We start from the raw sequence: 57,671 nt of genomic DNA on the forward strand, positions 1-57,671 counted from the left end.
GTCGGGCGGCGGCACCGGGGCGCGACGCCGACGGGCCGCGCGGACCTCCTCGGGGGGAGGCCCGCGCGGCCCGTCGCGTTGGTGCGCGGTGGGTCCTACGGCCCGAGTCCGCCCCGTTCGCCCGCCCCGGCGTCACAGGGGCGGGCGAAGGGGCCGACCGCGGACAGGCGGACGGGCAGCGGTCAGGCGCGGTGGCGCAGCTCCAGCGTGCAGCACTTGACGCTGCCGCCGCCCTTGAGCAGCTCGGACAGGTCGACACCGATCGGCTCGAAGCCGCGCTCCCGCAGCTTGTCGGCGAGGCCGGTGGCCGCCTCCGGCAGGAACACGTGCCGGCCGTCGCTGACCGCGTTGAGGCCGAACACGGCGGCGTCGCCGGCATCGGCCAGCACCGCGTCCGGGAACAGCCGGCCCAGCACCTCGCGGCTGCCCGCGGAGAAGGCCTCCGGGTTGTACATGATCTCGTCGCCGTCCAGCACGGCCAGCGCGGTGTCCAGGTGGTAGTAGCGCGGGTCGATCAGCTCCAGGCCGATCACCGGGCGCCCGAAGAACTCCTGGGCCTCGGCGTGGCCGGCCGGCGTGCTGCGGAAGCCCCGCCCGGCGAGCACGTACTCGGCGGTGACCAGGAAGTCGCCCTCGCCCTCGTTGACGTGCTCCGGGTCGTGCAGCTCGGGGTAGCCGTTGGCGCGGAACCACTCCAGGTAGGCGGGGCCCTCGGCGGCCCGTTCGGCGTTGCGGAAGCGGGCGCCGAGCACCTTGCCGTCCACCACGGTGGCGCCGTTGGCGGCGTAGACCATGTCGGGCAGGCCCGGGATCGGGTCGATCAGGTCGACCCGGTGGCCGAGCTCCTGGTAGAGCGCGTACAGCCGCTCCCACTGCGCCACGGCGAGCCCGGTGTCGACCGGCTTCGCCGGGTCCATCCACGGGTTGATCGCGTAGGTGACCTCGAAGTGGCTGGGGCGGCACATCAGGTAGTGCCGGGGCCGGGCCGTGCGCTCGGCGGGGCGCGGGGTGACAGCGTTCATCGGTGACTCCTCGTGAGGGCTTCGGACAACGGGCGGTGGCGCTGCGGTCCGGACGGGCGGCAATCGGGTGCCTGCGGGGCTCCGGGGCCGGCTCGCCGGCGGCGCGGCCGGGCGTGGGGGAAACCCAGGCGCGCCGCACTCGTTCCTGCGGGCCGGCCCCGCGCCCGTCCCTGACATGCTGTCAGTTCGCTTGCGGGGGACGGAAGATCCTTAAGCCAGGGTGGAACAGCCCTGATGGACCGGCCGATCGCGCTCAGTCGACGCGGGCGTCCATCGCCTCGGCCAGGCTGCGCGGACGCAGGTCGGTCCAGTTCTTCTCGACGTAGTCCAGGCAGGCCTGCCGGGATTCCTCGCCGAACACGCTGCGCCAACCGGCGGGCACGTCGACGAAGGCGGGCCAGAGCGCGTGCTGGTTCTCCTCGTTCGCCAGGACCAGGAACGCGCCCTGCTCGTCGTCGAAGGGGTTGGTGCTGCTCATCGGACCCTCACTTCGTGGTTGTGGTCGTGCACTTGGGCAAGGTCGTTCAACTCGTCGGCCGGCTCGTCGTTGAACCCGCCGTCGACCTCGTCGTTCAGCTCGTCGTTCAACTCGCCGTTCAGCTCGTTGTTCAGCTCGTCACAGAACTCGGTGACCCGCCGTCGGAAGGCGGCCACCACCCGCCGGGCGGTCGGCTCGTCGCAGCCGTCCAGCGCGTGTACCAGGGCGCACTCCAGCCCGCCGGGTGCGCCGTCCGCCGTCCGCCGCTCCACCAGTTGGAGCAGCAGGTCCACGGCGGTGCGGGCCACCGGGACGGGCCGCTCGGCGACCGCCACGGCGTCGGCCCACCGCCCGCCGTCGGCCGGCTCGGCCCGCACCAGATGGGAGACCGCCACCCCGAACAGCGGCTGGCGGCCCGCCTGCCGGGCCGGGTTGACCAGTTCCACCACCCGGTCGAACGGCAGGTCCTGATGGGCGTGGGCGGCCAGCAGCCGCTCCCGGACCCGCCCGACCAGGGTGCGGGCCGTCGGGGCGCCGGAGGTGTCGACCCGCAGCACCACGGTGTTGACCAGGCAGCCGACCACGCCGTCCAGCACCTCGTCGTCCCGGCCGGCCAGCGGCACCCCGATCGGCAGGTCGTGCCCCGCGCCGAGGTCGCCCAGCGCGGCGGCGAACGCCGCCTGCACCACCATGCCGGTGCCGGCCGAGCAGGCCCGGGCGGCGGCCGCCAGCCGGCGGTGGTCCCCCGGGTCCAGGGCGAAGCGGACGGTGCCGGCCGCACCCGGCCCGACGCCCGGGGCGCCGGTGGCGTCCGGCAGGCCCCGCCACGGCGGCAAGGCTGCCAACGCGCCCTTCCAGTAGGCGGCCTGCCGGGCGGCCGGGCTCTCCGGGCGCCCCTCGTCGCCGAGCCGCCGCCGCAACCACAGGGCGTGGTCGGCGTACTGGACGGCGGGCGCCGGCCAGCGCGGCGCCCCGCCGGCCGCCCGGGCCCGGTAGGCGAGCCGCAGGTCGGCCAGCAGCGGTTCGAGCGCGTGCCCGTCCACCGTCGCGTGGTGCAGCACCAGCAGCAGGGTGTGCCGGTCGGGGCCGCTGCGCAGCAGGGCGGTGCGCAGCGGCGGTTCGGTCAACAGGTCGAAGCCGCGGTCGAGTTCGGCGGCGATCCAGGCGTCCAGCCGCTCCGGTGGGACGTCGAGGAGGCGGGGCGCGGCGGACGGGACGGCGGCGAGGACGGCCTCGGCGAGGTCGGCGTCGGCGGGCGGGTCGTCGGCGGGCGGGTCGTCGGCGGGCGCGAGGATGCGCTGCTCCGGGCCGTCCGGGCCGTACGGCAGGACGGTCCGCAGGGCCTCGTGCCGGGCCACCAGGTCGCCGAGGGCGGCCCGCAGCGCGGCGGGGTCGAGCCCGCCGGTGAGGTCGAGGGCCAGGGTGGTGAGGTAGTCCGGGCGGTGCTCGCCCAGGTAGTTGGCCGTCCACAGGCGCAGTTGGGCGGGGGCGAGCGGCAGCCGGTCGGGCCGGGCCGTCCGGTCGCCGAACGCCGGGGCGCTGCCGTCGGCACCGTCGGTACGGGCGGCGCGGTCGAGCCGATGGTCCAGCCCGGCCACCGTGGGCGCGTCGAACAGCTCACCGAGCGGCACGTCGACCCCCAGGGTGGACCGGATCCGCCCGGCCAGCCGCATCGCGGCGATCGAGTTGCCGCCGAGCGCGAAGAAGTCGTCCTCCGGCGCGACCGCCGGCACCCGCAGCACCTCCGCGAACAGCGCCGCCAGCACCTCCCGGCGGGGCGAGCGGGTCGGCCCCGGGGCCGACCGCTGCGGCGGGCCCAGGGCGGTCGTGTCGACCTTGCCGTTGGCGTCCAGCGGCAGCGCGTCGACCGGGACGAGCACGGCGGGCACCAGGTGGCGCGGCAGCCGCCCGGCGAGCCGGCGGCGCAGTTCGCCGGCGGCCACCGGCCGGTCGGCGACCACGTACCCGACCAGCGAGCGGCCCGCCGGGCCCGCCCCGTGCGGCACCACCCGGGCGGCGGTGACCTCCGGTTCGGCGCACAGCGCGGCCTCGATCTCGCCCGGCTCGATCCGGAACCCGTTGATCTTCACCTGCCGGTCCGCGCGCCCCAGGAAGTGCAGCCGGCCCTCGGTGTCCCACCGGCCCAGGTCCCCGGTGCGGTACAGCCGGCCGCCCGGCGGGCCGTACGGGTCGGCGACGAACCGCTCGGCCGTCCGGGCCGGGGCGCCGTGGTAGCCCGCGGCCAGGCCCTCGCCGCCCAGGTGGATCTCGCCGGGGACGCCCGGCGGCACCGGGCGCAGCGCGGCGTCCAGCAGCAGCACCCTCGTCCCCGCGAGCGGGCGGCCGATCGGGACGGCCCCGCCCTCGCGGACCGGGCCCGCCGGGACTTCGTGGCCCAGGGCGAAGGTCGTGCTCTCCACCGGCCCGTACAGGTCCAGCAGCCGCTGGCCGGGCGCGGCCCGCCGGGCCCGGGCGAGCGCCGCCGGGGGCACGACGTCGCCGCCGGTGCAGATCAGGCGCAACCGGGCCAGGGCCGCCGGGATCTGCTCGGTCAGCAGGTCGAACAGGCCCGCCGTCAGCCAGGCCGCGGTGGCGCCGCCGCGCTCAACGGCCCGGGCGTAGTCCGCCGGGGTCAGCTCCCCCGGCGGGGCCACCACCACCTGGCGGCCGGTCAGCAGCGGCATCAGCAGCTCGTACACCATGGCGTCCCAGGCGTGCGGCGAGTGGAACAGCACCCGGTCGTGGTCGGGGCCGTGCCACAGCGGGTCGTCGGCCAGGGCGAGGATGTTGCGGTGGGTGACCGCCACGCCCTTGGGGCGGCCGGTCGAGCCCGAGGTGTACAGCAGCTGGGCGACCTGCCCGGGCCGCACCTCCACGCCGGGGTCGTCCGTACTCCCGCCCGCCCGCCGGGCCGCCGCCAACAGCTCGGCGTCCAGCAGCAGTTCGGTGCCCGCCTCGGCGGCGAGCGCGCGCAGCCGCTCGGCCGGGAACCCCGGGTGCAGCGGGACGCAGACGGCGCCGAGCTTGGCCAGCGCCAGCATCGCCACCGGCACCTCCGGGCTGCGCGGCAGCCGCACGGCGACCCGGGTGCCGGGCCGCACCCCGAGGGCCGCCAGGTGGTGGGCCAGCCGGTTGGCGTCGGCGTTCAGCGCGCCGTACGTGGTCGTGGCGTTCGTCGCGGTGGCGTACGTGGTGGTGGCGGTACCGGCGCCGTCGACGTGTCGCAGGGCGATCCGGTCCGGGTGGTCGGCCGCCAGCCGCTCGAACCGCGCGCCGATCGACACCGGTTCGGCGTCGACCGCCGGGCCGGTGCCCCAGGCCCGCAGCCCCGCCCGCTGGACGGGCGGCAGCAGGTCGACCCGGCCGGTGGTCAGCGCGTCCGCGCCCGGACCGGCCAGGGCGGCGCAGGCGGCCGTCAGCAAGGTGCGCAGCCGGTCCGCGTCGAGGTACCGGTCCAGTTCGGCGGGGCGCAGCTGGAGCCGCACGTCCAGGCCGCCCTGGCGCGGCAGCACCACCAGCGAGAGCGGGTAGTGGGTGCCGTCGAACGGTTCGACGGCTCCGATCCGCAGGCCCGGCGCGGGCTCGACGAACCCGGCCTCGTCCAGCGGGTAGTTCTCGAACACCAGCGAACTGTCGAAGAGCCGCCCGGCGCCGGCGGCCTCCTCCACCGCGGTGAGCCCCAGGTGCTCGTGGTCCAGCAACGCGGTGCGCTCCCGCTGGAGCCGGGCGGCGAGCTCGCGCAGCGGCTCGCCCGGGTGCAGCCGGGCCCGGACCGGGACGGTGTTGATCAGCAGGCCCACGAGCCGCTCCGCCTCCGGCAGTTCGGCCGGGCGCTGGGCGACGGTGGTGCCGAACAGGACGTCGTCGCGGCCGGTGAGGTGGGAGAGCACCAGCGCCCACGCCGTCGCCACCAGGGAGCCGAGGGTCACCTCCCACTGTGCGGCGCGCGCCCGCAGCCCGGCGGTGAGCCCGGCGGGCAGGGTGAAGACGCTCGTCGACGGGCCGTCGTCGGCGCCCTCGCCGCCGGCCGGCGCGGGCCGGCCGACCCGGGTGGGCTCGGCCCCGGCGAGGGCGGCGCGCCAGGCGCCGCGCGCGGCCGCGTCGTCGCGCCCGGCCAGCCAGTCGAGGTAGCGGCGGTAGGACGGCGCCGGGGGCAGGTCGACGCCCTGGTGCAGCGCGAGCAGCTCGCGCAGCACGATCGGCACCGACCAGCCGTCCAGCAGCAGGTGGTGGTGGGTGAAGACGAGCCGCCACCGGTCGGCGGCCAGCCGCAGCAGGGTGAAGCGGATCAGCGGCGGCGTGTCGACCGCGAACGGCCTGCGGTCCTCCTCCACGAGCCGCCGGGCGGCGGCGGACTGCTCCCGCTCCGCCCGCCCGGTGAGGTCCACGGTGCGCCAGGGCAGCGTCACCTCGACCGGCACGACCTGCTGCGGCGGGCCGGACTCGCCGCTGGTGAAGGCCCCGGCGAGCTGCGGATGGCGCGCCAGCAGCCGCCGGGCGGCGTCCTGGAGCCGCTCCGGGTCGATCGCGCCGGTGAGGTCGAGGACGAGCTGCACGAGGTACGGGTCGCGGCGGCCGTCGTGGGCGGCGTAGCGGGAGTGGAACAGCAGGCCGGCCTGGAGCGGTGTGGCGGGCAGCAGGACGGCGGCGGGCGCGGCGGGCGCGGCGGAGGCCTCGGCGGGCTCCTCGGCGGAGGCTTCGGTGGGCTCCTCGGGCTGGGCGTCGGCTGCGGGCCCCTCGGCCCGGGGCGGGCCGGCGGACGACAGGGTGGTGAGGGCCTGCTCCCAGCGGGCGGCGAGTTCGGCCACCGCGTCGGCGGCCAGCACGCCGGCCGGCCAGGCCCATTCGACCCGCAGCCGCGGGCCGTCCGGGCCGGTCTCCACGAAGGCGTCGACCGAGAGGGTGTGGGCGAGCGGCAGGGTGGGGTCGGCCTCGCCGCGCAGGGTGCCGGGGACGGGCTGCCAGGGGCCGCGGCGGGTGGTGTCGAAGCGGCCCAGGTAGTTGAAGGCGATCGGGGCCGGGCGGTCGGGCAGCGTGCCGGACCGCTGGAGCAGCCCGTACGTCAGGCCCCGGTGGGGGGTGGCGCGCAGGCGCTGCCGGGCGGCCGCGACGGCGCGGGCCAGGTCGTCTACGCGGGCCGGGTCGTCAGTGCGGGCCAGGTCGTCGGCGGGGGCCGCTCCTCCGGTGTCGGGCGCGGCCGGGCCGGTGTCCAGCAGGACGGGGTGGATGACCGTGAACCAGCCCAGCGTCCGGGAGAGGTCCAGGCCGTCGAGGGCGGCGAGTTCCGGGTCGCGGCCGTGGCCCTCGACGTCCACCAGGAGCGGGCCGTCGGCGTTGCGGGCGCGCCAGCCGTGCAGGGCGGCGGCGAGGGCGCCGAGGAGGATCTCCGGTACGGCGGCGCCGAGTCGGTCGGGCAGGTCGGTCAGCAGGGCGGCGGTCGGGCCGCCGCCCAGGGTGGTGCGCAGGGTCGCGGCTCCGGCCACGGTGTCCCGGGTGCGGTCCAGCGGGCGGGTGCCGATGGTCCCGGTGCCGGCGGTCAGCAGGCCGTGCCAGTGGTCACGGTCGGCGGCGACCGCCGGGTCGGCCTCGGCGGCCCGCAGCGCACGGGCCCAGTCGGCGGCCGTGACGGGGACGGTGGCGAGGTCGGCCGGGTGGCCGTCGGCGGCGGCCCGGTGGGCCCGGGCGAGGTCGTCGAGCAGGATCCGCCAGGAGACGCCGTCGACGGCGAGGTGGTGGATCACCATCAGCAGCAGGCCGCCCTGGTCGCCGTCGAACCAGACCGCCCGCAGCAGGTCGCCCCGGTAGGGGTCGAGGCGGCGGCGGGCGTCGTGCCGCTGTTCCGCGACGAGTTGCAGCAGGGCGGGCGCCGGGTCGCGGCCGGGGGCGGTGGCGAGTCCCTCGCGGGCGAGGTCGATCCGGTGCAGCAGCGGGGCCGCCGGGACGGTCCCGGCGGGACGGATCTCGAAGGCGAGCGGCTCGCCCGGGGCCCCGGTCAGGCGGGTCCGCAGCGCGTCGTGGTGGTCGACGAGCTGCTGGAGGGCGGTGCGCAGGGTGTGTTCGGTGGCGCCGGGCGGCACCTCGCACAGCAGGGACTGGGCGTAGCCGTGGATCGGTCCGCCGCGGGCCGCCAGCCAGTCCGCGATCGGGGTGGGCGGCAGCACCCCGCCCGGGGGCGCGGGCGCCGCCGGGCGGGCGGCCGGGGCGCGGCCGGCGTCCGGGACGACGGCCGCGGCGGCGGCGAGGGCGCGCGGGGTCTGGTGGGTGAACACGTCCTTCGGCGTGATCAGCACTCCCGCCGACCGGGCCCGGGTGGCCAGTTGGATCGCCAGGATGCTGTCCCCGCCGAGCCGGAAGAACCCCTCCGACGGCCCGGGCCGCGCCCGGCCGAGGACGCTGCCGAACAAGGTCCGCAGCTGCTCCTCGGCGGGCGAGCCGCCCTCCGGGCCGGTGACGGGCTGCGGGCGGGCGGCGGCGGGGGCCGGGAGCGGGCGGGCGGCCGGGCTGGAGGTGCCGGGCAGGTCGAGGGAGTCGAGGGTGTCGACGGGTGCCGCCGGGTCGGCCAGAGCCGCCGCCAGCAGGCGGCCGAGGCCCTGCGCCAGGCGCTCGGCGGTCTCGGGGCGGAAGTGGCCGGTGCTGTACTCCAGGACGCCGCGCACCGTGCCGTCCGGCTGTTCGGTGAACTCGAAGAGCAGCGGGAACTTGGCCATCACCCGCTCGAATCGGTGCGGTGCGCCGGACAGGCCGGGCAGGGTGAGCGCGGGCCGGCGCCCGCCGTGCAGGGTGATCATCACCTGGAACAGCGGGTGGCGGCCGAGTTTCCGGTCGGGTGCGAGGGCGTCCACGACCCGGTCGAAGGGCGCCTGGTCGTGGGCGAAGGCGGTGAGGTCGGTGTGCCGGACGCGGTCGACGAGCTCCGCGAAGCCCGGACGGCCCGAGAGGTCGGTGCGCAGGGCGAGCGGCTGGGCGAAGTAGCCGACCAGGTCGTCCAGGGCGGGGTCGGCGCGGCCGGCGGTGACCGTGCCGAGGACGAGGTCGGTGCCCGCTCCGGAGCGGGCGAGCAGGCAGGCGACGGCCGCGTGCAGCACCATGAACAGGGTGGCTCCCCGGCCGGCCGCCAATTCGGCTGCTGCGGCGACCAGTTCGGTGTCCCACCGGAACTCGGCGGCGGCCCCGCGCAGGGCCGTGCCGGGCGGTGGCTCGTGGTCCACCGGCAGCGCGGTGCGCCCCGGCGCGGCGTGCAGGGTCTCGCGCCAGTGCGCCAGTTCGGTGGCCAGCGGGCTGTCGGGCTCGCCGGCCGGGCCGAGCTCCCGGCGCTGCCAGAGCGTGAAGTCGGCGTACTGGAGCGGCAGTCGGGGCCACTCGGGGGCCTGGCCGCGGGCCCAGGCGGCGTAGCCGGCGGCGAGGTCGCGGGTCAGCGGGCCCAGCGACTGTTCGTCGGCGGTGATGTGGTGCAGGACGATCAGCAGCAGGTGGGTGCCGGGCCCGGCGGTGAACACCACCAGCCGCCAGGGCAGGCCGTGTTCGAGGTCGAAGGGCCGGTGGACCTCCTCGTGCACCGCCGCGTCCAGGTCGGCGGGGTCGGGGTGCCGGACGGTCAGCGGGAGGGGCGGGTCGTCGAGGATCCGCTGGTACGGCTGCCCGTCGGTGGCCGGGAACACGGTGCGCAGGCTCTCGTGCCGCTGCTGGACGTCGGCCGCGGCGGCCCGTAGCGCGGCCAGGTCGAGCGGCCCGGTCAGCCGGGCGGCGAGCGGGACGTGGTAGGTCGACGCCTGCTCGCCGAGCCGGTGCAGGAACCACAGGCCGCGCTGGGCGTAGGAGAGCGGGATGCGCTCCGGCCGGGGGCCGGCCTGCGGGCGCTGCGGGCGCGCCCGGCCGGCCGCCGCCTCGCCCTGGCCGGCGGCGCCACGGGCACCGATCCGGGCGGCCAGGCCGGCCACGGTGGGGGCCGCGAAGACGTCCCGGATGGTCAGTTCGGCCGACAGCTCGGCGGGCAGCTCGGCCCGGGCGCGGACCACCAGCCGGTTGGCCGAGAGGGAGTCGCCGCCGAGGGCGAAGAAGCTCTCGTCCGCGCCGAAGCCCTCGGCCCCGAGGAGTTCGCCGAACAGCCGGTGCAGCCGGGTCTCGTGCTCGCCGCTGGGCGCCCGGCCCCGGCCGTCCGCCGCCCTGGCCTCCCGGGCCCGCAGCCGGTGCTCGTCGAGCTTGCCGTTGGCGGTCAGCGGGAAGGCCTCGACGGCGACGAAGGCCGCGGGCACCAGGTGGTCCGGGAGCGACGCGTGGGCGTGGTCGGCGGCCGCGCGGACGGCCTCCTCGGTGCCGAGCAGGTAGGCGGTCAGCGCCTTGCGCCCGGGCTCCCGTTCGGTGGCGAGGACGGCGGCGCCGGAGATGCCGGGCAGTGCGGCGAGCGCGGCCTCGATCTCCCCCGGCTCGATGCGGTAGCCGCGGATCTTCACCTGCCGGTCGGTGCGGCCGAGGTGTTCGAGTTCGCCGTCGGGGCGGCGGCGGGCGCGGTCCCCGCTGCGGTACATCCGGCTGCCGGGCGGACCGTACGGGTCGGCGGTGAAGCGGCCGGCCGTCAGCGCGGGGCGGCCGAGGTAGCCGCGGGCGAGGCCGGGGCCGGCCACGTACAGCTCGCCGGGCAGGCCGTCGGGCACCGGCCGCAGGGCGGCGTCCAGCAGGTACGCCCGCAGGTCGGGCAGCGGCCGGCCGATGGTGGCGGCGCCCGAGGCCACGGCGGCGGCGTCGAGGTCGCCGGCCGTGACGTGCACGGTGGTCTCGGTGATGCCGTACATGTTGACGAGCCGGGGCGCGTCCTGCGGGTGCCGCAGGTACCAGTCCGCGAGCCGCCAGGGTTCGAGCTGCTCACCGCCGAAGATGACGTGGCGCAGGGCGAGCCGGGCGCTCGGGCCGGGGTGGGCGGCGTCGGCAGCGGCCAGCTGGGTGAACGCCGAGGGGGTCTGGTTGAGCACCGTGACGCGCTCGTCGGCGAGCAGGCGCAGGAACTCCTCGGGCGAGCGGGCGGTGTCCCGGGGGACGACGACCAGGCGGCCGCCGTGCAGCAGGGCGCCCCACAGCTCCCAGACCGAGAAGTCGAAGGCGTAGGAGTGGAACAGGGTCCAGGTGTCGTCCGGTCCGAAGCCGAACCGGTCGGCGGTGGTGGCGAGCAGCCGGGTGACGTTGCGGTGGGTGACCAGGACGCCCTTGGGGCGGCCGGTGGAGCCGGAGGTGTGGATGACGTAGGCGACGCCGTCCGGGCCGGGGCGCTGCGGCTGCGTCCGGTCGGCGGGCTCGTCCGCGCCGTCGACGGGCAGGGTCTCGACGCCGTCGGGCAGCGCCGCCCGGGCGGAGTCGTCCGTCACCACGAGCCGGGGCGCGGCGTCCTCGATGGTCGCGCGCAGCCGCTCGACCGGGTAGTCCGGATCCAGCGGCAGGTAGCCGGCGCCGGCCTTCTGGACGCCGAGCAGCGCGACCACCAGGTCCGGCGAGCGGGGCAGGGCGACGCCCACCAGGTCGCCGCGGCGCACGCCCCGGGCGGCGAGCCGGCGGGCCAACCGGTCGGCGCGCAGGTCGAGTTCGCGGTAGGTGAGGACGGTCTCCCCCAGCACCACGGCGGGTGCCTGCGGGCGGGCGGCGGCCTGCCGTTCGAACAGCGAGACCAGGGTGTCGCCGTCCGGCTCGGTCCGCGCCGACCCGGGCGCGGGCGCGGGCAGGGCGACGGCTCCGCCGCCGGTGCGCAGCCGGCCGACCGGGAGCCCCTCGGGCGCCTCGGCCAGCGCCGTCACGAGGTCGAGCACCCGGTCCAGGTGGGCCCGGACGGTGTCCTCGGGGTAGTCGCCGACCGCGTCGGCGAACACCGGCAGGGTGGCGCGGCCGTTGTCGTAGACGCCGAGCGCGAAGTCCTCGGGCAGGCCCGGCGAGACCTCGTGCACGGTGGCCGGGATCCCGCCGAACCGCAGGCCCGGGTCGAGCGGCAGCAGGTTCAGGGTGGGGCCGATCAGCGGCCGGTCGCCCCGGGCGGCGGCGGTGTCGCGGAGCAGGTCCTCGAAGCGGTACCGCTGGCGGCGCAGCGCGGCCCGGACCCGGTCCGCCGTGGCCGTCACCAGGCCGCCGACGGTGGCGGCCGGGTCGACGGCGAGCCGCAGCGGCACGACGTTCGCCGTCATGCCGAGGGCCCGCCGGGCCAGCGCGGCGTCCCGTCCGCGGACGCCGAGGCCGATCACCGCCGTGCCCTCGCCGGTGTCGGCGTGCAGCGCGACGGCGAGCGCGGCCGGGAACAGCGCCGTCCAGCCCGCGCCGACGCGCTCGCGGACAGCGGCCCAGCGTTCGGCGGACAGCTCCGTCCGGACGGCGACCGGCGGGCGCGGGCCCGAGCCGGTCGGGGCGCCGCGCCCGCCCGCGAGGCGGGGCGGGTCGCCGAGGCCGGCCAACTCCTCGGCCCAGAAAGCGGCGTCGGTGCGGAACCGGGCGGAGGCGCGGTAGACGGCGTCGTCGTCCAGCAGGGCCTGGAGCGGGTCGTGCACGCCGGTGGAGGGCGGCTCGCCCGCGTGCAGCGCCGTGTACTCGGCCGCCACCCGGCGCATCAGCCCGGCCCCGCCCACCCCGTCGCACAGGATGTGGTGCATCCGGAGGTACCAGAGGTACTCCGCCTCGCCGGTCCGCAGCAGGAAGTGGTCGAAGGGCGGGCGGTCGGTCAGGTCGTAGGGGTGGGCGAGTTCGGCGGCGAGGAACGCGCGGGCGGCGGCGGCCGGGTCCTCGTGGTGGCGCAGGTCCTGCCGGTGCAGCGGCCAGTCGGCGGCGTCCTCGATGATCTGGACGGCGCCGTCGGCGGTCGGCTCGAAGCGCACCCGCAGGCTCTCGCTGCCGGCCACCACGCCCCGCAACGCGCGTTCGAACAGCTCCTCGTCGATCGCGCCGTGGAACTGGACGTACTGGCCGGCGGTGAACCGCCGCCGGGTGGGGTCGGCCTCGTGGCCGAACCAGATTCCCGACTGCGGGGCCGTGAGCGGCCGTCGTCGGCCGGGCGTGGCGGGCGTGGCGGGCGTGGCGGACATCCGGTCAGCTCCTTTCCGACTGGTGCGGCTCGTGCGGACTCTGTGACCCGTGCGGCCCGGACGGGTCGCCGAGCCGGTCGAGCAGCGCCGGGGCGAGGTCGAGGAGGGCGGCCGGGCCGCCGAGGTCCTGGTGGCCGTGGTCGGTCCGGTGCCGCAGCAGCCGGCCGCCGTCGAGGTGGGGCAGCCAGCTCTCCGGGTCCTGGACGGGCCCGCTGGTCTCCGGAACGGCCTCGATGAGGAGCAGGTCGCCGCGGTACCCGCCGGGGCGGAAGGCCCGGCCGAGCCGGACGTTGTTGTCGTAGACCTCGGCGAGCGCGGTCAGGTGGTGTTCGGAGAAGACGGAGAGCGGCGAGTCGGAGTCCTTGGCGAGGACGAGGAACTCCTCGGCGGTCGGCGCGGGCGCGTCGGCGGGGCGGTCGACCCCGGTCAGCCGCAGCAGGGCGTTGCGGACGTGGCCCTGCTCGGCGAGCACCTCGGCCTCCGAGCGGGCGGGCAGGTCGGCGAGCACGTAGCTGTCGAGCATCGCGAGCAGGCCCACCTCCGCCCCCTGCTCCTGCAGCCGGGCGGCCACGGCGTAGGCGACCAGGCCGCCGAACGACCAGCCGAGCAGGTGGTAGGGCCCGTCGGGCTGGACGGCACGGATCTCCCGCACGCAGTCCTCGGCCACCTCCTCCACGCTGGCCGGCAGCGGCCCCCGGCCGTCGAGGCCGCGGGACTGCAGGACGTAGAGCGGCCGGTCGCCGAGCGGCCCCAGCAACGCCGCGTACGTCCAGCCGATCCCGGCGGCCGGGTGCACGCAGAACAGCGGCGCGCCGGTGCCGGTCGAGCGCAGCGGCAGCAGGGTGGCCAGCATGGGCTCCAGGCCGTCGGCGGGCGGCGCGGGGACGGCGGCGGCGGCGGCGGTGGCGGTGGCGTCGGCGGCAGGGAGCGGGGTGCGGGCGGGCCCGGCGGTCGTGGGCCAGGAGTCGAGCAGGCCGAGGGCGCCGACGGTGGTGTCCGGCTCGGCGACGAGCGTGTCGAGCAGCCCCAGCAGCCGGGCCAGCAGGGCGTCGGCGGCCTCGGCGTCGACGGCGTCCTCCCGGTGCAGGATGTCGAGTTCCAGTCCGCCGTCCCTCGGGATGGCCATCAGCGACAGCGGGTAGTGCGCGGCCGTCTCGCTGCCCGAGCCGGTGATCCGCACCCCCGGGAGCGCGTCGCCCTGGTCGCCGGACTGCGGGAAGTTCTCGTACACCATGACGGTGTCGAAGAGTTCGCCGAGGCCGGTCGCCCGCTGGATGGCGGGGATTCCCAGGTGCTGGTGGGCGATCATCCGGACCTGCTCGCGCTGGACCCGGGTCAGCAGCCCGGCCAGCGACTCCTCCGGCCGCAGGGTGATCCGCAGCGGCAGGGTGTTGATCAGGAAGCCCATGACGGACTCGGAGCCCGGCAGCTCCGGCGAGCGGCCGTTGACGATGATCCCGAACACGGTGTCGGGGCGGCCGGTCCGCTCGGCCAGCAGCAGCGCCCAGGTGGCCTGGAGCACGGTGTTGAGCGTGATGCCCAGCCCGGCGGCGAGGGCGCCGAGCCGTTCGGTGCGCTCCTCGCCCAGGGGCCGGTAGCGGCGGCCCGGCCACCCGGCGGCGGGCGGCAGCCCGGGCGGCGTCACCAGGGTGGGTTCGATCGGCGCGGCCAGGGCCTCGCGCCACGCCCGGCGGGCGGCCTCGTGGTCCCGGCCGGCCAGCCAGGCCAGGTGGGCGCGCAGCGGCACCGGCTCGGGCAGTCCGGCCGGGTCGCGGTACAGGGCGAACAGCTCCGGCAGGAGGAGCTGGTTGGACCAGCCGTCGATCAGGGTGTGGTGGGCGACCACCTCCAGCCGGTACCGCTGCGCGCCCACGCCTTCTCCGGGGCCGAGCCGCAGCAGGGTGAAGCGGATCAGCGGCGGGTCGGCCGGGTCGAACCGGGTGGTCCTGGCCTCGGCGGCCAACCGCTCGGTCTCCGCCTCCTGTTCGGCCTCCGTGAGGCCGCTGAGGTCCAGCTCCGTGAACGGCGGCAGGCGGTCCGGGACGACCTGCACCGGGCGGCCGTCGGGGAGGCGGACGAACCCGGCCGCCAGGTTCGGGTGGCGGCGGCAGAGCGCCTCGACGGCGCGGCGCAGCGCCGCCGGGTCGAGCCGCCCGTCGAAGAGCATCCACAGCCGCATCACGTAGGCCCCGCCGCCGCCCTGGCTGTGCTGGGTGGGGAAGAGCAGCCGCTCCTGGAGCGGTGTCAGCGGCAGCACGTCCCGGTGGCCCGGGAACCGGGCCTGCAACCAGGCGCGCTCGGCGGCGTCCAGCGGGAGCAGTTCGCCGTCGGCGGGCCGGCCGGCGCCCTGGTCGGCGGGGTCGAGCGCGGTGGCGACGGCCGCGAGTCCGGCCGGGGTCGGGTGCGCGAACACGTCCTCCGGGGCGAGCGCCAGCCCGGCCCGGCGGGCCCGGCGGAGCAGCTTGATGGAGCGGATGCTGTCGCCGCCGAGGGCGAAGAAGCTGTCGTCCGGGCCGACTTCGGGCAGGCCGAGGACGCCGGCGAAGAGCTCGCGCAGCACCTCGACGGGGCCGGCGGCCGGGGCGGCGGAGGGCTCGGGCGACGCCCCGTCCACGGTTCCGGCGGCCAGGGCGGCGAGTGCGCCGCGGTCGGTCTTGCCGTTGGCGTTGGTCGGGAGGTCGTCGAGGAAGACCAGGGCGGCCGGGACGACGGGTGCGGGCAGCACCTCGCGCAGCGCCGCCCGGACGGCCTCCGGATCGGCCGGGCGGCCCTCGGCGGCGACCAGGAAGGCCGTCGTGCGGCGGTCGCCCTCGCCGTCGTCGGTGGCGACCACCACGGCCCGCCGGACGCCGTCCAGCTCCGTCAACCGGGCCTCGATCTCGCCGAGTTCGATCCGGTGGCCGCGGATCTTCACCTGGTGGTCGGTGCGGCCGGCGTACTCCAGCTCGCCGGCGGCGGTCCAGCGGGCGAGGTCCCCGGTGCGGTACATCCGGGCGCCGGGCGGGCCGAACGGGTCGGGCAGGAAGCGCTCGGCGGTGGCACCGGGCCGGTGGGCGTAGCCCCGGGCCAGGTAGTCCCCGGCCAGGTAGAGCTCGCCGGTGACGCCGACCGGCGCGGGCCGCAGGGCCGGGTCGAGGACGTGGGCGCGCACGTTGCCGATCGGCACGCCGATCGACGGCTCACCGTCCGCGCCGGGCGGGCACGCCCCGGCCGTGGCGTACACGATGGCCTCGGTGGGGCCGTAGAGGTTGAGCACCCGGGCGTCCGGGTTGCGGGCGTGCACCTGGCGGACCAGCGCGGCGGGCAGCGGCTCGCCGCAGAACACGTAGGTCGTCGCCCGCTCGCGCACCCACTCGGCGCGGGCGACCTGCTGGTACACGGACGGGACGGTGTTGACCAGGCTGCCGGACCAGTCCGGGCGTTCCAGCAGCGTGAGCAGGTTGTCCACCAGGTCGACGCTGCCGCCGACGAACAGCGGCACCAGGAGCTCGAAGACCGACAGGTCGAAGGAGAGCGAGGTGGAGCCGAGCACCCGGGAGAGCGCCTCGGGGCCGAGCTCGGCCGCCGCCCAGGCGGCGAGGTTGGCCACGGCCCGGTGGGTGACCACCACGCCCTTCGGCGTCCCGGTGGAGCCGGAGGTGTGGATGACGTACGCCGCGTTGCCGGGCAGCGGGCGGGTGGGCCTCGCCTCGGCGGGCGCGGGGGCGGCGGGCTCGTCAGCGGCGGGCGCGTCCAGCAGCACGACGGACGGGCCGTCGGTGGCCGGCTCCGGCAGCACGGCGGCGGCCAGCTGCGCCGTGGTCAGGACCACCCGGGGGCGGGCGTCCGCGAGCACGAACTCCACCCGGCCGCGCGGGTGGCCCGGGTCGACCGGGAGGTAGGCGGCGCCGACCTTCAGCACGCCCAGCACGGCCGCGACCAGGGCGGGGGTGCGGGGCAGCAGCACCGCGACGACGTCCTCGCGGCCGACGCCGAGACCGGCGAGCAGCCGGGCGATCCGCTCGGAGCGCCCGTCCAGTTCGGCGTAGTCCAGCACCTCTCCCCCGCCGCGCACCGCGACGGCGGACGGGGTCCGCGCCAGCTGGGCGGCGAACGCGGCGGGCACGGTGGTCTCGGGCACCGCGTGTTCGGTGGCGTTGGCCTTCCGCAGCAGGGCGAGCTCGTCCCCGTCGGCGAGGTCGAAGGAGTGGATCGGCTCGTCGGGCCGGGCCGCCAGCCGCGCCAGCAGCCGGACCAGCCGGCGGTGGGCCGCCGGGTCGGCGCCGTGGCCGCCGGCGGCGACCCGCCACGCCCCGTCCCGGTCCGCCGGGCCGGGGGTGGGGTCGGCGCGCAGGAACAGGCCGGGCAGCGGCTCGCCCCAGGCGCGGGCCAGGACGGCGACCGTCCCGGGGCCGTACGCCACCCGCTCGGCGCTGTCGGCGATCCCGGTGACCAGGCCGTACCCGGAGGACGGGCCCCAGGGCAGGTCGAGGTCCGGCCGGTGGCCGTGGCGCCGGGCCGCGCGCAGGGCGCGGCCGGCCTGCCGGAGGACGGCGGTGAAGCTGAGCCCGGGGGCCGGGGCCAGGCGCACCGGGACGACCAGGCCGCGGCCGCCCGGGCCGGGCGCCGGGCGCCAGTGTCCGAGCAGCAGCTCCCGGGCGCCGGTCAGCCGGTGCGCGTGGACGGCGGCGGCGGCGAGCAGCACCGCGGCGGGGCCCGCACCGCCGGCCCGGGCGGCCCGGGCCAGTGCGGCCGGGTCGGCCACCGGCAGCCAGGGCAGTTCGGCCGGCGGCGTGACGGCTCCGGCCGGGCGGGCGGCGGCGGGCTCGGGGCCGGCCGCCCCCAGGACCTCCCGCCAGTACGCCCGGTCGGCGGGCCGGTCGGCGTCCGGGTCCGGGGCGGGGGCAGGTACCAGGGCGGGGGCCGGGGCCGTCTCGGCATCCGCGGCGTCCTCGGCGTACAGCTCGCCGGCCCGGCGGACGAGCGCGGCCAGCCCGGCGTCGTCGTCGACCAGCCGGTGGTGGCGCTGGAACCAGCTGAGCCCGCCGTCGGATCGGCGGATCAGCACGTGGCGCAGCAGCGGCCCGCCGAGCAGGTCGAGCGGGCGGACGAGCTCGGCGGCGAGCCAGCCGTCCAGTTCCTCCGGGTCGAGGTCGATCACCGCGACGGCGGGCGGCTGGGCCGGGTCGGCCGGGCGGAGCAGGCCGGGGCCGCCCCCGGCGGCGGCGCGGTAGCCGGTGTGCAGGTCCGGGCGTTCGGCCAGGGCCCGAGCCACGGCGCGGCGCAGCCGGTCCAGCCCGACCGGGCCCTCGAAGCGGACCAGGCGCGCCACGCAGTCGGCGGGAAGGAGCGGGGTGTCCCGCAGGACGGCACGCCGGGCGGCGTCGAGCGGGGTGGCGGTGGAGCTGCTCACAGGGCCCTCACGGTGTCGTCGTCGGGGTGCGGGGTCACGGTCTCGGGCGCGTCGCCGTGGTCGGCGTGGTCGGCGTGGTCCGCACCGTCGGCCTGGTCCGCGTAGTCGGCGTAGTCGGCCGCCACGTCGTGGACCGGGCGGTCGGGCTCGGCGAGCAGGCCGCGCAGCAGCTCGCGCAGGCCGGTGGCGAAGCCGGTCGCGGTCGGCGGGTCGAAGAGTTCGGGGGCGTAGTGCACGGTCAGCGCCGTGGGGGCGGCGCCGCTCTCCGCCCGCCACCCCAGGTCGAGTTCGGCCCCGCGCGGGGCGGCGCCGTGACCGACGCCGTGGCCTCCGCCGTCGCCCCGGGAGCGGACCGGGAGCTCGGCTCCGGGGCCGGCCGTCCCGTCGGGGGTGGTGCGCCCGAGCAGGTCGGTGAAGGCGGGCTCGTCGGCGAGGTCGGCCCGCAGCAGGGCGCCGCCGGGCAGGCCGACCGCCACCTCGTCCTGGCCGGCGATCCACGAGAGCAGCACCAGCCAGCCGGCCCGCAGCACCCGGTCGGGGTGCGGGCCGAACCGGGCGATCGCGTTGCGCAGCGACTCGTCGACCGGGACGGTGACGCTGCGCTCGGTGTAGTCGGGGCGGCCCGGGCGGGGGCGGTCGGTGGGGACGTCGAGCCGGACGGGCCCGGGCGGGCCGGCGGGGGCGGCCGGCAGCGCCGCATCAGAGGAGACGGCCGCCGGCGCCCCGGCCCACAGCCGGGAGATCGGCAACTCGCCGTCGGCTGCGGCGAGTTCACGGAGCAGCGCCGTGTACTCCTCGACGAACGCGGCCGCCGTCGCCCCCGTGAACAGCTGGGTGCTGAACTCCAGGCAGGCGGTCATGGCGTCGTCGCCGACCCGGTCGGAGGTGATCAGGGTGAGGTCGAACTTGGCGGTGCCCGCCGGCAGGCCGCCGAACAGGTTGCCGGCGCTGTGGCCGATGTCGAAGTACCCGGTCGAGGTGCCCTCGATCTGCTGGATCGGCGGCAGCTCCTGGTGCACGTAGAACACGTCGAACAGCGGGCTCCGGCCCGGATCGCGCTCGTCCGTCAGCGCCTGGACGACCCGGTCGAAGGGGATCTCCTGGTGCTCCAGGGACTCCAGCACCACGGCGCGCACCCGGTGCAGGAAGGCGGTCACCGACGGGGCGCCGGACAGGTCGGCGCGCAGCGCCACGGTGCTGTTGAAGAAGCCGATCAGGCCTTCGAGTTCGGGCCGGTTGCGCCCGGTGGTCGGGATGCCGACGACCAGGTCGTCCTGCTCGCTGCGGCGGGCCAGCAGCAGGTAGAGACCGGCGAGCAGGACCACGAAGAGGGTGACGGAGCGGTCGGCCGCGAGCCGCCGCAGCTCCCGCATCAGGGCGGCGTCCACGGTGAACACCGCGAGGTCGCCGGCGTGGTCCTTGCGGGCCGGGCGCGGGTGGTCGGTGGGCAGCCGCAGCACCGGCGCGTCCCGCAGGGTCTCGCACCAGTAGGCGAGTTCGCCGTCCAGAGCCGAGCCGGCCACCAGTTCGCGCTGCCAGGCCGCGTAGTCGGCGAACTGGACGGGCAGCGGCGCGAGCCGGTGCGGGCGGCCCTCGCGGCGGGCGGCGTACAGCTCGGGCAGCTCGCGTTCGAAGATCCGCGGTGAGGCGCCGTCGTTGACGGCGTGGTGCATGGTCACCTGGAGCACGTGCTGCTCGGGGGCCGTGCGGACCACGAGCACCCGCACCAGGGGGTCGTGGGCGAGGTCGAAGCGGTGCTCGGCGGCCTGCCGGACGAGTTCGCGGGCGGCGGCGAGCGGGTCCGGATCCGCGGAGACGTCCCGGAGGGTGAAGAAGTCGCCGGGCTCCGGGCGGATGCGCAGCACCGGCTCGTCGTCCTCCTCGGCGAAGTTGGAGCGCAGCACCTCGTGGCGCAGCATCAGGTCGTGCCACATGCCGCGGACGGCGTCGACGTCGAGCGGGCCGCTGATCAGGCTGACCATCGGGAGGTTGTACAGCGTGGTGTCGGGGTCGAGCTGGTGGTGGAACCAGATCCGGTCCTGGCCGAAGGAGGTGACCGGGGGTGTGTCGCGCGGGGTGATCGGCGGCAGGGCGGGGGCCGCGGGGGCGCCGGCCCGGCGGCGGATGAGGTCGGCGAACGCGCCGACGGCGGGGTGTTCGTAGACGTCGAGCAGCCGGGGGCGGAAGCCGAAGCGGGTCTGGATCCGGTCGGCGAGCTGGAGGGCGATGATCGAGTTGCCGCCGAGTTCGAAGTAGTCGGCCTCCGGACCGGGCGGCTGCTCGCTGTGCAGGAGTTCTCCCAGGACTTCGGCGAGCCAGCGTTCGGGGTCCTCGGCGGGGCCGGTCCCGGTGCGCTCGACGGCGGACGCGGCGGGCGCGACGGACACGACGGGCGCCACGGATGCGACGGGCAGGGCGGGGGCCGCCGGTGCGGGCCGGATCCAGCACGGGGTGGCGGCCAGCGGGTGTCCGGGCAGGTGCAGCCGGCGGGCGGTGCCGGGTTCGGGGCCGAGCGCCGTCCAGTCCAGGTCCAGGCCGCATTCGTACAGCCGGCCGAGCAGCGCGGCAAAGCCTCCGCCGCCGTCACCGGCGGCCGTGACCAGCCGGGCGCCGTCCTGCCCCTCCGGGCCGAACCGCTCGGCGAGCAGCCGGCCGAGGACGCCGCCGGGGCCGGGGTCGAGGAACACCACCGGTCCGGCGGCGGCGAGCCGTTCGGCCGCCGCGACGAGCCGGTCCCGGTCGGGCGGCGCGGCCTCGGCGCCGGTGGCGGTGGCGAGTTCGCGGGTGTCCTCGGCGGTGAGAGTGCCGAGCAGGTACCGGGCGGCGTACCGGGAGACGCCGCTGCTCAGCACGGTCCCGACGGGCACGCCGCAGCGCGACAGCTCGCGGTGGAGGGCGAGTTGGCCCGCGAGCAGCCGGGCCGCCGGGCCGGTGGCGGGCAGCGCGTCGGGCAGCTCCGCCGGGCCGGGGGCGTCGGGCACGGCGTCCGGGGAGAGCAGCAGGCAGACGGCGGGCGGCCTGGTCCGGCCGCCGCGCGGGGCGCCGCCGGCCGGTGCCGAGGCGTCGAGCCGGGCCGCCCGTTCGAGCAGGGCCCGGCCGAGTTCGGCGGTGTCGCGGGCCCACACCGCCGCCCGGTGCCCGTAGTGGGTGCGCCCGGAGTTGAGGGTGAGGGCGACGTCGTCGAGGTCGGTGTCGCGGGCGGCCGGGCCGGTCAGCGCGGCGCCGAGGTCGGCGCAGAGCCGGGCGAGCGCGGTGCGGCTGCGCGCGGAGACGCCGACGAGCCGGGGCGCGCCCGACCGGTCGGCGCGCGGGGGCACAGGCGGCCGCTGGACCACGCAGTGGGCGTTGATGCCGCCGAGGCTGTACGAGCTGACGCCGGCGATCCGCTCCTCGCCCTCCCAGCGGCGCAGCGCGGTGACCACCTCGACGGGTTCGAGGGCGGCCTCGTCGACGGGCCGGCGGAAGTGCAGGGACGGGTACAGCTCGCCGTGGCCGACCGCGAGGACGGCCTTGACCAGGCCGGCGATCCCGGCCGCGTGGTCGAGGTGGCCGACGTTGGTCTTCACCGAGCCGATCGGCAGCCGCCGGCCCCGCGCCCCGAACCCGCGCGGCCCGAACACCTGGGCCAGGCCCTCCAGTTCGACGGCGTCGCCGAGCCGGGTGCCGGAGCCGTGCGCCTCCAGGTAGCCGGCCAGGGCGGGGTCGAGCCCGGCGGCGCGCCAGGCCGCGCCGATCACCGCCGCGTGCGCGGGTGCGCTCGGGGTGCTGATGGTGGCGGCCGCCCGGCCGTTGTGCCGGACGGCGCTGCCGCGGATGACGGCGTGGACGGGCGTGCCGTCGGCGCGGGCCCGGCCGAGGGTGGTGAGCAGCAGGACGGCGCCGCCCTCGCCGCTGGCGGTGCCGTCGGCGTCGGCGTCGAAGGCCCGGCAGCGGCCGCTCGGGGAGACGAGTTCGGTCATGCCCTCGGTCTGCCGGGCGGGCAGGCCGCCGGAGCGCAGGCTGAATCCGCCGGCGAGCGCGTACTCGGCCTCGCCGTCGCGCAGTTCGCGGCAGGCCTGGTGGACGGCGACGAGCGAGCCGTTGCAGCCGGTGTCGACGGCGTAGCAGGGGCCTTCGAAGCCGAGCACGTGAGCGATCCGGGCGGGCAGCGCGAAGGGCACGTTGCCGAGGGCGCTGAGCGGGCCGGGCTCGGTGGCGGCGCCGAGGTAGCCGGAGGCGGCGGCGCTGAGCACCACGGCGACCTGGCGTCCGCGCAGGGCGCTCGCGGCGTGGCCGGCGTCCTCGACGGCCTGGTGGGCGAGGACCAGCGCGATCCGCTGCTGGGGGTCCATCAGGGCGGCCTCGCGCCGGGAGAGGCCGAAGAAGGCGTGGTCGAAGGTGTGGACGTCGGCGAGGTGGCCCATCGGCAGGTAGCCCGCGTCCGGGTCGAGCCCGGTGGCGGCGGCCCGGGCGGCGGGCATGCCCCCGACGGAGTCCCGGCCGGCGGCGAGGTTGGCCCGGAAGGCCGCCAGGTCGTCGGCGTCGGGGAAGCGGGCGCCGATGCCGACGACGGCGATGTCGGTGTCGGCGGGGGCCGTCGCTGGGGTCCTGGTCACTGCTGCTCTCTCCCGTTCGTCAGACTTCGTACGCGGCGTCGGGCCGGGCGCCGCCCGTGGGCGGTCCGGCCGCCGGGGCGACGGGCTCCCGGGTGGCGGCCTCCGGGGTGGCGGGATCCCGGGTGGCCGCCTCCGGGGTGGCGGCCTCCGGGGCGACGGCCGCGGCCTGCTCGGCGACGGTGCGCAGGTCGAAGAGCCGGCCGACGCGGACGGCGCCGGGCCAGCGGCCTTCGAGGCGCAGGTGGAGTTCGACGATCCGGTGCGAGTTGCCGCCGACGGCGAAGAAGTCGTCGTCCGGTCCGAAGTCGCCGTGCCCGAGGACCTCGGTCCAGTAGCGCGTCACGAGCTGCGGGGCGCCGTCCGCCCCGGCGGGCTCGTCGCGTCCGCCGGGCTCGTCGCGGCCGCAGAGACCGTCCGGCCCGCCGGGCTCGCCGGGGTCTTCGGGGTCTTCGGCGAGCAGGGCGCGCAGCGCCTGGAGGTCGGTCTTGCCGGACGGCGCGAGCGGGAAGCCGGCCACCCGGACGAAGCGCTCCGGCCGGGCCTGGCCGCCGAGCAGGGCGGTGCAGTGCGCCAGCAGTTCGGCGGTGTCCGGCACGGGGGCGGCGGGGTCGGCGGGGAGCCAGCACGCGGCCAGCGCGGTGGCGCCGTCGGGGCCGGTCACGGCGAGGACGGCGGCCTGCCGGACGGCGGGGTGGCGCTCCAGCGCCGCTTCGACGGCCTCGCGTTCGACCCGGACGCCGCGCACCTTGAGCTGCCCGTCGGCCCGGCCGCGGAACACCAGCGCCCCGGTGGGGTCGGCGGAGGCGAGGTCCCCGGTGCGGTACATCCGGGCGCCGGGGGTGGTGGCGAAGGGGTCGGGGAGGAAGCGCAGCGCAGTGTCGGCCGGGCGCCCGGCGTAGCCCTCGGCGACCTGCGGCCCGGCCACGTACAGCTCGCCGGTCCGCCCGGGGCCGACCGGGGCGAGCCGCTCGTCCAGCAGGTGGATCCGGTTGCCCGGGGTGGACCGCCCGATCGGGACGGGGTCGAGCGGCGCGGGCGTGACCGGCTGGGCGAGCACGGTGACGGTGGTCTCGGTGGCGCCGTACTCGTTGACCAGCCGGGTGCCGGGCAGGACGGCCCGGTGCCGCTCGGCCTGCGCTGCCGACAGCGCCTCCCCGCCGACGATCCACTGCCGCAGGTGGGCGTCGGCGCCGGCCAGGTGGGGCAGCACCAGCAGGTGGAACGAGGGCGGGCCGACCGCCACCTCGACCCGGTGGCGGCGGATCAGCGCGGCGGCGGCCTCCGGGTCGGGCAGGGCCCGTTCGTCGGGCAGCACCGCCGTGCCGCCGCCGCAGAGCGTGTGGAACAGCATCAGCAGCGGCGCGTCCCAGGAGAGCCGGGAGGCGGTGAAGGTGGTCGCGGCGGGGTCCTCGGCGCGGGAGGCGACCAGGTGGGCGAGCGCGCCGCGGGAGACCAGGACGGCCTTGGGCTCCCCGGTGGTCCCGGAGGTGGTGACGGCGTAGGCCGGTGCGGTCGGGGGCACCACGGCGTCCGACCGGCCGGCGGCCACCGCCGGAGCAGGGGCCGGTCCGCTCTCGGCCACCGCCGTGACGGGCTGCCCGCAGCCGGCCGTCAGCTCCCGCACGGCGGCGGGCGGGGTGGCCGGGTCGCCGTCGTCGTACACCAGGACGGCGCAGCCGCTGTCGCGCAGCAGGGCGCGCACCATCGCGGCGGGGCGATCGGGTTCCAGGACGCACCAGGCGGCGCCCAGCCGCAGCGCGGCCAGCATGCCGACGACGGTGCGCACGCCCTGGCGGCGGTGGATCAGGACGAGCCGGCCGGGGGCGGCCCCGGCAGCGGCCAGCCGATCGGCCAACGCCTTGGTTTCGACATCGAGTTGACGATACGTCAGACTCTGCTCGCCGACCACCACGGCGGTCCGGTCGGGCAGCGCGCGGACCCGTTCCCGGATCAGGTCGAGCACGTCGATGGCCGGACGGCCGGCGGTCACGGGCGGGTCCCGTAGGCGTGGAAGCCCAGCCCGGTCTTGCGGCCGAAGTGTCCGCGCCGCACCAGGTCGAGCAGCAGGTCGCAGGGCCGGAACCGTTCGTCGCCGGTGGTCTCCAGCAGGACGTCGAGGGTGTCCACGATGGTGTCGAGCCCGATCAGGTCCGCCGTGCGCAGCGGGCCCATGGCGTGGCCGAAGCACTCCTGGAAGATCAGGTCGACGGTCTCCGCGTCGGCCACGCCCTCCTGCACCCGGGCGGCCGCGTCGTTGACCATCGGCATCAGCACCCGGTTGGAGACGAAGCCCGGCGAGTCGCGGACGACGTGGGCGCGGCGGCCGACCCCGGCGAGCAGGGCGAGGGTGGTCTCCAGCGTCCGGGCGGTGGTGGCCGGGCCGCGCACCACCTCGACCGCCTCCTTGAGGTACGCGGGGTTCATGAAGTGCGTGGCGAGCACCCGGTCGGCCCGGTCGGTGTAGGAGGCGAGCCGCTCGACCGGGATCGCCGAGGTGCAGGAGGCGAACACCGCGGCGGGGGCGCAGACCCGGTCGAGCTCCCGGAGCACCTGCTCCTTGACGGCCAGCCGCTCGGAGGCGCACTCCACCACGAAGCCGGCCGCCGCCAGCCGCCCGAACTCGTCCGTCCAGTCGACCAGTTCGACGGTCTCCGCCGCCGAGGGGCGGGCCTCGCCGGGGGTCTCGGCACGAGCCCCACCGGGGGCCGGGCGGCGGCCGAGCAGCCGCGCGGCGCGCAGGCCGTCCCGCAGCCGGCCGGGGCCGGCGTCGAGGGCGGCCCGCTGCCGGTCGACCACCACCACGGGGTGCCCGGCCGCGGCGAAGACCTGGGCGACGGCGGTGCCCATCGTGCCGGCGCCGACGATCCCGACCGGGATCCGGTCGGTGCGGGCCGCCCGGGCCTCGCCTGCCTCGCGGTTCTGGGTGTCTTGCGGGTGCACGGTGTCCTTCCTGGTCACGACGGATTGCGGCCCGGTCACGGCCGGTTCCGGGCCTCGGGGGCCTCAAGGGCGGCAGGGGCGTTGGGCGCCTCGGGGGCCTCGGGAGCGGAGGGGGCCTCGGGGGTGATCAGACGCAGGTGGCCCGGCGGCGAGGGCGGCGGAGCGGCGGGCGGGTAGCCGAGCAGCAGCCGCCCCTCCCCCTCCTGGCCCACCACGGTGAACCCGGCGAACCGGAGGTTCACCAGCATCACCCGGTTGACGTCGGTGGGCACGAACTCGGCCAGCGGGCGGCGCCCTTCGGCGAGCGCCGCGCGCACGACGTGCCCGATCAGCGCCGGCCCGATGCCCCGGGACATCACCCGGCAGGACAGCAGGAGCAGCCGCAGCACCTCGGCCGGCCCGGCCGGGCCGTCGCCTTCCCGGTGCCCGGTCCGCTCGCTCAGCGCGAGGCCGATGGTGCCGTAGTCGCCGAACCGGTCGGTCAGTTCGGCGACCAGCACCCGGTGGTCGGGCGAGTCGCACAGGGCGCGCAGCTCCGTCAGGCCGTAGGTCCGGCCGGTGGTGTTGAGCTGGTGGGTGCGGACGGTGAGCTCGTGGGCGCGGGCGAGGTCGTCCGGACCGGCCTGACGGATCGTCAACTCCAGTTCCAGAGAGGCGAGGAACTCCTCGGGGGTGCCCTGGTGATCCTCCCGGGCCTGGGTGCGGAGCGCCTCGCCGCGGTAGCGCAGCCGGCGTTCGCGGGCGTCGGCGGTGACGAACTCGGGCCGGAACTCCGGCAGTTCGGCCAGCGCGGCGACCTGCTCGGCCGGGTAGCAGCGCACCACGGGGTGGGCGGCGGCCACCTCGGCGCGCTCGACCGGATCGTTGTCGACGAAGGCCACGGTGTCCAGCCCGATGCCGATGGCCTCGGCGATCCGGCGCACCGCGCCCGACTTGGGCCCCCAGCCGATCTCCAGCACGGTGAACAGCTCGTGCAGCCCGAGCCGTTCCAGGTGTGCGGTGGCGACGGCCCGGTCGCTCCGGCTGGCGACGGCGTGCAGGACGCCGCGCTCGTCCAGCGCCCGCAGGGCGGCGGTCGCGGCGGGGAACGGCACCGGATCGTCGCCCTCCAGCACGGTGCCGTCCCAGAGGGTGTCGTCGAGGTCCCAGACCAGGACCTTGACGGTCGGCTCCGCCCTACTCGGCTCCGCCCCACTCCGCTGCGGCCTGCTCTCCTCCGCCCCACTCCGCTGCGGCCCCGGCTGCGGCCCGGTCATCGGCGCACCCCCTGACGCAACAGGCGGTCGGCGATGTGCAGTTCGGCGACCTGCGGGCTGCCCTCGATGATCTCCATCACCTTGGCGTCCCGGTAGAACCGGCCGGCCCGGACGCCGGGCTCGCAGCCCGCCGAGCCGAGGATCTGGACGGCCCGGTCGGCGACCGCCTTCGCCGCCCCGGCCGCCGCGTACTTGGCGACCACGGTCTCGGTGGCGGCGCCCAGCGGCGAGCCGGCCCTGGCCTCGGCGGCCCGCTCGGCCAGCGCCCGGGCGGCCGCCGTGTCGACGGCGGAGCGGGCGAGCAGCGAGCGCACCAGCTGGTGCCCGGCCAGCGGCACGCCGCCCTGGACCCGGCGCGTGGCGTGCTCGGCGGCGTCGGCCAGGCAGGCCTCCGCCATGCCGACGCAGCCCCAGGCCACCGTGAACCGGCCGTGGTCCAGCGCCACGGCGGCGGTGTGGGTCAGGCCCAGCCCGGGCGGCGCCACCAGGTTCTCCCGGGGCACCCGCACCCGGTCGAAGGTGAGGTGGGCGATCCGCGCGGCGCGCAGGCCGAGTTGGCCGCTGACGGGCTCGCGGACGATCCCGGGCCGGTCGGCCTCCACCAGGACGGCCGTCGGGCCGGCGTCGGTGCGCCCCAGCACCAGGAACACGTCGGCGCTCTGCCCGAAGGTCACCCAGCGCTTGGCGCCGGTGACGACCAGCCGTTCGCCGTCGTCCTCGATCCGCGTGCCGACCTCGGCGAGCGCGCTGCCGGCCTCCCGTTCGGTGGCGGCGAAGCCGGCCAGGCGTTCGCCGGAGGCCAGTGCGGGCAGCCACCGCGCGCGCTGCTCCTCGCCGCCCCAGCGCAGCAGCGCCGCGGCCGTCATGCCCTGGACGGTGAGCAGCGCGCGCAGGGCGCCGCAGACGCCGCCCAGGCACGCGACGGCCTCGCCCAGCTGGGCCGGGGTGGCGCCGGCGCCGCCGTGGCGGGCGGGCAGGTCGAGGCCGAGCAGCCCGGCGGCGGCCACCGCGCGGACGGCCTCGTCGGGCAGCGCGCCCTGCTCGTCCCAGCGGGCGGCCTCGTCGCGGACGGCGGCAGCCAGGTCGGCGGCAGCGTCGACCGCCGAAGCCCCCAGGTCGGACGGGGCGGACGGCCTGGTCTCGCTAGCCGTGGGCGGCACAGCCGGCCCCCGTCTCCTCGCCCGTGCCCAGGCCGGCCCGCTTGCGCTCGACCAGCGCGGCGATCCGCTCGGCGGTGCGGAAGGAGTCCAGGTCGAGGTCGTCCACCTCGATCCGGATGTCGAACCGCTCCTCGACGAAGACCACCAGCTCCAGCGCGAACAGCGAGTCCGCGAGCCCCAGTGCGAAGTAGTCCTCGTCCGGCGCCACCGGCCGGCGCAGTGCGACGGTCAGGAACTCCCGTATCTCGATTGCCGTGTCGGTCACGCGGTGCTCTCCCAGGGTCCGATTTCCACCAGCAGCAGGTTCCAGGCCGCCACCGGGCTGACGTTGACCAGGACGACCCGGTCGCCCTCGGCCAGCCGCCCGTTCGCCAGCGCCGTCCAGAGGTTGAGGAAGACGTCGTTCGGCCCCAGGTGGCCGTACCGGGCCAGGTTCTCCCGGCACTCCGGCAGGAGGTCGACGCCCAGCGACTCCGCCAGGAAGCGCAGTCCGCCCGCCGAGAGGTTCTGGCTGGCGTAGCCGGCGACGTCGGCGCGGTCGAGGCCGTGCCGCTTGAGCAGCCGCTCCAGGAGCGCGGTGAGCCGGTTCCTGGTCTCCACCGCGAGCCGGAAGGAGTAGCCGGGCAGGTCCCGGCACTCCTCCTGCCAGCTCTCCCAGGGGCGGTCCCGGTAGTCCACCCGGAAGAGGTCCCAGTACGCGCCGTTGGTCTCCTGGACCAGGTCGAGCACCCGCACCGGGCCGGTGCGGGCGAGCAGCAGGGCCTGCCCGGCGTCCCCGTTGACGGTGACGGGGTGCCGGTAGCGGCCGGGGGTGGCCGGGGTGGAGGCGTGGGCGACCAGGACGTGCCGGACGTCGGGGTCGGCGGCGAGCAGTCCGCGGGCGGCGAGCAGGGCCGGGCCGAGCGAGACGCAGCCGAGGCCGCCGACGCCGAAGGTGACGGCCCGGTCGGCGCCGAGCCGGGCCTGGAGCCTGGTCGCCTCGGAGCTGAGCAGGGTCTCGGGGGCCCGGGAGTCGACGACGATCAGGGCGTCCAGGTCCTGGGCGGCGAGCCCGGCGCCGGCCAGCGCGCTGCGGGCCGCCCGCTCGGCCAGCCCGGTCGGGCCGAGCTCGCGGTCGACGGCCACGGTGTCGATGCCCAGGCCGGCCAGCGTGGTTCTGCGCTCGCCGGCCAGGCCCGCCAGTTCGGGCAGCTCGCCGACCGGCACCCGCTGCTCCGGCAGGTGCCAGGCCGCCTCGCGCACCGCGAGCGGCGCGGGGGCGCCACCCGTCCTCGTCGTCACCATGCCGTGTCCTCGACTCTCCGCTGTCTGTCCGCTGTCCGTCCGGGCGTCCGGCCGTCTCTCGGTGCCGCCCCGGCCGCATTCCGGGCAAAGCCGGGGCGCGGCTCAGGCACTGCGCAGGCAGCCGTCCGCCGCCGACTCGGCGTAGGCCTCCCCCAGTTCCCGCACCGCCTCGGCGACGCCGCTGCGGGGCACCCCGGCGTACCCCACCACCAGGGCCGGCCCGGACTGCCAGGACCGGTGGTGGTACGAGCGGCCGCCGCGCACCAGCACCGAGCGGCGCAGCGCCCGGGCGACCAGCGCGGCCTCGTCCACCCGGTGCGGGAGCTGGACGTAGGCGTGCAGGCCGGCGAAGGCGCCCACGATCCTGGCCCCGGGCAGCCGGCGCCGCACGGCCTCGTGGAAGACCTCGCGGCGGGCCCGCAGCCGTTCGCGCTGGCGCCGCAGGTGCCGGTCGAGTTCGCCGCCGTCCAGCAGTTCGGCGAACGCGTGCTGGGTGAACACGTCGCAGCCGAGGTCCCGTTGGGAGCGGACCTCCTCCAGACGGCGGCGCAGCCGGGGCGGGGCGACCAGCCAGCCCAGCCGCATCCCGGAGGCCAGCGACTTGCTCGCGGTGCCCGCGTAGAGCACCCGGGAGGGGGACAGCCGTTGCAGCGCGGTGGGCCGGCGGCCGTGGTCCAGCCAGAGGTCGCCGTCGTAGTCGTCCTCGATGATCCAGCCGTCCACGTCCTCCGCCCAGCGGACCAGGGCGGCCCGCCGCTCGGCGCTGAGCACGGCGCCGGTGGGGAACTGGTGGGCGGGGGTGACCAGCACCGCGCGGGCGCCGGTGCGGGCGAGCGCGGCCACGTCGATGCCGTGCTCGTCGACCGGGACGGACGGGCAGTCCAGGCCCGACTCGACGATGAACTGGCGCTGCTGCGGGTGGCACGGGTCCTCGACGGCGAGCGCGCCGAGGCCGGTGCGGGGCAGCGTGGCGCAGACCAGGCCGAGCGTCTGGGCGAACCCGGAGACCACCATGACGTGCTCGGGGGTGGTGTGCACGCCGCGCGCCCGCCCGAGGTAGCGGGCGAGTTCGGCGCGCAGCGCCGGGACGCCGGACACCGGCGGGTACCCGAGGTCTCGCGGGCCGAGCCGGCGCGCGGCCCGCTGGTAGGCGGCCAGCCACTCGCGCTGGGGGAAGGCGGAGGCGTCGGCGCCGCCGGCCCGCAGGTCCCAGCGGATCACCGGGGCGGGGCGGGCGTCGCCGAGCAGGGTCGGCATCCGGGTGCCCCGGTCCAGGTGGGTGGCGACCCGGGTGCCCGATCCCCGGGTGGCCTCCAGGTAGCCGCCGGCGACGAGTTGCCCGTAGGCCTCGACGACGACGCTGCGGGACACCCGGAGGTCCTCGGCGAGCTGACGGCTCGACGGCAGCCGGGTGCCGGGGTGCAGCGCCCCCTCGGCGATCTCCCGCTTGATGCCGTCCCGGATCTGGGCGGTCAGCGGGAGCACGTCCTCCCGTGCCACGTCGATCAAGGTGTTCCAGGGCATGTTCGGCTCCTCCCTCCCCCGCCCACGGCGGCCCTGTTGAGCCCTGCGGGCCTGTCCGGCCCGTCGGCCCTGTTCAGCCCTCCGGACCTGCGGACCTGCGGACCTGCTCAGCCCGTCGGCCCGGTCCGGCCCGCCGGCCCTAGCGGGCCTCGGACAGACCGGACCGCTCGGTGTCCAGCAGCGCCCGCAGGGACGCGACCCGGACGGCCCGGCCGACGGCCTCGCCCTCCTCCTGGGCGATGCCGACCCCCCAGTAGGAGTGGGAGTCCACGACGATCTCGAAGGCGGCGGTGACCGCGTTCAGCGGTGCGCCGGCCCGTTCCACGACGAGGCCCTGGATGACGGCGTCGAGCCCGTAGCCGGCCACCGCCTCGGCGGTGGCCCCGCTCCAGCGGGTGTCGCCGGGCTCCGCCGCCAGCGGCTCCGGCTCCGGCAGGCCGGGCACGGTCTCGGTGCCCAGCGCCACGTACCGTTCGACGAAGTGCTCCCACAGCTGGTCGCCGGTGATCTCGCCGCCGATCTCCTCGCAGACCGCCTGCATCTCGGCGGCGAAGTCGATCTGGAGGCGGCGCGGCAGCTCGATGCCGTACTCGGTGCGCAGCAGGTGGGCGATGCCGCCCTTGCCGGACTGGGTGTTGATCCGGATCAGCGCCTGGTAGTCGCGGCCGATGTCGCGCGGGTCGATCGGCAGGTACGGCACGTCCCAGACCTCCTGCCCGGACTCCTCGCGGGCGCGCAGGCCCTTGGCGATGGCGTCCTGGTGGGAGCCGGCGAAGGAGGTGTAGACGAAGTCGCCGGCCCACGGGTGGCGGGCGGGGACGGGCATCTGGTTGCAGCTCTCGACGATGCGGCGGATGCCGTCGATGTCGCTCAGGTCCAGCATCGGGTCGACGCCCTGGGAGAACAGGTTCATGGCCAGGGTGACCAGACAGACGTTGCCGGAGCGCTCGCCGTTGCCGAACAGGGTGCCCTCGACCCGGTCGGCCCCGGCGAGGACGGCGAGTTCGGCGGCGGCGACGCCGCTGCCGCGGTCGTTGTGCGGGTGCACGCTGAGGATGGTGCGCTCGCGGTGGAGCAGGTTGCGGTGGGTGTACTCGATCCGGTCGGCGAACTCCTGCGGCGGGAACACCTCGACGGTGGAGGGCAGGTTGATCCGCAGCGTGTGCGCGGCCCGCGGGGCCCAGAAGTCGAGGACGGCGTTGCAGAGTTCGAGCGCGTAGTCCGGCTCGGTCTGGGTGTAGGACTCCGGCGCGTACTGGAGGTAGATCTCCGTGCCGGGGATCGAGTCCTGGAGTTTGAGGGCCTGTTCGGCCCCGTCGAGCGCCATGGCGGTGGTCTGCCGGCGGTCCTTGCGGAAGACCAGGCGGCGCTGGACCTCCGAGGTCGGGTTGAAGATCTGGAGGACGGCGCGGGGCACGCCCTCCAGGGCCTTGACGGTGCGTTCGATGAAGTCGCCGCGGATCGGCGTCATGACCTGGACGACGACGTCGTCCGGGATCGCGCCGGTGTCGACGAGGTGGCGGAGGAAGGCGTGGTCGTCCTGCGAGGAGGTGGGGAAGCCGACCTCGATCTCCTTGAACCCCATGGCGACCAGCAGGTCGAACATCCGCCGCTTGCGGGTGATGTCCATGGGGTCGGTCAGGGCCTGGTTGCCGTCCCGCAGGTCGACGCTGCACCACAGCGGGGCCTGTTCCGCGCGGCGGCCCGGCCAGCCGCGGTCGGGCAGCCCGACCGCCTGGTACGGCTGGTACTTCCGGACCGGCATCGCGCTGTGGCGCTGGATGCCCTGGTCGCGGGCGGGTGTGCCCTGCGGCGTGTCCGCGTCGGTGGGTTGAGCGGTCATCTCTCCTCCACAACGGTGGTCTGGGCGTCTTGTGGGGACGCTCTGCTAGCTCTGCTAGGCGGGCCAGGAGCTGAACTGTCTCCTCCCGTAGAGCAGCGGCGACGCGTCGCTGAGCTCGGTGATCCGGATGACCTCGCCGAAGACCATCCGCTGGCCGCCGACGGGGACCAGCTGGCTGACCCGGCAGTCGGCCACCGCGTGGGCGTCGTGGACGAGGTGGGGTCCGCCGGCGCCGGGGGGCAGCCGCCAGGTGGTGGCGTCGAACCGGTCCGGGTCGCCGGAGGCGAACAGTTCGGCGGTGCCGCGGCCCTCGGCGTGCAGCAGGTTCACCGCGAACTGGCCGCTGCGCAGCACGGCCCTCAGGGTCGGGCTCTCCGCCCGCATGCCGACCAGCAGGGTGGGCGGTTCGACGGTGACGCTGCACAGGGCGGAGCAGGTCATGCCCCAGGGCCGGCCGGCGTCGTCCAGCGAGGTGACGATGGCGACGCCGCTCGGGAAGCCGGACATGAAGGTCCGGAAGTCGGAGGGGGTTGAGGTGACGAGTTCCACGTGATTCACCGCTCGACTGGGTAGGGGACCGGCTCCGCGGTCCGGGGCGCGTCCACGCTCGCCGTGCGCCGGTCGATGACCCACAGCAGCGGGCCGCTGAGCACCGTCGTGAACAGGGCCATCACGACGAGGGCGAGGAAGAGCGCCGGGGTGAGGATCCCGGCCTGGTAACCCGTCTGGAGGACGGCGAGCTCGGTCAGGCCGCGGGCGTTGAGGAACACCGCGATCCGCATGCTCTCCACCGGGGGCCGGCCGGCCGCCCGGGCGCCGTAGTAGCTGCCGACCAGCTTGCCGAAGATCGCGAGCACCACGGACAGGACGACGGCCTGCCAGGAGAACACGCTGAGCGGCGCCGAGGCGAGGCCCATGCCGGTCACCGTGAACAGCAGCGGCAGCACGATCCGGCCCCAGCCGCCGACGGTGTGGGCGGCCCTGGTCCAGGGGCCCGCGCCGTCGTCGCCCGGCAGCGCCAGGGCGACCAGGACGGCGCCGAGCACATCGGTGAGGCCCAGCCGCGAGGTGGTCAGGGCGGCGGCCACGGCCGCAACGGCGGTCAGCCCGATCGGCACCGCCACCGGGATCCGCTCGGCCCAGGCCCGGGGCCCGGGCAGGGCCCCGGCCCGGCGGATCAGCCAGGCGCCCAGCAGGCCGACGACGAACACCAGGTACGGGGTGATCTTCCCGCCGCCGTGCGCCAGGCCGACCGCGATCGCCAGCAGCGACCAGGTGACGGCGTCGATGGAGACCGCGACCGCCATGCAGAGCCGGCCGATCGCGGTGTTGAGCATGCCGCGGTCGTCCAGGATGCCGGCCAGCACCGGGACGGCGGTGACCGCCAGCGCGATCGCCAGCATCAGGACCAGCACCCCGGCCGGGGCGCCGCCGCGCAGCGCCGGGGAGCCGTCGGCCAGCACCCACGCGGCGAACGCGACGCCGCAGCCGAGCGGCAGCAGCAGCGAGCCCACGGCGGTCAGTGCGATGCTGCGCCCGCCCAGCCGGCTGCCGCCGGCCCGGATCTCGTGGACGGCGCCCACCAGGAAGAGCGCGAGGCCGAGGTGGCCCGCCTTCTCCAGGACGGCCCCGCCGTCCATGGTGGCCGGCTTCCAGTGCCACTGGCTCGCCAGCAGCGCCCCGAGCAGGAGGCAGGCCATGATCTCGCCGACGATCTCCGGCTGCCGCAGCAGCTTCGCCAGCCGGCGTCCGAGCAGTGCCACGGGGACGAGCAGAGCGAGCGTCACCGCGGCCGGTACGTACGGAAGACTGTCCATGGTGCCTCCTTTCTCGGGGCGCCGAAGGGGTCAGTGCATCTGGGCGAGGTACTCGTACTGGCTGGGCAGGCGCTTCAGGAGCTCGGCGGACTGGTCGCTCAGCAGCTGGAACTCCTTCTCCGCGCGGCTGCCGTCCTGCAGGGCGAGTGCGGGCGGGGCCTTGAGCTCGATGCCGCCGAGGCCGAGCAGCATGGCCAGGTAGGAGTAGGACTCGAACCCGTGGAAGTGCGGGAAGATGGTGGCCTCCGTCGGAGGCTTGGCCTTCCACAGCTCGATCCGCTCGGCCAGGCCGTCGGGCATCACCCGGGTCTTGGCGTCCCGCCAGTAGGCGTTGTCCTCGCGGGCCGCGGCCTTGTAGTGCAGGACGAGGAACTCCCGTACGCCGTCGATGGTGTTGCCGACGATGCGGTTGTAGGAGCGGCGCAGCCCCGGGTCCCAGTCGGCGTCCGGGAAGTGCTTGACCAGTTCCTCGATGCCCTGCTGGATGAAGAAGATGCCGGTCGACTCCAGGGGCTCGACGAAGCCGCTGGACAGGCCGATGGCGACGCAGTTGTTGACCCAGGCGTTGCGGGTGCGGCCGATCCGCATCCTGATGTGGTTGGCCTCCAGGCCCTCCGACTCCGGGCCGACCTTGGCCCGCAGCGTGGCCTCGGCCTCCTCGGGCGTCGCGTACTCGTCGGAGTAGACGTAGCCGGTGCCGATGCGGCCGAACAGCGGGATGGTCCAGATCCAGCCGGCGTCCGAGGCGGTGGCGGTGGTGCAGGGGCGCAGGCCGCGCTTCTCCATGTCGACCGGGACGCGCAGCGCCACCGCGCGGTTGTTGGGCAGGGTGTCCTGGAAGGAGGTGAACGGCTCCTCCAGGGTCTGGTTGATCAGCAGGCCGCGGAAGCCGGTGCAGTCGATGAAGAGGTCGCCCTCGATCAGGCCGTGCTCCTTGGTGCGCACGCCGCTGATCCAGCCGCGGTCGTCCTGGACGACCTCGACGACGTCGTCCTCGATGTGCTTGGCGCCGCGCTCGGTGGCGTACCCGGAGAGGAAGTCGGCGAGCAGCGAGGCGTCGAACTGGTAGGCGTACGGGAACTGGGTGTCCTGCTCCGTGAGGGTGTCGCGCTCGGTCGTGTTGCCGCCCTCCTTGAAGTCCTGCTCGAAGAGGGTGCCGTCGAGGTAGCGCGGGGACTTCTCGGCGTCGCAGATCGCGGCCATCAGGAACACGTCCTGGTCGAAGCGGTCGCCGGAGCGGCTGTTCAGCCACCAGTCGGTGAGCGGCAGGCCGTCGACGACCCGGAGGCGCTCGAAGGGGTGGTAGAAGTAGTGGCCCTTGCGCCGCCAGTTCTCGAATCGGATGCCCAGCTTGTAGGTGGCATTGCACTTGGGCATCCAGACGTGCTCCGGCAGGCCCAGGTAGTTGAAGAAATGCCGGACGGTGCTGAAGGTCGCCTCGCCGACCCCGATGGACTTGATTCGCTTGGATTCCACCAGCGTGACGGAAATGCGATCGCCGAATGCGGCGCGCAGGTACGAGGCGGTCATCCAACCGGATGTCCCACCACCGACGATGACGACGTTGCCCAGCATTCCTGACCCTCTCAGCCGGTCGTTCAACCCGGAGCCCCGGGCTGTCCCATGGCTCGAAATCCTGCGGCAGCGGAGCCTCCGGAAAACAGGCTTTTAAGCCTCAGCGGAAACACGCACTCCAGCGCGTCCCGGCCTTCGCCGGGTGTTTTCCGGCATGCCGAACAGATGACACCCGATGGTTGGGGGTGCCATCTGTTCGGCGGAACTCGCCGGAATTCGGCGGGGGTTCGGCAGTGGCTGAGCCTGACCGGCCGGGCCGGCTCAGCCACCGTCCAGCAGGTAGTCGTGCAGCAGGGAGATGACCCGGGCCCGCTGCGCGGTCAGGTAGAAGTGCCCGCCGGGCAGCACGTGGAACGCGAACTCCTTGCCGGCCAGCGCCTCCCAGCCGCGGGCCCGCTCGACGCTCACCGTGACGTCGGAGTCCCCGGTGAGCACCACGACCCCGCAGTCCACCGGGCGCAGCGCGGTGGGCCGGTAGGAGTCGATCAGCAGGTAGTCGTTGCGCAGGATCGGCAGCACCATCTCCCGGATGTCCGGGTCGTCGAAGATCGACATCTGGGTCCCGCCGTGGCCCGCGACCGTGGCGAGGAGCTCGTCGTCGCCGCGGGGCAGGGCCGGCGCCCGCCCGGCCGGTCCGTCGCCGGAGCCGGCCGGCGTCTGCGGCGGCGGGTAGCCGGAGAGCACCAGCCGGGCCACCGGCAGGCCCTGCGCGTGCAGGGACTGCACGGTCTCGTACGCGAGCAGCGCGCCCATGCTGTGGCCGAAGACGACCGTCTCGACGCCGGGGCGGTCGGTCTCCAGCAGCGCCTGCGTCAGCTGGGCCACCAGGGTCGCGGCGTCCTGGACGAAGGGGTCCTCGATCCGCTCCTCCCGCCCCGGGTACTGGACGAGCTGGAGTTCGACGGCCGCCGAGAGGTGGTTGGCCCAGGGCCGGTAGAAGCCCGCGCTGCCGCCGGCGTGCGGCAGGCAGACCAGCCGCCGGGTCGCCTCCGGGCGCGGCCGGGGGATCACCAGCCAGGGTTGGTCGTCGTTCAAACGGTCACTTCCTTCCGTCGGCCCCGCGGGGCCGTGTCCGTACCGGCCCGGCCGGTCATCCGCAGGCCCGGACGATCTCGCGCAGGGCCTCGTGCATGCGCTGGAGCAGGGCGGTGGCCGCCGCCTCGTCGAACCGGCCGCCCGCGTACACGCAGGACAGCTCCATCCGGCCGCCCTCGACCGCGGCGGCGACGTCCAGCTCGTAGGTGCGGGTCTCGCCCGGCTCGTGGTCGCCGCCGCCGTGGTCCAGGTGGCGCAGGATCAGCCGGTCCCCCTCTGGCAGCTGGTTGTCCCACTGGCCGAGGTAGTTGAAGCCGATCCGGGCCCTGGGCGCGGGGACCAGCAGGTCCTCCCGGGCCTCGGCGGCCGCCGCCAGCCGCAGGACGCCGTGGCCGATACCGCGGCGCGGGACGGCCCGCAGCCGGCGCTTGGCCACCCGGACGGCGGCGGTCGGCGCCAGCTCCGCGGGCACGTCGAGCAGCACCGGGTAGATCGTGGTGAACCAGCCGACGGTGCGGGACAGGTCGACGCCGTCCAGGATCTCCTCGCGGCCGTGCCCCTCCAGGTCGATCACGGTGCCGCCGTCGCCGGCGTGGCCCTGGGCGGCGAGCGCCTGGGCGAGGGCGGTCAGCAGCACCTCGTGGACCTGCGCGCGCAGCACGCCGGGCACCCGGCGCAGCAGCGCCTCCGTCTCGTCCCCGGTCAGGGTGTGCCGCGCGGTGCGGCGGTCGCCGAACAGGCCGGTGTCCAGGGGCTCCCCGGCGGGCTCGGGCAGCGACCGCCAGTGCGCCAGCTCGTCGTCGAAGCCGCCGGTCAGGGCGTGCTCGCGCAGTCGGCGGGACCACTGGCCGAAGGAGGTGGAACGCGCGGCGGGCCGGGCGGGCCGGCCGGCCGCCAGGTCGGCGTAGGCGGAGCGCAGGTCGTCGAGCAGGATGCGCCAGGAGACGCCGTCGACCACCAGGTGGTGCGCGGTGAGGAACAGCCGGGCCGGGCGGTCCGGCCCGAGGTCGGCCAGGACGGCGCGCAGCAGCGGCCCGTCGGCCAGCCGCAGGCCGCTCTGGGCCTGCCGGAACGCCTCGGTGGCGCGCTCCTCGGCGTCCGGCGCCCCGGCGAGGTCGAGCCGCTGGAAGTCCCAGCAGCCGTCGGCCTCGGCCGCCACCTCCTGGGACCAGGCGCCCTCGGCGTCGCGGGTGTAGCGGGCGCGCAGCATGTCGTGCTGCCCGACCAGCGCGGCCAGGGCGGCGCGCAGGGCCTCGGTGTCGGTGCCCGGGACGAGTTCGAACAGCAGCGACTGGTTGAAGTGGCCCGGGTTGACGGTGTGGTGCTCGAAGAACCACTGCTGCACGGCGGTCAGCGGCACGGGCCCGGTGGCGTACGGGTCCTCCTCGGCCGGCCCGCTCTCCCCCGTCCCGGCGGCCTTGGCGAGCGCGGCGACGGTCTTGTGCTGGAAGAGGTCCCGGGCGGTGAAGTGCAGGCCCTCCTGGCGGGCCCGGGCGACCACCTGGGTGGAGAGGATGGAGTCGCCGCCGAGCAGGAAGAAGTCGTCCTCGGCGCCGACGTCCTCGATGCCCAGCACCGAGCGGAACACCTCGGCCAGCGCGGTCTCCACCGGGCCCTTCGGCGGGGTGGAGACCCTGGTCAGGGCCTCCCGGGCGTCCGGCAGGGCGTCCCGGTCGACCTTGCCGTTGGTGGTGAGCGGCATCGCGTCCATCGGGATCAGCGCGGCCGGCACCATGAAGGCGGGCAGTTCCTCGGTCAGGGCCTCGCGGACCTCGCGGACCGCCTCGCCCCGGTCGCGGCCGGGCGCGGCGACCAGGTAGCCGACGAGCTGCTTGCCGCGGTCGCTCTCGCGGACCACCACGGCGGCCTGGTCGACCGCGGGGTGGCGCTGCATGGCCGACTCGATCTCGCCGGGCTCGACCCGGAAGCCGCGGATCTTGACCTGGTCGTCGGCCCGGCCGCGGAAGTCGATCCGCCCGTCGGGCAGCCAGGCGCCGAGGTCGCCGGTGCGGTAGAGCCGGGCCCCGGGGTCGTCCGCGAAGGGGTGCGGGACGAACCGCTGCTCGGTCAGCTCCGGGCGGCCCAGGTAGCCCTGGGCGACGCCGCGGCCGCCGAGGTGGATCTCGCCGGTGACGGCGGGCGGCACCGGGTTGCCGTGCGGGTCCAGCAGGTAGACCTCGGTGTTGGGCAGCGGCCGGCCGATCGACAGCCGGCTGCCGGCCTCCTCGTCCTGGACCTCGAACATGGTGGCGCCGACGGTGTTCTCGGTCGGGCCGTAGCCGTTGATGAAGCGGTGTACCCGCGACCACTTGCGGGCCAGGCCGACCGGGCACCGGTCGCCGACGGCGAGCACCACCGAGCCTGCGGGCAGCGCCTCGGGCTCGACCGCCGCGAGGGCCGCGGGCGGCAGCGCGAGGACGGTGGGCCGGCCTCCCGCCATGGCGCGCAGCTGCTCGCTGCCCAGCGCCTCGGACTCGTTCGCCGGGAGGGCGAGCGCCGCGCCGGAGACCAGGGCGAGGAAGGTCTCCCAGACCGCGCCGTCGAAGCTGGGCGAGGAGAGCTGGGTCACCGTGTTCTCGGGGCCGGTGCCGACGATCAGCCGGGAGGCGTTGACGACGTTGGTCAGGCCGCCGTGGCCCAGCAGCACGCCCTTGGGCGTCCCGGTGGAGCCGGAGGTGTAGACGATGTAGGCGAGCGCGTCCGGCCCCACCCGGTCGCCCTCGGGCACCGGTCCGGTGTGCGCGTCGAGCTGCGGGCGCAGGTCCTCCAGGATCAGCGGCTCGGCGGCGGACTCGCCCGCGTCGGCGGCCAGCGCGCGTTCGGTGAAGACGAACCGGGCGCCGGTCTCGGCCAGCATCAGCTCCCGGCGGGCGGCCGGGAAGCGCGGGTTCAGCGGCAGGAAGGCGGCGCCGGCCTTGAGCACCGCGAGGGTGGCGGCCACCTGGTCGGGGCCGCGCTCGCAGCACACGCCGACGACGTCGCCGGGGCGGGTGCCGCGGGAGCGCAGCAGCTCGGCCAACAGCCCGGCCCGGCGGTCGAGTTCGGCGTAGCTGAGGCGCTCGTCGCCGCGCACCACCGCGAGGCCGTCGGGGCGTTCGGCGGCCCGCTTGGCCACCAGCAGGTGCACCGGGTCCTGTTCGGGGAAGGCCACCGGGTTGCGGGCCCAGTCCACGGTGAGCCGGTTGTGCTGCTTCGGGTCGAGCAGGTCGAGCCGGCCCAGCTCCTGGTCGGGGTCGGCGGCGATCGAGCCGAGCAGGGTGGTCAGGTGGCCGGCGAAGCGGCGCACCGTGGCCTCGTCGTACAGGTCGGTGCTGTACTCCAGGGCGGACCAGAGGCTGCCGTCGGGGCGCTCCTCGAAGGCCACCACGAGGTCGAAGCCGGTGCTCGCCTGCGGCAGGGCGAGCTGCTCCATGGTCAGCCCGGGCAGGTCGAGGGTCGCCTCGGGGGCGTTCTGCAGGACGATGAGCACCTGGGCGAGCGGCATCCGGCTGGGGTCGCGCTCGGGCTGGACGGCGTCCACCACCCGCTCGAACGGGACCTCCGCGTGGTCGAAGCCGGCCAGCACGGTGTCGCGGACCTGGCCCAGGAAGTCCCGGAAGCCCAGGCCCGGCTCGGTCCGGGCGCGCAGCACCAGGGTGTTGAGGAACAGGCCGACCAGGTCGGCGAGTTCGGGCTCGTCGCGGCCGGCCACCGGGGTGCCGATCGCGACGTCCTCCTGCCGGGAGAGCCGGGCCAGCAGCAGCTGGGTGGCCGCGGTGAGCGTCATGAACAGCGTCGCCGCGGCGGACTCGGTGAGCTCGCGCAGCCCGGCGACGGTCTCCGCCGGGACGCTGAACTCGTGGAAGGCGCCCGCCCCGGTGGGCACGGCGGGGCGCTGCCGGTCGGTCGGCAGCTCCAGCACGGGGACGCCGTCGAGCTGCTCGCGCCAGTAGTCGAGCTGCTCGTCGAGCCGCCCGCCGGAGGCCCGCTCGCGCTGCCACACCGAGTAGTCCGCGTACTGCGGCCCCGTCGCGGGCAGGTCGGGTTCGCGGCCCTGGAGCGCGGCCGCGTAGTACTGGCCCAGCTCGCGGGTGACGATCGACAGCGACCAGCCGTCGTGCGCGATGTGGTGGATGCTCAGGACGAGCACGTGCTCGCGGTCGGAGAGCCGGACGAGGAGGGTCCGCAGCACCGGGCCGGTGCGCAGGTCGAAGGGCCGGCCGGCCTCCTCGCGGACCAGTCGCAGCAGTTCCTCCTCCCGCTCCTCGGGCGTCCCGCCGCCGGCCTCCACGACCGGCAGCGGGATGTCCACGCTCGGGTGCGGGACCTGCACCGGGACGCCGTCCACCTGGTCGTAGGTGGTGCGCAGCGCCTCGTGCCGGTCGACGACGGCGGCCAGCGCGCCCTGCAGCGCGGCGCGGTCGAGGTCGCCGCGCAGCCGCAGCGCGAAGGAGGAGTTGTAGCCGACCGACTCCGGGTCGAACTCGTACAGGAACCACATCCGCTGCTGGGCGAAGGACATCGGCAGCGGGCGGTCGCGGTCGGCGGGGCGCAGCGCGGTGCTCGCGGCAGCCTCGGGGGCGGGCGTCTCGGCGCCCGCCAGGCGGTCCCGCAGCAGGGCCCGCAGGTGCTCGGGCAGGGCCGCTATGCGGTCCTCGCGGGACGTGGACGTCTGGGTTTCACTCATGTCGGCTGCCCCTACTCCGCCGCCGGCGCCGACTGGCGCGCGGCCTCTCGCTCCAGTTCCTCCAGCAGCGCGTCCTCGACGAGTCGCGCCACCCCCGCCACGGTGGGGTTCTCCAGGAGGCTGCGGAAGGCGATCCGGATGCCGAAGGTCTGCTTGATCCTGGTGATCGCCTGCACGCTGGTCAGGGACTGCCCGCCGAGGGCGAAGAAGCTGTCGTGCGCGCCGACCCGCTCCACGTGCAGGGTCTCGGACCAGATCCCGGCGATCAGCTTCTCGGTCTCGTCGCGCGGCTCCACCCACTCCTCGGCGGCCTCGACGGCCGTCTCGGCGGGGTCGGGCAGCGCGGCCCGGTCGATCTTGCCGTGCCGGGTGAGCGGGAAGGACTCCACCTCGGCGAAGGCGGCCGGCACCAGGTGCGCCGGGAGCCGCTCGGCGAGGTAGCCGGCGAGCTCGGCGGCGCCGGGGACGCCGCCCGCGGCCGGCCGCAGGTAGGCGACCAGGCGGGCGTGCTCGGCCTCGCCGCGGACCAGGACGACGGACTCGGCGACGCCCGGGTGGGCGTCCAGGGCCGCGGTGATCTCGCCCGGCTCGATCCGGTAGCCGCGCAGCTTGACCTGGTCGTCGAGCCGGCCGAGGAACTCCAGCCGGCCGTCGGACAGCCGGCGGACCCGGTCGCCGGTGCGGTACAGCCGCTCCTTGGGGTCGAACGGCGCGGCCAGGAAGGCCTGTTCGGTCAGGTCGGGGCGGCCCAGGTAGCCGCGGGCGAGGCCGTCGCCGGCCAGGTACAGCTCGCCGGGCGCGCCGACCGGGGCGAGGTTGCGCTCCGGGTCCAGGACGTAGGCCCGGACGTTCTGGACGGGCAGGCCGAGGACGGGCCGGGGGCTGTCGGCGACCCGGCAGACCAGCGCGTCCACGGTGGCCTCGGTGGGCCCGTAGAAGTTGTAGGCGATCAGGTCGGACTGGGCGCGCAGCCGGTCCCACTGGGCCTGGCCGATCGCCTCGCCGCCGAGCGCCGCGCCGCGCAGCGGGTGGGTGCCGGGGGCGAGCAGTCCGGCGTCGTCGAGCTGGCGGAACCAGGACGGGGTGGTCTGCAGGAAGTCGATCCGCTGCTCGGCGCGGTAGGCGACCAGGGCGTGCGCGTCGCGCCGCACCTCGTCGTCGACCAGGTGCAGTTCGTGGCCGGCGACCATCCACAGCACCGGGTTCCAGGAGGCGTCGAAGGACGCGGGCGCCAGGTGGGCGACCCGGACCTGCCGGTCGCCGCAGGCCTCGCGCAGCGGCTCGAAGACGGTCCGCAGGTGGCTGTCGAGCAGGTTCGCCAGGCTGCCGTGCTCGACCAGCACGCCCTTGGGCTTGCCGGTGGAGCCGGAGGTGTGGATGACGTAGGCGGCGTGCTCCGGGGCGAGGTCCGGGTCGGGGGCGGTGGCGGGCCGGGCCGCGATCGCGTCCCGCTCGCGCTCCGGGACGACCAGGGCGACGTCGGCGGGCAGCGCCAGCGTGGTGCTCGCGGCCTCGTCGGCGATCACCACCCGGGGCTTGACGTCCTCGACCAGCAGCCGCAGGCGCTCGGCCGGGGCGGCCGGGTCCAGCGGGGTGTAGACGCCGCCCGCCTTGAGCACCGCGAGCAGCGCGGTGATCAGGCCGGGGCCGCGCCGCAGGCAGACCGCGACCGGCACCTCGGGGCCGACGCCCCGGTCGGCGAGGTGGTGGGCGAGCCGGTTGGCCCGCTCGTCCAGCTCTGCGAAGGTGATCCGCTCGCCGCCGTGGACCAGGGCGACGGCCTGCGGGGTGGCGGCGGCCTGGCGGGCGAACCGCTCGGGCACCAGGGCGTCGGTGGTGAGCGCGGTGGCGGTCTCGTTGTGGCCGGTGAGCAGCCGCTCCCGGTGGGCGGGGGCCAGCGCGCGCAGCTCGGCGAGGGTGCGCTCGGGCTCGGCCGCGATCTCCTCCAGCAGGGCGCGCAGGTCGCCGGTGACCCGGTCGGCGGTGTCGGCGTCGAAGAGCCCGGGGTCGTAGGCGAGCCGGAAGGAGAGCTGCTCGCCGGCGAAGACCGCGAGCACCATGGCGTAGCTGGTGGGCTCCTGGGAGCGCACGTCGCGGATCCGGATGCCCTGGTCGGAGCCCAGTTCGCCGTCGAAGGGGTAGTTCTCGACGACCACGTAGCTGTCGAACAGGTCGACCCCGGCGGGCAGCCCGGTCCAGCCGCGGATCTGGGCCAGCGAGACGTACTCGTAGCTGCGGGCCTGGACCTGGTCGCGCTGGAGGTCGCCCAGCCAGTCGAGGACGGGCTGCTCGGGGCGGACCTCGACCCGCACCGGCAGGTTGTTGATGAACAGGCCGATCATCGACTCGACGTCGGGCAGGTCGGCGGGGCGGCCGGAGACGGCCGAGCCGAAGCAGACCTCCCGCTCCCCCGCGTAGCGCGAGAGCGTCAGCGCCCAGGCGCCCTGGGCGAGCGTGTTGGTGGTGAGCCGGTGGCGCCGGGCGACCTCGGCGAGCCGCTCGCTGACCTCGGGCTCCAGCTGGAAGACGCTGGTCGCCTCGCTGCCCTGGCGGGCCGCCTCCTCGCCGGCCCGGTCGGCCGGCAGGGCGGTCGGGGCGGTGAAGCCGTCGAGCAGCTCGCGCCAGTAGCGCTCGGCGTCGGCCAGGTCCTGCTCGCCGAGCCAGGCGACGTAGTCGCGGAACGGGCGGCGGGCGGCCGGGCCGGGCCGGTCGTGGCCGGTGAGCCGGAGGTAGTCGTCGACCACCTCGGAGACCAGTTCGGCGCTGCTCCAGCCGTCCAGCAGCAGGTGGTGCGAGGTCCAGACGACCCGCAGGGCGCCGTCCGGCTCGTCGATCAGGGCCAGGCGCATCAGCGGCGCCACGGCCAGGTCGATGCCGCGGGTGCGGTCCTCGGCGAGGTAGGCGGCGAACCGCTGCTCGCGCTCGGCCGCCGGCAGGGCGCTCCAGTCCAGCCGCTCGACGGGCACGGTGACGTGCTCGCGGACCACCTGGAGCGGCTGGTCGGTGTCGACCCGGGCGAAGCCGGTGCGCAGCATCGGGGTCCGGTCGGCGAGGCGCTGCCAGGCCTCGGCGAAGGCGTCCGCGTCCACGCCGCCCTCCAGCAGGAAGGACAGCTGGCCGAGGTAGACGCCCTCGCCCTCCTCGGTGAGGCTGTGGAACAGCAGGCCGTGCTGCATCGGCGTGGCCGGGTAGAGGTCGGCGATCCGGCCCAGGGCGGTCAGTTCGTCCAGCAGCGGCTGGTCGACCCGGGCGAGCGGGAAGTCCGAGGGGGTGGCCCCGGAGGCGGCGGCGCCGGCCTCGCGGCAGTGCGCGACGATCCCGCGCAGGGCCTCGACGAGCTGGTCGCCGACCCGCTGGACGGTCTCGGTGGTGTGGGTCGCGGTGGAGTGGAACAGCTCGAAGCCGAGCTTGCCGTCGCGCACGTACGCCACGATGTCGAGCGGGTACTCCAGCAGTTCCCCGGGCGCCTGCTCGGTGCCGTAGCCGAGCCGCACGTCGTGCAGCAGGCCGCCGTCGTGGCCGTCGACGACCCGGCCGAGGTAGTTGAAGCCGACCTGGGCGCGGGGGCCTTCGGCGAGCAGTTCGCCGGGCGCCCCGGCCGGGCTGAGGTGGCGCAGCGCGCCGTAGCCGATGCCGCGCTGGGGGACGGCCCGCAGCTGCTCCTTGACGGAGCGGAGCCGGGCGCCCCAGTCGGCGCCGTCGGCGGTGTCCAGGGCGACCGGGAAGGAGGTGGTGAACCAGCCGGTGGTGCGGCTCAGGTCGACGTCGTCGAAGATCTCCTCGCGGCCGTGGCCCTCCAGGTCCACCAGGACGGCGGAGCGGCCGGTCCAGTCGGCGAGCACCCGGGCGAGCGCGGTCAGCAGGACGTCGTTGACCTGGGTGCGGTAGACCGCGGGGACCTCGCGCAGCAGCGCGTCGGTGCTCTCCGCGTCCAGGCCGACCCGGACGGCGGCGGCGGTGGCGACGGTCGGGGTGCCGGTGAGGTCGGCGGGCAGCGGCTCGCCGCCGGCCCGGCCGGCCGCGAACCAGTGGTCCAGCTCCTCGTCGAAGCCGCCGACCGCGGTGTGCTCGGAGAGCCGGCGGGACCAGTCGAGGAAGGAGGTGCCGCGCGAGCCGAGGTCGACCGGCCGGCCCTCGGCGGCCTGCCGGTAGGCCGTCTCCAGGTCGCCGAGCAGGGTCTGCCAGGAGACCGCGTCGACCACCAGGTGGTGGGCGGTGAGGAAGAGCCGGGCGCCGGCGGTGCCGCCGAGGTCGGCCAGCACGGCCCGCACCAGCGGGCCCTCGGCCAGGTCGAAGCCGGACTGGGCGGCGGTGGCGGCGGCCAGCAGCGCGCCCTCCGGGTCGGCCTCCAGGGTGAGGTCCAGCCGCTCCAGCGGCCAGCCGTCGCCGGGGGCGGCGATCTCCTGCTGCCAGCGGCCGTAGACGGTGCGGAAGCGGGTGCGCAGGGCGTCGTGGTGGGTGAGGAGCGCGTCGAGCGCGGTGCGCAGGTGCGCCTCGTCGGGGAGTTCGCGCAGCTCGGCCAGCACGGACATGGTGCTGTGCTGGGGGGCCTCGGTGTGGTGTTGGAAGAAGGCGCGCTGGATCGGGGTCAGCGGCGCCCTTCCGGTGACGGGTTCGGTGTTCACGCCGGCCGGCTCCTCGGGTTCGTGGGTCGAGATCGCGGCGGCGATCCCGGCGATGGTCTGGTGGCTGAAGATGTCCTGCGAGCTGAGGCGCAGTCCCAACTGCCGCGCCCGGGAGACGACCTGGATGCTCAGGATCGAGTCACCGCCCAGGTCGAAGAAGTTGTCGTCGACGCCGACCTCGGGCACCCGGAAGACCTCCGCCCAGAGCCCGGCGAGCGCCTGCTCGGCGGGGTTGCGGGGGGCCGTCCTGGTGGTGGCCGGGCGGTCGTCGGCGGCCGCGGCCGGCAGCGCCCGCCGGTCCACCTTGCCGTTGGCGTTCAGCGGCAGCCGGTCGAGCCGGACGAAGGCCTGCGGCACCATGTGGCGGGGCAGCGAGCCCTCCAGGTAGCGGCGCAGCTCGGCGCTCTCCGGTGCGGTGCCGGGCCGGGGCACGACGTACCCGGTCAGGACGGCGCCCGGCTCGGAGCGCAGCGCCGCGACGGCCTCCAGGACGTCGGGGTGGCGGCGCAGGACGGCCTCGATCTCGGCGAGTTCCACCCGGAACCCGCGGATCTTGACCTGGTCGTCGCCTCGGCCGAGGAACTCGACGTCGCCGGTGGGCAGGAAGCGGGCCTGGTCGCCGGTGCGGTAGAGCCGGCCGTCGGGGTGGGGCGTGAACGGGTCGGCGGAGAAGCGCTCCTCGGTGAGGTCGGGGCGGCCCAGGTAGCCCCGGGTGACGCCGGTGCCGCCGAGGAAGAGCTCGCCGACGACGCCGACCGGCAGCGGCTCCAGGTCCGCGTCCAGGACGTACATCCGGGTGCCCGGGATGGGCCGGCCGATCGGCACGGACGCGACGTCCGGCAGGCTCTGCGGGGTGACGGTGAAGTACGAGGACTCGACGGTGGCCTCGGTGACGCCGTAGGAGTTGAGCACGACGGTGCCGGGGGCGACGCTCTTCAGCAGCCGCCGGCAGTCGTCGGTGCGCCAGTTGTCCGAGCCGACGGCCAGGTAGCGCAGCGGCGGGAAGGCCCGGCCGGTGCGGGCGGCCTCGTCGGCCAGCGCGTTGGCCAGCGAGGGCACCGTCTCGACGTGGGTGACGCGCTGGCGCTCCATCAGGTCGAGCAGGCGCACCGGGTCGGTGGTGGCGTCCTTCGGGCAGAGCACCAGGGCGCCGCCGGTGGTCAGCGCGTGCGTCAGGTCGGAGACGAAGACGTCGAAGGCCATGCTGGCGAGGTTGAGCTGGCGGACGGGGCCGCGGTCGAGCCGGTAGGCCTCGCGCCAGGCCGCGGCGGCCCGGGCGACGCTGCGGTGCTCGACCGTGACGCCCTTGGGCTTGCCGGTGGAGCCGGAGGTGTAGATGACGTAGGCGAGGTTGTCCGGGGTCACCTCGGTGCTGGGTGCCTCGGCGGGCCAGCTGTCGATCTCCTCGCGGTCGGCGTCCAGGCAGAGCACGGTCGCGTCGCACAGCGGGAGCCGCTCGGCGAGGTCCCGTTGGGTGACGAGCATCGCGGCGGCGCTGTCGTCCAGCACCAGGCGCAGCCGCTCGGCGGGGTGGGTGGGGTCCAGCGGCAGGTAGGCGGCGCCGGCCTTGAGGACTCCGAGGGCGGCGACGACGGCGTCCGGGCCGCGGTCCAGGCAGATCGCGACGACGGTCTCCGGGCCGATGCCCTGGCCGACGAGGTGCTGGGCCAGCCGGTTGGCCCGGGCCTCCAGTTCCGCGTAGGTCAGCACGGTCTCCTCGAAGACCACCGCCTCGGCGTCCGGGGTCTGCTGCGCCTGCTCGGCGATCAGCTCGTGCAGGCAGGCGTCGGCGCCCGGGGTGCCGGTGTCGTTCCACTCGTACAGGACGCGGTCGCGGGCGCGCAGCGACAGCATCGGGACGTCGCCGACCCGCTGGCCGGGGGCGGTGGGCATGCTGCCGAGCAGGACGGCGAGCTGGTCGGCGAGCACCTCGGCCTGGGCGCGGTCGTAGAGCGCCGGGTCGTAGGAGAGCAGCAGGGTCAGCGAGCCGTCGTCGTCGTAGGCGGTGAGGTCCAGCGTGAAGCTGGTGGTGTCGACGGCGCGGACGTCGCTGAGGCGCAGTCCGTGGCGTTCGGCGGCGGCCCCGTTGCCCGGGTAGTTCTCGAACACCACCAGGGTCTGGAACAGCGCGCTGCCGCGCGGGACCTTGCTGCTGCGCTGGATCTCGGCGATCGAGGAGTACTCGAAGCGCCGGGATTCGGCCTGCTCGGCCTGGAGGGCCGCCAGCCACTCCACCAGCGGGGCGTCCTGGTCGACCTCGGTGCGCAGCGGCAGGGTGTTGAGCAGGTTGCCGACCATGGTGTCGGCGCCGGGCAGCTCGGTCGGGCGGCCGGCCACGGTGGTGCCGAAGCAGACGTCGCGCTGCCCGGAGTGGCGGGCCAGCAGGATCGCCCAGGCGCCCTGGACGGCGGTGTTGAGGGTGAGCCGGTGGCGGCGGACCATCGCGACCAGCGCGTCGGTCTCGGCGCCGGACAGGCCCACCCGGACCTGCCCGGCGGACTGGGACTCGTGGCCCTGGGGCACCGAGCGGCCGAAGGGCAGCTGGGTCGGCGCGTCCAGGTCGCCCAGCAGGGCGCTCCAGTGGGCGGCGGCCGCGGCCTTGTCCTGCCGGGCCAGCCAGGCGACGTAGTCGCGGAACGGCCGGCGCTCGGGCAGGGCCGGGGCCTTGCCCCTGCCGTCGGTGAGCGCCTGGTAGGCGGCGAAGAGGTCGGCGAACAGGTGCGAGGTGCTCCAGCCGTCCAGGACGGCGTGGTGGAAGGTCCACACGACGCGGACGGTCCGCTCGTCCTCGCGGGCGAGGGCGAGGCGCATCAGCGGCGCCCGGGACAGCTCGATCCCGGTGGCGCGCTCCTCGTCGATCAGCGCCTTGAGCCGGCGGTCCAGTTCGGCGGCGGGCAGGCCGGTCCAGTCGAGGTGGCGCACCGTCAGCCGGGCGGAGCGCTCGACCACCTGGACGGGCTCGGGGACGCCGTCCCAGACCAGCCGGGTGCGCAGCGCGGGGGTGCGGTCGACCACCTGCTGCCAGGCGGCGGCCAGCGCGTCGACGTCGCGGACGCCCTCCAGCCGGAAGGCGACGTGGTCGGAGTAGGCGCCGACGCCGTCCTGGTTGAGGGTGTGGAAGAGCATCCCGCTCTGCATCGGGGTCAGCGGGTGGATGTCCTCGACGGCGGAGCCGGCCGGCACCAGCCGGTCGACGGTCGCCTGGTCGAGGGTGAGCAGCGGGAAGTCGCCGGGGGTGGCGCCGCCGGCGCCGGGGGTCAGGCAGTGCTCGACGAGTTCGGTCAGGGCCGCCGCGAAGTCGTCGGCGAGCCGCTGCACGGTGGCCTGGTCGTGGCGCTGCGGCGCGTAGTGGAAGTCGAAGGTCAGCACGCCGTGCCGGACCTCGCCGACGATGTCCAGCAGGTGCGGCCGCTCCTCGTCCGGGTGGTGGTCCAGGCCGTAGTCGGGTTCGACGGCGCGGAACAGCTCGCTCCCGGCCGCGGCGTCGCTCCACTGGCCGAGGTAGTTGAAGCTGACCTGGGGCTGCGGCGCCGCGGCCAGGGCGGCGGCCTGCGGCTGGTCGCCGCGCAGGTAGCGCAGCGGGCCGTAGCCGGCGCCGCGGCCGGGCACGGCGCGCAGCAGTTCCTTGGTGTCGCGGATGAGCCGGCCGAGCGGGCGGTCGGCCGGGGACTCCAGCAGCACCGGGAAGATCGAGGTGAACCAGCCGACCGTCCGGGAGACGTCGGTGCCGTCGAGGATCTCCTCGCGGCCGTGGCCCTCCAGGGTGATCAGGGTGCGGGCCCGGCCGGTGAAGCGGGCGAGCGCGCGGCCGAGCGCGGTCAGCAGGACGTCGTTGACCTGGGTGCGGTAGACGGCGGGCACGTCCTGGAGCAGTTGCCGGGTGCGCTCGGCGTCGAGGCCGGCCGAGACGGCGCGGGTGTCGCCGACGCTGTTGCGGCCCTCCCGGTCGGTGGGCAGGTCGGCGGAGCCGGCCGGCACCGGGCGGGCCCAGTGCGCCAGTTCGTCGTCCAGGCCGCCGTCCCGGGTGAAGGCGGCGAGGCGGCGCGCCCAGCCGCGGTACGAGGTGCCGGCCGGGCCGAGGTCGACGTCCTCGCCGCGGACGGCCTGCCGGTAGGCGCTCTCCAGGTCCTCCAGGAGGATCCGCCAGGAGACGCCGTCCACGGCCAGGTGGTGCACGGTGAGCAGCAGCCGCGCGGGCTCGCCGGCGCCGTGGTCGAACAGCAGGGTGCGCACCAGCGGCCCTTCGGCCGGGTCCAGCGAGGCCTGCGCGGCCTCGGCGAGGGTGCGCATGGCGGCGGCGCGCTCACCGGGGGCGGCCTGGTCGAGGGTGATCCGCTCGATCCGGGCCTCGGCCGGCACGGCGTCGGCGTCCGGCGCGGTGACGGTCTGGACCCACCGGCCGTCGGGGCCGGTGGCGAAGCGGGTGCGCAGGGCCTCGTGCCGGCGGACCAGGCCGGCCAGGGCGCGGGCCAGCGCGGGTTCGTCGACCGCACCGTCCAGGGTGATCAGCACGGACTGGTTGAAGTGGTGGGCGCCGCGGGTGTGGTGGGCGAAGAACCACTCCTGGACGGGGCCGAGCGGGGCCGGCTCGTGGTCGTCGGCGTCGACCTGGACGACCGGAGCCTGCTCCACCGGGCGGGCGGCGCGGGCGAGGTCGGCGAGCGACTGCCGGGAGAAGATGTCCTTCGAGGTGATGACGAGTCCGGCCCGGCGGGCGCGGGCGACCACCTGGATGCTCAGGATGGAGTCGCCGCCGAGTTCGAAGAAGTTGTCGTCGGCGCCGACCTTGCCGATGCCGAGCACCTCCGACCAGACCTCGGCGAGCGCCTGCTCGGCCGGGTCCTCGGGGGCCCGGTAGTCCTCCCGCTCCAGGGGGGCGTCCGGCGCCGGCAGGGCCCGGACGTCGACCTTGCCGTTGGGGGTGAGCGGGAAGGCGTCGAGGGTGGCGAAGGCCGTCGGGACGCTGTAGGAGGGCAGCCGCTGCTCGGCGAAGGCGCGCAGGTCCAGCGGCGCGATGACGGCGCCGGGCTCGGCGCGCAGGTAGCCGACCAGCCGCTTGTGGTCGCCGTCCGCGAGGGCGACCACCAGGGCCTCGGCCACCGCGGGGTGGGCCTCCAGGACGGCTTCGACCTCGCCGGGCTCGATCCGGTAGCCGCGGACCTTGACCTGGGTGTCGGCGCGGCCGAGGTACTCGACCAGGCCGTCGGCCCAGCGCACCACGTCCCCGGTGCGGTACATCCGCTCGCCGGGCTCCGCCGCGAACGGCGAGGGCTGGAAGCGCTCCTCGGTCAGCTCCGGGCGGCCCAGGTAGCCGCGGGCGACGCCGGGGCCGGCGATCCAGAGTTCGCCGGGCGTGCCGGGCGGGACGGGGCGGCGGCGCTCGTCGAGGACGTACACCGCCGTGTTGGAGATCGGGCGGCCGATCGGGATGGCGCGCACGCCGTCGGTCTCGCGGATCAGGTGGGAGACGGCGAAGGTGGTGGTCTCGGTCGGGCCGTAGCCGTTGACCAGCCGCTGCGGCGGGGCGCCGCCGGCCAGCAGTTCGGCGATCCGGCGCGGGTTGAGCGCCTCGCCGCCGACCAGCAGGTGGCGCATGCCGCCGAAGGCGGTGGGTTCCAGGCCGACGACCTGGTTGAAGACGCCGGCGGTGAGGAACATCGCGGTGGCGCCGGTCGAGCGCAGTGCGGCGGCGAAGGCCGGCGGGTCGAGCAGGACGTCCTTGGTGATGACGGCGATCCGCGCCCCGGCCACCAGCGGGCCCCAGAACTCGAAGGTCGCCGCGTCGAAGGTGGCGTCGGCGACCTGCGCCACCACGTCGTCGGCCGCCAGCGGGGCGTAGTCGGCGCCGCGGACCAGCCGGACGATGGAACGGTGCTCGACCACGACGCCCTTGGGCCGGCCGGTGGAGCCGGAGGTGTAGATGACGTAGGCCGCGCTCTCGGGCCCCGCGTCGGTGGCCGGCGGCCCGGCCGGGAGGGCGGCCAGCTCGGCGGTGCGCTCGGCGGGCAGCAGGGCCGGGACGGCCAGGTCGGGCAGCCGTTCGAGCAGCTCCCGGTCGGTGACGCAGAGCGCGGCCCCGGTGTCCGCGAGCATGAACTCCAGCCGGTCGGCCGGGTAGTCCGGGTCCAGCGGCACGTAGGTGCAGCCGGCCTTGAGCACGGCCAGCAGGGCGACGACCAGGCCGGTGCCGCGGGGCAGGCAGACCGCGACGTGCTGGCCGGGGCGGGCGCCGCGGTCGAGCAGCAGCCGGGCCAACCGGTCGGCCTGCTCGTCGAGCTGACGGTAGGTCAGCTCGCCTTCGGCGGCGGTGACGGCGATGGCGTCGGGGGTGGCCGCGGCCTGCTCGGCGACCAGCGAGTGGACGGTCCGGTCGGCCGGGTAGGGCACCCGGTTCTCGGCCCAGTCGCGGGTGACGGTGTCGAGTTCGGCGGCGGTGAGCAGCGGCAGGTCGCCGACCGGGCGGTCGGCGTCGGCGGCGACGCCCGCCAGCAGGAGCAGCAGTCGGGCGCAGAGCGCGTCGACGGTCGAGGCGTCGAACAGGTCGGTGTTGTACTCCACCGTCCCGCCCAGCGTGCCGTCGGCGGCCGGGGTGAACTCCAGCGTCAGGTCGAAGATGGAGGACACCGAGGGCGCGCGGAACTCCTCGACGGCCGGGCCGCCGAAGTCGGGCAGGGCCCCGGGGTCGTTCTGGAGCACGAGGGCGGCCTGCACCAGCGGGGTGCGGCTCGGGTCGCGCTCGGGCTGGATCTCGTCCACCAGCCGGTGGAAGGGGACGTCCTGGTTGCTGAGGGCGTCCCAGAGCTGGTCGGTGGTGCGCTCCAGCAGGTCGCCGAAGGCCTCGTCCAGGTCGATCCGGCCGTGCAGGACCAGGGTGTTGACGAAGAAGCCGACCAGCGGCTCCAGTTCGGTGCGGTCGCGGCCGACCGACACGGTGCCCAGGCCGACGGTGCGCTGGCCGGTGTGCCGGGCCAGCAGGACCTGGGTGGCGGCGGCGAGCACGGCGAAGAGCGTGGTGCCGCGTTCGGCGCCGAGCGTGTCGAGGCCGGTGGCGACCTCGGCGTCGACCTGGAAGGTGTGCAGGGCGCCGACGGTGGTGCGCACCGCCGGGCGGGGCCGGTCGGTGGGCAGCTCCAGCGGCTGGATGTCCGCCAACTCGTCGCGCCAGTAGTCCAGTTGCCCGGCCAGGCGGTCTTCGGTGCAGCGCTCGCGCTGCCAGCGGGAGTAGTCGCGGTAGCTGACCGGCAGCGGGGCGAGGGTGTGCGGGCGGCCCTCGACGGCGGCCCGGTAGAGCTCGCCGAGCTCGCCGGTCAGCAGGCCCTTGGACCAGCCGTCGGCGGCGATGTGGTGCAGGTTGAGGAAGAGCGCGTGGTCGTCCGGGCCGTGCCGCACGACCGTGGAGCGCAGCAGCGGGCCGCTGGCGAGGTCGAAGGGGGTGGCGAGTTCGCGGCGCAGCAGCGCGGCGAACTCGGCCTCGCGCTCCTCGGCGCCCAGCGCGCTCAGGTCCACCGGCTCGGTGTCCGGGGCGTAGGCGGGCCGGACCTCCTGGCGGGCCACGCCGTCCTCGGTGGTGAAGACGGTGCGCAGCGGCTCGTGCCGCTCGACCAGGCCGGTCAGCGCGGTGCGCAGCGCGGCCAGGTCGAGGCCGCCGCGCAGCCGCAGGCCGAAGGAGGTGGTGTACTCGACCGCGTCGGTCTCGAACTCCTGGAGGAACCAGAGCCGTTCCTGGCCGAAGGAGAGCGGGGCCGGGCCGTCGCCGCCGGGCCGGATCGCGTCGCGGTCGCCGCCGCCGGCGCCGGCGGCTGCCAGTCGCTGCCGCAGGATCTCGTCGGCGTCCTGGCCCTCGCTGTGTCGCTGGTCTGTCATCGGTTGCTCCCCCGCGCGCCACCGCGCGTCGTCGTCCGGTCCGCCGGTGTCCGGCGCACGTCTTCGAGTACTTGCTTGCGGACCTGGTCCGCGAGGGCCGCCACGGTGCGGGCGGCGAACACGTGCCGGGCCGAGACCCCGACGCCGAACACCTCCCGGATCCGGGCGGTGACCTGGAGGGTGAGCACCGAGTTGGCGCCGTGGTCGAAGACGTTGTCCTCGGCCCCCACGACGGGCACGCCCAGCACCTCGGCCCAGATCCCGGCCAGCGCCGCCTCGGTCTCGTCCCGGGGCGCGGTGGGCTCGGCGGCCGGCCGCTGCTCCTCCGGTTCCGGCAGGGCCCGCCGGTCGATCTTGCCGCTCGTGGTCATCGGGAACGCGTCCAGGACGATGACGACCGGCGGGACCATGTAGCCGGGCAGCCGCTCGGCGAGCCGGGCCCGGATCTTCTCCGGGTCGGCGGCGCCGTCCGCGGGCACCACGTAGCCGGTCAGCACGGTCTGCCCGGACGGCTTGGTCCGGGCGACCACCGCGGTCTGCTCGACGCTCTCGTCGTCGAGCAGCGCGGTCTCGATCTCGCCCAGCTCGATCCGGTAGCCGCGCACCTTGACCTGGTTGTCGATCCGCCCGAGGAATTCGAGCGTGCCGTCGGGCAGCCAGCGGACCAGGTCGCCGGTGCGGTAGAGCCTCGCGCCGGCGGTGGCGGCGAGGTGGTCCGGGACGAACCGCTCCTCGGTGAGCTCCGGGCGGCCCAGGTAGCCGCGGGCCACCCCGGCGCCGCCGACGTACAGTTCGCCGGGCACGCCCACCGGGACGGGCTCGCGGTGCTCGTCGAGCACGTAGCCGGTGGTGTTGGCGATGGGCCGGCCGATCGAGGGCAGCCGCCCGACCGGGGCGTCCTCCTCCGCCTCCAGCACCGTGCCGGTGGTGAGCACGGTGGTCTCGGTCGGGCCGTACAGGTTGGACAGCGCCATCGCGGAGCCGCGCGGCAGCCGGCGGCGCACCACGTCGGCGCCGGTGAGGATGTGGCGCACCCGGCCCTGGTGGAGCGCGGGCTGGTCGAGCAGGGCCTCCAGGCGCGGGGCCGGGATGAGGATGAGGGTGATCCCCTGCTCGACGATCCAGCCGGCGAGCAGGTGCGGGTCCTCCAGGACGCGGTCGGAGGCGAACCGGATCTCCACGCCGCAGGCGAGGGCGCCCCACTGCTCCAGCACCGTCGGGTCGAAGCCGGGCGGCACCATCTGGGTGGCCCGGTCGCCGGGCCCGGCGTCGAAGAAGTCCCGGTACCAGTCGCACAGGTTGACCACGCCGCGGTGCTCGATCAGCACGCCCTTGGCCTTGCCGGTGGAGCCCGAGGTGTAGATCACGTACGCGAGGTCGGACGGGCCGACGGCGACCTCGGGCGGCCCGTCGTGCGTGCCGGGCCCGGTGTCCTCGACGTACAGCACCTCGACGCCTTCCGGCGCCTCGGGCCCGGGCAGGTCGCGCTGGGTGAGGAGCACCGGCACCCCGGCGTCCTGGAGCACGTAGACCGTCCGGTCGTCGGGCAGTTCGGGGTCGAGCGGCAGGTAGGCGGCGCCGGCCTTGAGCACGGCGAGCTGGGCGATCGTCATCTCGGCGGCGCGCCGGGTCCGGACGCCGACGACGGTGCCCGGGCCGACGCCGCGGTCGGCCAGCCGGTGGGCCAGCGCGTCCGTCAGCGCGTCGAGTTCGGCGAAGGTCAGGCTGCGGTCCTCGGTGGTGACGGCCGCGGCGTCCGGGGTGCGCCGGGCCTGGTCGGCGACCAGGCCGTGGACGGTCGCCGTGTGGAACCGGGCGCCGGTCGCGGTGGCGTTCCAGCCGGTGGTGACCAGCCGGCGTTCCTGCTCGTCCATCAGCGGCAGCTCGTCGACGAGCCGGTCCGGGTCGGCCGCAGCCATGCCCTCCAGCAGCACGGTGAGGTGGCGGGCGGTCCGGGCGACGGTCTCCGGGTCGAAGAGCGCCGTGCTGTACTCGACCAGGCCGCCGAGCCGCCCGTCGCGCTCCTCGAACTCGAAGCCGATGTCGAACAGCGCGTGCATCCGCGGCAGGGCGCTCTCCTCGACCCGCAGGCCGTCGGGGCCGGGCAGCGCGTCCTGGGCCCGCTTGAGCATCAGCGCGGCCTGGATCAGCGGGGTGCGGCTGGGGTCGCGGTCCGGCTTGAGCTCGTCGATCAGCCGGTCGTACGGCAGGTGCTGGTGGGTGAAGGCCTCCAGCACGCCCTGCCGGACGTCGGCCAGGAAGGCGCCGACGGTCGTGTCGGGGGTGGTCCGGGAGCGCAGCACCAGCGTGTTGACGAAGAAGCCGAGCACGTCCTCCAGTTCGCTGTGCTCGCGGCCGGAGACGATGGTGCCGACGGCGACGTCGCGCTGGCGCGCGTACCGGGACAGCAGCAGTTGGACGCCCGCCGTGAGGACGGTGAACAGGGTGACGCCCTCCCGGCGGCAGAGCCGGGTGAGGGCGGCCACCAGCTCGGGGCTCAGCTCGAAGGGGTGGCCGGCGCCCCGGGTGGCGCGGGTGGCGGGCCGGGGCCGGTCGGTCGGCAGCTCCAGCGGCACCACGCCGTCCAGCCGGCGCTTCCAGTAGGCGAGGTCGGCGGCCTCCCGGGCGCCCCGCTCGCCGTGCTGGTGCACGGCGAAGTCGGCGTACTGCAGGGGCAGTTCGCTCAGCGCGGCGGGCCGGCCGGTGGCCTCCTGGCCGAGCAGGGCGACGAGCTCGCGGGCCATCACCTCCTTGGACCAGCCGTCGGTGACGACGTGGTGCATGTCGAGGACGAGCAGGTGCTCGGCGTCGGCCAGCCGGATCAGCCAGGGGCGCAGCAGCGGGCCGCCGCGCAGGTCGAAGGAGCGGCTCAGCTCGGTGCGCAGCAGCTGGTCGAGGTCGTCGACGCGCCCCTCGGCCGCGAGGTCGGTGAAGCGCACCGGCCGGTGGCCGGGGGCGTGGACGACCTGCACGCCCTGGCCGCCCTCGGTGGCGAAGGTGGTGCGCAGCGCCTCGTGCCGGGCCACCAGGGCGTCGACGGCGCGCCCGAGGGCGTCCCGGTCGAGCGGCCCGGTCAGCCGCAGGCCGAGCGGCGAGTTGTACTCGGTGCCCTGGGACTCGTAGTCGTACAGGAACCAGAGCCGCTGCTGGCCGTAGGAGAGCGGCAGCGGCCGGTCGCGGCCGACCGGCACCAGCCCGGCCCGGCGGGCGGGCTCGCTGCCCAGCCGGCCGGCCAGCCCGGCGACGGTGGGCGACTCGAACAGGGTGCGGATCGGCACCTCGACGTCCAGCACCGAGCGGATGCGCCCGATCAGCCGGGTGGCGAGCAGGGAGTGGCCGCCGAGGTCGAAGAAGCTGTCGTCGACGCCGATCGAGGCGACGCCGAGCACCTCGCAGAACAGGTCGCAGAGCTGCTCCTCGCGGGCGCTGCGCGGCCCGTGCCCGCTGCCGGCGGCGGCGGTGCCCGGGTCCGGGAGCGCGGCCCGATCGGTCTTGCCGTTCGGGGTCAGCGGGATCTCGGGGATCGGCACCACCACGGCCGGGACCAT

The 57,671-nt window shown here is 76.1% G+C and carries 20 protein-coding genes (1 of these 20 running past the window's edge); all 20 read right to left on the reverse strand.

From position 1 onward, the window contains the following. Positions 1-182: 182 nt before the first annotated feature. Complete coding sequence (gene ddaH / locus ACFWPI_RS12545; protein WP_380338278.1) at positions 183-1,022, reverse strand: dimethylargininase; 840 nt, start codon at positions 1,020-1,022, stop codon at positions 183-185. Between the two features lie 253 nt (positions 1,023-1,275). Further along, positions 1,276-1,500 (reverse strand): MbtH family protein, encoded by a 225-nt coding sequence (locus ACFWPI_RS12550; RefSeq protein ID WP_063349723.1) that lies wholly within the window; start codon positions 1,498-1,500, stop codon positions 1,276-1,278. Continuing rightward, a complete protein-coding gene (locus ACFWPI_RS12555) occupies positions 1,497-12,548 on the reverse strand; it encodes an amino acid adenylation domain-containing protein (RefSeq protein WP_380373366.1) in 11,052 nt (3,683 codons plus the stop codon). The genes ACFWPI_RS12550 and ACFWPI_RS12555 overlap by 4 nt, the downstream gene beginning before the upstream one ends. Before the next feature lie 4 nt (positions 12,549-12,552). Next, entirely contained in the window at positions 12,553-17,940 is a 5,388-nt protein-coding gene (locus ACFWPI_RS12560) for an amino acid adenylation domain-containing protein (protein ID WP_380373363.1), read from the reverse strand. Next, entirely contained in the window at positions 17,937-22,535 is a 4,599-nt protein-coding gene (locus ACFWPI_RS12565; RefSeq protein WP_380373360.1) for a condensation domain-containing protein, read from the reverse strand. The genes ACFWPI_RS12560 and ACFWPI_RS12565 overlap by 4 nt, the downstream gene beginning before the upstream one ends. 19 nt (positions 22,536-22,554) lie before the next feature. After that, entirely contained in the window at positions 22,555-24,525 is a 1,971-nt protein-coding gene (locus ACFWPI_RS12570; RefSeq protein WP_380373357.1) for a non-ribosomal peptide synthetase, read from the reverse strand. Further along, positions 24,522-25,382, reverse strand: a complete 861-nt coding sequence (locus ACFWPI_RS12575) for a 3-hydroxyacyl-CoA dehydrogenase family protein (protein WP_380373372.1) — start codon at positions 25,380-25,382, stop codon at positions 24,522-24,524. Before ACFWPI_RS12575 ends, ACFWPI_RS12570 begins: the two co-directional genes overlap by 4 nt. 128 nt (positions 25,383-25,510) lie before the next feature. Then, a complete protein-coding gene (locus ACFWPI_RS12580) occupies positions 25,511-26,731 on the reverse strand; it encodes an HAD-IIIC family phosphatase (protein WP_380373355.1) in 1,221 nt (406 codons plus the stop codon). Further along, positions 26,728-27,891 carry an acyl-CoA dehydrogenase family protein gene (locus ACFWPI_RS12585; protein ID WP_380373352.1) on the reverse strand — a complete coding sequence of 388 codons (1,164 nt, stop codon included), beginning with the start codon at positions 27,889-27,891 and terminating at the stop codon, positions 26,728-26,730. The genes ACFWPI_RS12580 and ACFWPI_RS12585 overlap by 4 nt, the downstream gene beginning before the upstream one ends. Further along, on the reverse strand, positions 27,875-28,156 hold the full coding sequence (locus ACFWPI_RS12590; protein WP_079135959.1) for a phosphopantetheine-binding protein: 282 nt from the start codon (positions 28,154-28,156) through the stop codon (positions 27,875-27,877). Before ACFWPI_RS12590 ends, ACFWPI_RS12585 begins: the two co-directional genes overlap by 17 nt. Beyond that, entirely contained in the window at positions 28,153-29,175 is a 1,023-nt protein-coding gene (locus tag ACFWPI_RS12595; protein ID WP_063349716.1) for a 3-oxoacyl-[acyl-carrier-protein] synthase III C-terminal domain-containing protein, read from the reverse strand. The genes ACFWPI_RS12590 and ACFWPI_RS12595 overlap by 4 nt, the downstream gene beginning before the upstream one ends. Positions 29,176-29,277: 102 nt before the next feature. Continuing rightward, on the reverse strand, positions 29,278-30,699 hold the full coding sequence (locus ACFWPI_RS12600) for a PLP-dependent aminotransferase family protein (RefSeq protein WP_350880968.1): 1,422 nt from the start codon (positions 30,697-30,699) through the stop codon (positions 29,278-29,280). 139 nt (positions 30,700-30,838) lie between these two features. Beyond that, positions 30,839-32,542: a 2-isopropylmalate synthase gene (locus tag ACFWPI_RS12605; RefSeq protein ID WP_380373348.1), complete on the reverse strand. Its 1,704-nt coding sequence runs from the start codon at positions 32,540-32,542 to the stop codon at positions 30,839-30,841. A 54-nt stretch (positions 32,543-32,596) separates the two neighbouring features. Then, positions 32,597-33,091 (reverse strand): flavin reductase family protein, encoded by a 495-nt coding sequence (locus ACFWPI_RS12610; protein ID WP_380424771.1) that lies wholly within the window; start codon positions 33,089-33,091, stop codon positions 32,597-32,599. 5 nt (positions 33,092-33,096) lie between these two features. Continuing rightward, on the reverse strand, positions 33,097-34,359 hold the full coding sequence (locus ACFWPI_RS12615) for a cation:proton antiporter (RefSeq protein WP_380373342.1): 1,263 nt from the start codon (positions 34,357-34,359) through the stop codon (positions 33,097-33,099). Positions 34,360-34,389: 30 nt separating this feature from the next. Beyond that, positions 34,390-35,934: a tryptophan halogenase family protein gene (locus tag ACFWPI_RS12620; RefSeq protein ID WP_380373339.1), complete on the reverse strand. Its 1,545-nt coding sequence runs from the start codon at positions 35,932-35,934 to the stop codon at positions 34,390-34,392. A 261-nt stretch (positions 35,935-36,195) separates the two neighbouring features. Beyond that, positions 36,196-36,969 (reverse strand): thioesterase II family protein, encoded by a 774-nt coding sequence (locus ACFWPI_RS12625; protein ID WP_380373336.1) that lies wholly within the window; start codon positions 36,967-36,969, stop codon positions 36,196-36,198. A gap of 55 nt (positions 36,970-37,024) precedes the next feature. Next, a complete protein-coding gene (locus ACFWPI_RS12630; RefSeq protein ID WP_380373333.1) occupies positions 37,025-41,635 on the reverse strand; it encodes an amino acid adenylation domain-containing protein in 4,611 nt (1,536 codons plus the stop codon). An 11-nt stretch (positions 41,636-41,646) separates the two neighbouring features. Beyond that, complete coding sequence (locus ACFWPI_RS12635; protein ID WP_380373330.1) at positions 41,647-54,123, reverse strand: amino acid adenylation domain-containing protein; 12,477 nt, start codon at positions 54,121-54,123, stop codon at positions 41,647-41,649. After that, positions 54,120-57,671 carry the 3' portion of an amino acid adenylation domain-containing protein gene (locus tag ACFWPI_RS12640; RefSeq protein WP_380373327.1) on the reverse strand. Its footprint extends 2,793 nt past the window's final position, so 3,552 of the gene's 6,345 nt are visible here — the last part of the coding sequence; its start codon lies beyond the right edge, outside the window — the gene reads right to left on this strand; its stop codon occupies positions 54,120-54,122. Before ACFWPI_RS12640 ends, ACFWPI_RS12635 begins: the two co-directional genes overlap by 4 nt.

This window comes from Kitasatospora sp. NPDC058492 (assembly GCF_042720685.1).
Taxonomy (GTDB): Bacteria; Actinomycetota; Actinomycetes; order Streptomycetales; family Streptomycetaceae; genus Kitasatospora.

Excerpts from the sequence above, each read along its gene's own strand:
- ACFWPI_RS12615 (WP_380373342.1), bottom strand. The coding sequence starts at position 34,359 with ATGGACAGTCTTCCGTACGTACCGGCCGCGGTGACGCTCGCTCTGCTC.
- ACFWPI_RS12550 (WP_063349723.1), bottom strand. The coding sequence starts at position 1,500 with ATGAGCAGCACCAACCCCTTCGACGACGAGCAGGGCGCGTTCCTGGTC.
- ACFWPI_RS12620 (WP_380373339.1), bottom strand. The coding sequence starts at position 35,934 with ATGCTGGGCAACGTCGTCATCGTCGGTGGTGGGACATCCGGTTGGATG.
- ACFWPI_RS12635 (WP_380373330.1), bottom strand. The coding sequence starts at position 54,123 with ATGACAGACCAGCGACACAGCGAGGGCCAGGACGCCGACGAGATCCTG.
- ACFWPI_RS12580 (WP_380373355.1), bottom strand. The coding sequence starts at position 26,731 with ATGACCGGGCCGCAGCCGGGGCCGCAGCGGAGTGGGGCGGAGGAGAGC.
- ACFWPI_RS12575 (WP_380373372.1), bottom strand. The coding sequence starts at position 25,382 with ATGGGCACCGCCGTCGCCCAGGTCTTCGCCGCGGCCGGGCACCCCGTG.
- ACFWPI_RS12630 (WP_380373333.1), bottom strand. The coding sequence starts at position 41,635 with ATGAGTGAAACCCAGACGTCCACGTCCCGCGAGGACCGCATAGCGGCC.
- ddaH (WP_380338278.1), bottom strand. The coding sequence starts at position 1,022 with ATGAACGCTGTCACCCCGCGCCCCGCCGAGCGCACGGCCCGGCCCCGG.
- ACFWPI_RS12555 (WP_380373366.1), bottom strand. The coding sequence starts at position 12,548 with ATGTCCGCCACGCCCGCCACGCCCGCCACGCCCGGCCGACGACGGCCG.
- ACFWPI_RS12605 (WP_380373348.1), bottom strand. The coding sequence starts at position 32,542 with ATGACCGCTCAACCCACCGACGCGGACACGCCGCAGGGCACACCCGCC.
- ACFWPI_RS12600 (WP_350880968.1), bottom strand. The coding sequence starts at position 30,699 with ATGCCCTGGAACACCTTGATCGACGTGGCACGGGAGGACGTGCTCCCG.
- ACFWPI_RS12595 (WP_063349716.1), bottom strand. The coding sequence starts at position 29,175 with ATGGTGACGACGAGGACGGGTGGCGCCCCCGCGCCGCTCGCGGTGCGC.